This is a genomic window from Nonomuraea sp. NPDC049141 (assembly GCF_040648415.1).
Lineage (GTDB): Bacteria > Actinomycetota > Actinomycetes > Streptosporangiales > Streptosporangiaceae > Nonomuraea.
The window spans coordinates 1-55,061 of record NZ_JBEZDR010000004.1 but is presented as its reverse complement, the minus strand read 5'-3'; the positions used below and the strand labels follow the sequence as shown (position 1 = coordinate 55,061).

At 69.4% G+C, this 55,061-nt stretch carries 57 protein-coding genes and 1 pseudogene (1 of these 58 running past the window's edge); 28 read left to right on the top strand and 30 right to left on the bottom strand.

The features are described 5' to 3' along the window. The 3 genes from AB0B91_RS12510 to rph all read left to right on the top strand — a co-directional run. Positions 1-1,001, top strand: partial view of a DEDD exonuclease domain-containing protein gene (locus tag AB0B91_RS12510; RefSeq protein WP_358318396.1) — the 3' portion only. 700 nt of this gene lie to the left of the window's left edge; the window shows 1,001 of its 1,701 coding nt (coding positions 701-1,701); its start codon lies beyond the left edge, outside the window; its stop codon occupies positions 999-1,001. Between the two features lie 10 nt (positions 1,002-1,011). Beyond that, positions 1,012-1,299: an Lrp/AsnC ligand binding domain-containing protein gene (locus AB0B91_RS12505; protein WP_214637825.1), complete on the top strand. Its 288-nt coding sequence runs from the start codon at positions 1,012-1,014 to the stop codon at positions 1,297-1,299. 652 nt (positions 1,300-1,951) lie between these two features. Beyond that, positions 1,952-4,549, top strand: a complete 2,598-nt coding sequence (gene rph / locus AB0B91_RS12500; protein WP_358318395.1) for a rifamycin-inactivating phosphotransferase — start codon at positions 1,952-1,954, stop codon at positions 4,547-4,549. 63 nt (positions 4,550-4,612) lie between these two features. Here rph and AB0B91_RS12495 read toward each other — a convergent pair whose 3' ends face one another. Next, the gene (locus AB0B91_RS12495; RefSeq protein ID WP_358318394.1) at positions 4,613-5,173 is read right to left on the bottom strand and encodes a TIGR03086 family metal-binding protein; all 561 of its coding nucleotides are present in this window, start codon (positions 5,171-5,173) and stop codon (positions 4,613-4,615) included. Between the two features lie 68 nt (positions 5,174-5,241). Between AB0B91_RS12495 and AB0B91_RS12490 the strand changes: the two genes are divergently transcribed. After that, entirely contained in the window at positions 5,242-5,988 is a 747-nt protein-coding gene (locus AB0B91_RS12490) for a TetR/AcrR family transcriptional regulator (RefSeq protein ID WP_358318393.1), read from the top strand. A gap of 69 nt (positions 5,989-6,057) precedes the next feature. On the opposite strand, the gene AB0B91_RS12485 is transcribed toward AB0B91_RS12490, so the two are convergent. Genes AB0B91_RS12485 through AB0B91_RS12470 form a run of 4 tightly spaced genes read right to left on the bottom strand, consistent with a single transcriptional unit; the run spans position 6,058 to position 10,299 of the window. Continuing rightward, entirely contained in the window at positions 6,058-7,716 is a 1,659-nt protein-coding gene (locus tag AB0B91_RS12485; RefSeq protein ID WP_358318392.1) for a ubiquinol-cytochrome c reductase cytochrome b subunit, read from the bottom strand. Further along, positions 7,713-8,825 (bottom strand): Rieske 2Fe-2S domain-containing protein, encoded by a 1,113-nt coding sequence (locus AB0B91_RS12480; protein ID WP_358318391.1) that lies wholly within the window; start codon positions 8,823-8,825, stop codon positions 7,713-7,715. The genes AB0B91_RS12485 and AB0B91_RS12480 overlap by 4 nt, the downstream gene beginning before the upstream one ends. Then, the gene (locus AB0B91_RS12475; RefSeq protein ID WP_358318390.1) at positions 8,822-9,634 is read right to left on the bottom strand and encodes a c-type cytochrome; all 813 of its coding nucleotides are present in this window, start codon (positions 9,632-9,634) and stop codon (positions 8,822-8,824) included. Before AB0B91_RS12475 ends, AB0B91_RS12480 begins: the two co-directional genes overlap by 4 nt. Positions 9,635-9,648: 14 nt before the next feature. Beyond that, the gene (locus AB0B91_RS12470; protein WP_358318389.1) at positions 9,649-10,299 is read right to left on the bottom strand and encodes a heme-copper oxidase subunit III; all 651 of its coding nucleotides are present in this window, start codon (positions 10,297-10,299) and stop codon (positions 9,649-9,651) included. Between the two features lie 196 nt (positions 10,300-10,495). On the opposite strand from AB0B91_RS12470, the gene AB0B91_RS12465 reads away from it, so the two are divergent. Continuing rightward, the gene (locus tag AB0B91_RS12465; RefSeq protein ID WP_214638065.1) at positions 10,496-10,894 is read left to right on the top strand and encodes a hypothetical protein; all 399 of its coding nucleotides are present in this window, start codon (positions 10,496-10,498) and stop codon (positions 10,892-10,894) included. Between the two features lie 9 nt (positions 10,895-10,903). After that, complete coding sequence (gene trpD, locus AB0B91_RS12460; RefSeq protein WP_358318388.1) at positions 10,904-11,950, top strand: anthranilate phosphoribosyltransferase; 1,047 nt, start codon at positions 10,904-10,906, stop codon at positions 11,948-11,950. Between the two features lie 162 nt (positions 11,951-12,112). Here the strand turns inward: trpD and AB0B91_RS12455 are convergent, their stop codons facing one another. The 4 genes from AB0B91_RS12455 to AB0B91_RS12440 form a co-directional block, all read right to left on the bottom strand. Then, positions 12,113-13,372 carry an Ig-like domain-containing protein gene (locus AB0B91_RS12455; protein ID WP_358318387.1) on the bottom strand — a complete coding sequence of 420 codons (1,260 nt, stop codon included), beginning with the start codon at positions 13,370-13,372 and terminating at the stop codon, positions 12,113-12,115. A 141-nt stretch (positions 13,373-13,513) separates the two neighbouring features. After that, complete coding sequence (locus AB0B91_RS12450) at positions 13,514-13,927, bottom strand: cytochrome c oxidase subunit 4 (RefSeq protein ID WP_358318386.1); 414 nt, start codon at positions 13,925-13,927, stop codon at positions 13,514-13,516. Further along, positions 13,927-15,588 carry a cytochrome c oxidase subunit I gene (ctaD, locus tag AB0B91_RS12445; protein ID WP_358318385.1) on the bottom strand — a complete coding sequence of 554 codons (1,662 nt, stop codon included), beginning with the start codon at positions 15,586-15,588 and terminating at the stop codon, positions 13,927-13,929. Before ctaD ends, AB0B91_RS12450 begins: the two co-directional genes overlap by 1 nt. Then, complete coding sequence (locus tag AB0B91_RS12440) at positions 15,585-16,379, bottom strand: cytochrome c oxidase subunit II (protein ID WP_358318384.1); 795 nt, start codon at positions 16,377-16,379, stop codon at positions 15,585-15,587. The genes ctaD and AB0B91_RS12440 overlap by 4 nt, the downstream gene beginning before the upstream one ends. 174 nt (positions 16,380-16,553) lie before the next feature. On the opposite strand from AB0B91_RS12440, the gene AB0B91_RS12435 reads away from it, so the two are divergent. From AB0B91_RS12435 to AB0B91_RS12425, 3 genes are all read left to right on the top strand, one after another. Continuing rightward, complete coding sequence (locus tag AB0B91_RS12435) at positions 16,554-17,696, top strand: cysteine desulfurase family protein (protein WP_358318383.1); 1,143 nt, start codon at positions 16,554-16,556, stop codon at positions 17,694-17,696. After that, positions 17,693-17,938, top strand: a complete 246-nt coding sequence (locus AB0B91_RS12430; protein ID WP_214637838.1) for a sulfurtransferase TusA family protein — start codon at positions 17,693-17,695, stop codon at positions 17,936-17,938. Before AB0B91_RS12435 ends, AB0B91_RS12430 begins: the two co-directional genes overlap by 4 nt. Positions 17,939-18,033: 95 nt before the next feature. Continuing rightward, entirely contained in the window at positions 18,034-18,465 is a 432-nt protein-coding gene (locus tag AB0B91_RS12425) for a CBS domain-containing protein (protein ID WP_358318382.1), read from the top strand. A 79-nt stretch (positions 18,466-18,544) separates the two neighbouring features. On the opposite strand, the gene AB0B91_RS12420 is transcribed toward AB0B91_RS12425, so the two are convergent. Further along, on the bottom strand, positions 18,545-19,531 hold the full coding sequence (locus tag AB0B91_RS12420; protein WP_358318381.1) for a carbohydrate kinase family protein: 987 nt from the start codon (positions 19,529-19,531) through the stop codon (positions 18,545-18,547). A 123-nt stretch (positions 19,532-19,654) separates the two neighbouring features. After that, entirely contained in the window at positions 19,655-20,008 is a 354-nt protein-coding gene (erpA, locus tag AB0B91_RS12415) for an iron-sulfur cluster insertion protein ErpA (protein ID WP_219532756.1), read from the bottom strand. Positions 20,009-20,165: 157 nt separating this feature from the next. Between erpA and nadA the strand changes: the two genes are divergently transcribed. Next, entirely contained in the window at positions 20,166-21,323 is a 1,158-nt protein-coding gene (nadA, locus tag AB0B91_RS12410) for a quinolinate synthase NadA (protein WP_358318380.1), read from the top strand. Here the strand turns inward: nadA and AB0B91_RS12405 are convergent. From AB0B91_RS12405 to AB0B91_RS12375, 7 genes are all read right to left on the bottom strand, one after another. After that, positions 21,320-21,946, bottom strand: coding sequence for an SIMPL domain-containing protein (locus AB0B91_RS12405; RefSeq protein ID WP_358318379.1), 627 nt, complete (start codon positions 21,944-21,946; stop codon positions 21,320-21,322). The genes nadA and AB0B91_RS12405 overlap by 4 nt on opposite strands. Positions 21,947-21,982: 36 nt before the next feature. Then, positions 21,983-24,163 (bottom strand): serine/threonine-protein kinase, encoded by a 2,181-nt coding sequence (locus AB0B91_RS12400; RefSeq protein ID WP_358318378.1) that lies wholly within the window; start codon positions 24,161-24,163, stop codon positions 21,983-21,985. Positions 24,164-24,363: 200 nt separating this feature from the next. Then, positions 24,364-25,776, bottom strand: a complete 1,413-nt coding sequence (locus tag AB0B91_RS12395; RefSeq protein WP_358318377.1) for an alpha/beta fold hydrolase — start codon at positions 25,774-25,776, stop codon at positions 24,364-24,366. Positions 25,777-25,801: 25 nt separating this feature from the next. Continuing rightward, complete coding sequence (locus AB0B91_RS12390; RefSeq protein WP_358318376.1) at positions 25,802-26,359, bottom strand: hypothetical protein; 558 nt, start codon at positions 26,357-26,359, stop codon at positions 25,802-25,804. 5 nt (positions 26,360-26,364) lie between these two features. Beyond that, positions 26,365-27,264 carry a zinc metalloprotease HtpX gene (htpX, locus tag AB0B91_RS12385; protein ID WP_358318375.1) on the bottom strand — a complete coding sequence of 300 codons (900 nt, stop codon included), beginning with the start codon at positions 27,262-27,264 and terminating at the stop codon, positions 26,365-26,367. 2 nt (positions 27,265-27,266) lie between these two features. Then, complete coding sequence (locus AB0B91_RS12380) at positions 27,267-27,545, bottom strand: hypothetical protein (protein ID WP_358318374.1); 279 nt, start codon at positions 27,543-27,545, stop codon at positions 27,267-27,269. Continuing rightward, entirely contained in the window at positions 27,542-28,354 is an 813-nt protein-coding gene (locus AB0B91_RS12375; RefSeq protein WP_358318373.1) for a PspA/IM30 family protein, read from the bottom strand. The genes AB0B91_RS12380 and AB0B91_RS12375 overlap by 4 nt, the downstream gene beginning before the upstream one ends. Before the next feature lie 153 nt (positions 28,355-28,507). Between AB0B91_RS12375 and AB0B91_RS12370 the strand changes: the two genes are divergently transcribed. Continuing rightward, entirely contained in the window at positions 28,508-29,092 is a 585-nt protein-coding gene (locus tag AB0B91_RS12370; RefSeq protein ID WP_358318372.1) for a DUF3043 domain-containing protein, read from the top strand. Between the two features lie 7 nt (positions 29,093-29,099). Here the strand turns inward: AB0B91_RS12370 and AB0B91_RS12365 are convergent, their stop codons facing one another. Further along, positions 29,100-30,071, bottom strand: coding sequence for an SMI1/KNR4 family protein (locus tag AB0B91_RS12365; RefSeq protein ID WP_358318371.1), 972 nt, complete (start codon positions 30,069-30,071; stop codon positions 29,100-29,102). 56 nt (positions 30,072-30,127) lie between these two features. Here AB0B91_RS12365 and AB0B91_RS12360 point away from each other — a divergent pair, with 56 nt between their 5' ends. Further along, positions 30,128-31,129: an aldo/keto reductase family protein gene (locus tag AB0B91_RS12360; RefSeq protein ID WP_358318370.1), complete on the top strand. Its 1,002-nt coding sequence runs from the start codon at positions 30,128-30,130 to the stop codon at positions 31,127-31,129. A 66-nt stretch (positions 31,130-31,195) separates the two neighbouring features. Here AB0B91_RS12360 and AB0B91_RS12355 read toward each other — a convergent pair whose 3' ends face one another. Beyond that, a complete protein-coding gene (locus tag AB0B91_RS12355; RefSeq protein ID WP_214637851.1) occupies positions 31,196-31,402 on the bottom strand; it encodes a hypothetical protein in 207 nt (68 codons plus the stop codon). Between the two features lie 135 nt (positions 31,403-31,537). Here AB0B91_RS12355 and AB0B91_RS12350 point away from each other — a divergent pair, with 135 nt between their 5' ends. Then, complete coding sequence (locus AB0B91_RS12350; RefSeq protein ID WP_358318369.1) at positions 31,538-32,533, top strand: bifunctional adenosylcobinamide kinase/adenosylcobinamide-phosphate guanylyltransferase; 996 nt, start codon at positions 31,538-31,540, stop codon at positions 32,531-32,533. Positions 32,534-32,555: 22 nt separating this feature from the next. Here AB0B91_RS12350 and AB0B91_RS12345 read toward each other — a convergent pair whose 3' ends face one another. Further along, the gene (locus tag AB0B91_RS12345; RefSeq protein ID WP_358318368.1) at positions 32,556-33,356 is read right to left on the bottom strand and encodes an ATP-binding cassette domain-containing protein; all 801 of its coding nucleotides are present in this window, start codon (positions 33,354-33,356) and stop codon (positions 32,556-32,558) included. 216 nt (positions 33,357-33,572) lie between these two features. Here AB0B91_RS12345 and AB0B91_RS12340 point away from each other — a divergent pair, with 216 nt between their 5' ends. Beyond that, positions 33,573-34,331 (top strand): adenosylcobinamide-GDP ribazoletransferase, encoded by a 759-nt coding sequence (locus AB0B91_RS12340; RefSeq protein WP_358318367.1) that lies wholly within the window; start codon positions 33,573-33,575, stop codon positions 34,329-34,331. Positions 34,332-34,359: 28 nt separating this feature from the next. Here AB0B91_RS12340 and AB0B91_RS12335 read toward each other — a convergent pair whose 3' ends face one another. Together AB0B91_RS12335 and AB0B91_RS12330 are read right to left on the bottom strand one after the other, a co-directional pair. Continuing rightward, positions 34,360-34,764 (bottom strand): hypothetical protein, encoded by a 405-nt coding sequence (locus AB0B91_RS12335; RefSeq protein ID WP_358318366.1) that lies wholly within the window; start codon positions 34,762-34,764, stop codon positions 34,360-34,362. Continuing rightward, positions 34,761-35,108, bottom strand: coding sequence for a GntR family transcriptional regulator (locus tag AB0B91_RS12330; protein WP_214637855.1), 348 nt, complete (start codon positions 35,106-35,108; stop codon positions 34,761-34,763). The genes AB0B91_RS12335 and AB0B91_RS12330 overlap by 4 nt, the downstream gene beginning before the upstream one ends. 105 nt (positions 35,109-35,213) lie before the next feature. Here AB0B91_RS12330 and AB0B91_RS12325 point away from each other — a divergent pair, with 105 nt between their 5' ends. The 3 genes from AB0B91_RS12325 to sucB are packed head-to-tail and all read left to right on the top strand — an operon-like array spanning position 35,214 to position 39,610. Next, positions 35,214-36,686 (top strand): leucyl aminopeptidase, encoded by a 1,473-nt coding sequence (locus tag AB0B91_RS12325; protein WP_358318365.1) that lies wholly within the window; start codon positions 35,214-35,216, stop codon positions 36,684-36,686. Positions 36,687-36,737: 51 nt separating this feature from the next. Then, positions 36,738-38,102, top strand: a complete 1,365-nt coding sequence (lpdA, locus tag AB0B91_RS12320; protein WP_358318364.1) for a dihydrolipoyl dehydrogenase — start codon at positions 36,738-36,740, stop codon at positions 38,100-38,102. Between the two features lie 38 nt (positions 38,103-38,140). Then, positions 38,141-39,610, top strand: coding sequence for a 2-oxoglutarate dehydrogenase, E2 component, dihydrolipoamide succinyltransferase (gene sucB, locus AB0B91_RS12315; RefSeq protein ID WP_358318363.1), 1,470 nt, complete (start codon positions 38,141-38,143; stop codon positions 39,608-39,610). A gap of 488 nt (positions 39,611-40,098) precedes the next feature. Here sucB and AB0B91_RS12310 read toward each other — a convergent pair whose 3' ends face one another. Further along, positions 40,099-41,313 carry an MFS transporter gene (locus AB0B91_RS12310; RefSeq protein WP_358318362.1) on the bottom strand — a complete coding sequence of 405 codons (1,215 nt, stop codon included), beginning with the start codon at positions 41,311-41,313 and terminating at the stop codon, positions 40,099-40,101. A gap of 86 nt (positions 41,314-41,399) precedes the next feature. Between AB0B91_RS12310 and AB0B91_RS12305 the strand changes: the two genes are divergently transcribed. Beyond that, positions 41,400-41,852 carry a helix-turn-helix domain-containing protein gene (locus AB0B91_RS12305; RefSeq protein ID WP_358318361.1) on the top strand — a complete coding sequence of 151 codons (453 nt, stop codon included), beginning with the start codon at positions 41,400-41,402 and terminating at the stop codon, positions 41,850-41,852. Positions 41,853-42,010: 158 nt separating this feature from the next. Here AB0B91_RS12305 and AB0B91_RS12300 read toward each other — a convergent pair whose 3' ends face one another. Beyond that, positions 42,011-42,277, bottom strand: coding sequence for a MarR family transcriptional regulator (locus AB0B91_RS12300; protein WP_358318360.1), 267 nt, complete (start codon positions 42,275-42,277; stop codon positions 42,011-42,013). Between the two features lie 38 nt (positions 42,278-42,315). Between AB0B91_RS12300 and AB0B91_RS12295 the strand changes: the two are divergent. Beyond that, positions 42,316-42,684, top strand: a pseudogene (locus AB0B91_RS12295) (MBL fold metallo-hydrolase); the annotation flags it as partial. Between the two features lie 20 nt (positions 42,685-42,704). Here AB0B91_RS12295 and AB0B91_RS12290 read toward each other — a convergent pair. Beyond that, positions 42,705-43,430, bottom strand: coding sequence for an alpha/beta fold hydrolase (locus tag AB0B91_RS12290; protein ID WP_358318359.1), 726 nt, complete (start codon positions 43,428-43,430; stop codon positions 42,705-42,707). Between the two features lie 160 nt (positions 43,431-43,590). Between AB0B91_RS12290 and AB0B91_RS12285 the strand changes: the two genes are divergently transcribed. Beyond that, on the top strand, positions 43,591-44,412 hold the full coding sequence (locus AB0B91_RS12285; RefSeq protein WP_358318358.1) for a helix-turn-helix transcriptional regulator: 822 nt from the start codon (positions 43,591-43,593) through the stop codon (positions 44,410-44,412). Between the two features lie 80 nt (positions 44,413-44,492). On the opposite strand, the gene AB0B91_RS12280 is transcribed toward AB0B91_RS12285, so the two are convergent. Beyond that, positions 44,493-45,875 (bottom strand): serine hydrolase domain-containing protein, encoded by a 1,383-nt coding sequence (locus AB0B91_RS12280; RefSeq protein ID WP_358318357.1) that lies wholly within the window; start codon positions 45,873-45,875, stop codon positions 44,493-44,495. A gap of 122 nt (positions 45,876-45,997) precedes the next feature. Here AB0B91_RS12280 and AB0B91_RS12275 point away from each other — a divergent pair, with 122 nt between their 5' ends. Beyond that, positions 45,998-46,747, top strand: coding sequence for a TetR/AcrR family transcriptional regulator (locus AB0B91_RS12275; RefSeq protein ID WP_358318356.1), 750 nt, complete (start codon positions 45,998-46,000; stop codon positions 46,745-46,747). A 25-nt stretch (positions 46,748-46,772) separates the two neighbouring features. Here AB0B91_RS12275 and AB0B91_RS12270 read toward each other — a convergent pair whose 3' ends face one another. Next, positions 46,773-47,504, bottom strand: a complete 732-nt coding sequence (locus AB0B91_RS12270) for a TetR/AcrR family transcriptional regulator (RefSeq protein WP_358318355.1) — start codon at positions 47,502-47,504, stop codon at positions 46,773-46,775. Between the two features lie 73 nt (positions 47,505-47,577). Here AB0B91_RS12270 and AB0B91_RS12265 point away from each other — a divergent pair, with 73 nt between their 5' ends. Further along, entirely contained in the window at positions 47,578-49,107 is a 1,530-nt protein-coding gene (locus tag AB0B91_RS12265; protein WP_358318354.1) for an FAD-dependent monooxygenase, read from the top strand. Positions 49,108-49,176: 69 nt separating this feature from the next. Here the strand turns inward: AB0B91_RS12265 and AB0B91_RS12260 are convergent, their stop codons facing one another. Both AB0B91_RS12260 and AB0B91_RS12255 read right to left on the bottom strand, forming a co-directional pair. Then, positions 49,177-49,389, bottom strand: coding sequence for a hypothetical protein (locus AB0B91_RS12260; RefSeq protein WP_358318353.1), 213 nt, complete (start codon positions 49,387-49,389; stop codon positions 49,177-49,179). Positions 49,390-49,457: 68 nt separating this feature from the next. Further along, positions 49,458-50,417: an alpha/beta hydrolase gene (locus tag AB0B91_RS12255; RefSeq protein WP_358318352.1), complete on the bottom strand. Its 960-nt coding sequence runs from the start codon at positions 50,415-50,417 to the stop codon at positions 49,458-49,460. 256 nt (positions 50,418-50,673) lie between these two features. Here AB0B91_RS12255 and AB0B91_RS12250 point away from each other — a divergent pair, with 256 nt between their 5' ends. The 6 genes from AB0B91_RS12250 to AB0B91_RS12225 all read left to right on the top strand — a co-directional run bounded on the left by AB0B91_RS12250 (position 50,674) and on the right by AB0B91_RS12225 (position 55,008). Continuing rightward, a complete protein-coding gene (locus AB0B91_RS12250) occupies positions 50,674-51,510 on the top strand; it encodes a helix-turn-helix domain-containing protein (protein WP_358318351.1) in 837 nt (278 codons plus the stop codon). Positions 51,511-51,671: 161 nt separating this feature from the next. Further along, the gene (locus AB0B91_RS12245) at positions 51,672-52,805 is read left to right on the top strand and encodes an Ig-like domain-containing protein (RefSeq protein WP_358318350.1); all 1,134 of its coding nucleotides are present in this window, start codon (positions 51,672-51,674) and stop codon (positions 52,803-52,805) included. Beyond that, the gene (locus AB0B91_RS12240; RefSeq protein ID WP_358318349.1) at positions 52,742-53,479 is read left to right on the top strand and encodes a hypothetical protein; all 738 of its coding nucleotides are present in this window, start codon (positions 52,742-52,744) and stop codon (positions 53,477-53,479) included. Before AB0B91_RS12245 ends, AB0B91_RS12240 begins: the two co-directional genes overlap by 64 nt. A gap of 54 nt (positions 53,480-53,533) precedes the next feature. Then, positions 53,534-54,163 (top strand): hypothetical protein, encoded by a 630-nt coding sequence (locus AB0B91_RS12235; protein ID WP_358318348.1) that lies wholly within the window; start codon positions 53,534-53,536, stop codon positions 54,161-54,163. Beyond that, positions 54,135-54,467 (top strand): NucA/NucB deoxyribonuclease domain-containing protein, encoded by a 333-nt coding sequence (locus tag AB0B91_RS12230; RefSeq protein WP_358318347.1) that lies wholly within the window; start codon positions 54,135-54,137, stop codon positions 54,465-54,467. The genes AB0B91_RS12235 and AB0B91_RS12230 overlap by 29 nt, the downstream gene beginning before the upstream one ends. A 10-nt stretch (positions 54,468-54,477) precedes the next feature. Next, complete coding sequence (locus tag AB0B91_RS12225; protein WP_358318346.1) at positions 54,478-55,008, top strand: hypothetical protein; 531 nt, start codon at positions 54,478-54,480, stop codon at positions 55,006-55,008. The last annotated feature ends 53 nt before the right edge of the window (positions 55,009-55,061 follow it).

Below are 55,061 nucleotides of genomic sequence, written 5' to 3'. Positions count from 1 at the left end.
TCTACATCGGCAAGAGCACCAATCTGCGCAACCGCGTCCGTTCCTACTTCACCGCCAGCGAGACCCGCCCGCGCATCCGCGAGATGATCGGCATCGCCGAACGCGTCCGCCACATCGTCTGCACCACCGCCCTCGAAGCCGAGGTACGCGAGCTACGCCTGATCGGCGGCGCCAAGCCCCGCTACAACCGCCGGTCCCGCTTCCCGGAGAAGGTCGTCTGGCTCAAGCTGACCGACGAGCCGTTCCCCCGCCTGTCGATCGTCCGCGAGCTCAAGGACGACGGCGCCGCCTACCTCGGCCCGTTCTCCAGCAGCCGCTCGGCCGACGACGCCCGCATCGCCCTGCACGAGGCGGTGCCGCTGCGCCAGTGCACCCAGCCGATCAGCCTGCGCACCCACCGCGCGGCCTGCGTCCTGTATGAGATGGGCCGCTGCGGGGCGCCGTGCGAGGGCAGGGAGAGCCAGACCGACTACGCGCTCCACGCCCAGGCCGCCCGCCGGGCCATGACCCTCGACGCCTCGACCGTCTTCTCCGCGGTCTCGGCCCGCATGGAACGCCTCTCGGTCGAGCAGCGCTATGAGGAGGCGTCCATCGACCGCGACCGTCTCGCGGCCTTCGTCCGCGCCGCGGCCCGCATGCAGCGCTTGACGGCCATCACCCGCATCCCGCAATTGGTGGCCGCGAGCCCGGCCTTCGACGGCGGCTGGGACATCCACGTCGTCCGCTACGGCCGGCTCAGCGCGGCCGGCGTCATGCCGCGCGGCGCCCACCCCGTCCCCTACGTGGAGTCCCTCGTGGCCACGGCCGAGAGCGTCATCCCCGGCCCCGGGCCCGTCCACGCGGCCAGCGCCGAGGAGACCGAGTGCATCCTGCGCTGGCTGGAGTCGCCGGGCGTCCGCCTGGTGGAGGTCGAGGGCGAGTGGAGCCTGCCCGCCCACGGCGCCGCCCGCCACAAAGCCCGCATCGACCTCGCCTACCGCGGCCTCGATCAGGGCCGCTAGAGTTGGGCCCATGGTCACGGCTATCGTCCACATCAATGCCGAGGTAGACCGCATCCCGGAGGTCGCCCAGACGATCGCCGAGATCGACGGGGTCAGCGAGGTCTACTCCATCACCGGCGAATACGACCTGCTGGCGATGGTGCGGGTGGCCGCCTACGAGCAGATCGCCGAGGTGATCCCGGGGCGCCTCAACAAGGTGGCCGGCGTGCTCCACACCGAAACCCACATCGCCTTCCGCACCTATTCCAAGCATGACCTTGATGCGGCGTTCTCCATCGGTTTCGGAGAAAGCGACTAAACCCGCCCCACCCAAAAACCCCTTTTTGCTGTTTTACGGCTGGCACGGTGGGCCCCAATGCGGGGGCAGGGCTGGGCTCTGTCCAGGGATACGGTACTGAGGTGTCCGGGGCTGGGCGCCGTGACGAGACGGTGAGACCGTGGCTTCCGGCGGCTTCTCGCCGTACGTCGCCTGCTCGTCACCCCGCTGTTCCCGGCGTTCCTGCGCCACGGCACCGGCACCGCTTTTCTACGACGGCGAACTCACCGGACGACCTGACCGCCGGACACCAGACACAGGTGTGACTCGCAACCCACCGCCGGTGATCTTTGCCACTGCCGGGTCGCTCGGAACGGCGGTGCGACGGTCGCGGGTGTCCGGCACGCTCCAGGCGGTCGAAGGATCTCAGCCCGCGGCGGACGACAGAGCAAAGGCAAGAAGATCTCCTTGCCACTTCCAACGTATAGCGCACAGGGGGGCTTGCGGCAAGACCCGGGTCTTGCCGCAGAATCGGCGGCCGGACACAGCACCGACGAGGAAACGGGAGGCACGACGTGGGTGTGTTGTCGATGTACGGGGGACACGACGACCTCGAACCGCGGATGAGATCGGCGGTGCGGTTGCGGGCGCTTGACGCGGTGCGACGGAGCATGGCCGCCTCGGAGGTGTCGCGATGATCGAGCAGTACGTGTTGGATCTTCAAGAGGTTGACCAGACGCAGGTCGCGGTCGTTGGCGGCAAGGCCGCGCACCTGGGCGGGCTGTCGCGGATCGACGGCATCCGCGTGCCGGCCGGGTTCTGCGTGACGACGTACGCCTTCCGGCGGATCATGACGGAAGCGCCGTCGATCGACGAACGGCTCGATCAGCTGTCGCGCCTGAACCCGGATGACCGGGAGGCGATCCGCACGCTCAGCGCGGAGATCCGCCGGACCATCGACGGGATCGCCATCCCGGGCGACCTGGCGGCGGCGATCACCCGCGCGCTCGCCCAGCCCGGCGAGCAGGCCGCCTACGCCGTGCGATCCAGCGCGACGGCAGAGGACCTGCCGACGGCATCCTTCGCCGGCCAGCAGGACACGTACCTGAACGTCGTGGGGCTGGCGGCGATCCTCCAGCATGTCAGCCGGTGCTGGGCGTCGCTGTTCACCGAGCGGGCCGTGACTTACCGCCTGCGGAACGGCATCGACCACCGTACGGTCCACATGGCCGTGGTCGTGCAGCAGATGGTCTTCCCGGATGCGTCCGGCATCCTGTTCACGGCCGACCCCGTCACGGGCAGCCGGAAGGTCGCCACCGTGGACGCCGGCTTCGGCCTCGGCGAGGCCCTGGTCTCCGGCCTGGTGAACCCGGACGTCTTCAAGGTGCGCGACGACGAGGTCGTCGCCAGGACGGTCGCCGCCAAACAGCGCGCCGTTCACGCCCTGCCGGCCGGCGGGACGCGGGAAGTGGCGATCGACCGGCAGCGGCAGGAGCAGCCGGCGCTGACGGATGAGCAGGTCGTACGGCTCGTGCGGCTCGGGCGGCGGATCGAAGCGCATTTCGGCCGCCCGCAGGACATCGAATGGTGCCTGGCCGACGATGACTTCCAGATCGTGCAGAGCCGGCCGATCACCACGCTGTTCCCCATCCCCGCGGCCCGCGACCAGGAGAACCACGTCTACCTCTCCGTCGGTCATCAGCAGATGATGACCGACCCCATGAAGCCACTGGGGCTCTCCATGTGGCAGCTGACGGCCATGGCGCCGATGCACGAGGCCGGCGGGAGGCTGTTCGTCGACGCCACCCGGCGTCTGGCCTCGCCCGCGAGCCGCGCCGGCTTCCTGGAGATGGTGGGGAGGTCCGATCCGCTGACCAGGGACGCGCTGGAGACCGTCCTCGACCGCCGCGACTTCGTCCCGACGCTCCCGGAGGCTGGTCCCGGCGGCCCGCCGGCCGGCGGGCCGGCCGCCCCGATCGAGACGGATCCGGCCATCGTCACCGAGCTGATCGTGCGCACCCAGGCCTCCATCACCGCCCTGCGGCGCGACATCCGGACGAAGACCGGACCGGCGCTGTTCGACTTCCTGCTGGAGGCCTTCCAGGAGCACAGGCGAGTCCTCGGTGATCCCTTGAGCATGCAGGCGATCATGGCGGGGATGGAGGCCACCTGGTGGCTCAACGACCAACTGCGGGAATGGCTGGGCGAGAAGAACGCGGCCGACACCCTCACGCTGTCCGCCCCCGACAACATCACGTCGGAGATGGGACTGGCGCTGCTGGACGTCGCCGACGTGATCCGCCCGCATCCGCAGGTGGTGGCGTTCCTGCGGGACGTCGAGGACGACGGTTTCCTGGACGAGCTGCCGAAGCTCGCGGGCGGGACGGAAGCGCGCCACGCCATCGAGGCCTACCTCGACCGCTACGGCATGCGCTGCGTCGGCGAGATCGACATCACGAGGCCGCGTTGGCGCGAACGCCCCACCACGCTCGTGCCCGTGATCCTCGACCACGTCAGGAACTTCGAGCCGGGCGCCGCCGAGCGGCGCTTCGAGCAAGGACGGCAGGCGGCGCAGAAGAAGGCGCAGGAGGTGCTCGAACACCTGCGGGCCCTGCCGGACGGGGAGCACAAGGCCGACGAGGCCAAGCGGATGATCGACCGGGTCCGGACCTTCATCGGCTACCGGGAGTACCCGAAGTACGGCATCATCAGCCGCTACTTCGTCTACAAGCAGGCCTTACTGGAAGAGGCCGAGCGCCTCGTGCAGGCCAACGTGCTCTTCGAGAAGGAGGACGTCTTCTACCTCACGTTCCAGGAGTTCCACGACGTCGTGCGCTCGAACCAGGTGGATGACAGGCTCATCCAGGAGCGCAAGGACGCGTTCCGGTCGTACCATGCGCTCACGCCGCCCCGGGTGCTCACGTCTGACGGCGAGGCCCTCTCCGGGGCGTACCGACGCGACGACGTGCCGGCCGGCGCCCTGATCGGCCTCCCGGTCTCCGCCGGGACCATCGAAGGGCGCGCCCGCGTCATCCTCGACATGGCCCAGGCCGATCTCGAACCGGGTGACATCCTCGTCACGACCCACACGGACCCGAGCTGGACGCCCCTCTTCGTCGCCATCGCAGGCCTGGTGACGGAGGTCGGAGGATTGATGACACACGGCGCGGTGATCGCACGGGAGTACGGCCTGCCGGCTGTCGTCAGCGTGGTCGATGCCACCCGGCTGATTCCCGATGGGCAGCGGATCCGCGTGCACGGAAGCGACGGGTACGTCGAGATTCTGCCTTGACTGGGCACGCGGATCGGCGGCACGCCGCATTACCCGGGATAACCGGCAAAGCGTCGTGAGTGGTCAGACGGCTCGGCCCAGGAAGGCGAGGAGTTGCCGGTGCAGGGGTGCGTCCTCGGCGGTCTGGGTCTCGGGGCCGAACACGCCGGGGATCCGGTAGGCGTCGATGCCCATGGAGCGCATCGTCACCAGGAGGTCCCCGCACAGTTCCTCGTCGACCAGGGACTCCTGACCGGTGGCGATCGCCAGGTCGAGGCCGTGTACGAGGATCTCCGTCAGGTGGACCACGGCGGCCAGCGGCCCGGGGAGGGCGCCGAGGGAGATGTGCACGGTCTGCTCCAGCGCATCTGGACGGCGCCACGCGGCGCGGTCGGCCGCCGCGGCCTTCTCGTACGCGCCCACGGGGTCCGCGCCCAGCCAGTCCGCCTCGTGGTCGGCGCCCGGGTCGGTCCCGTCGAGCTTGGCGGCGAAGATCCGCATGCCGCCCACGACGTGGTTGAGCAGCGTACGGACGTCCCAGCCCGCGCACGGCGTGGGCCGGTCCCACTGATCGGCGGCGATGCCGGCGACTATGCCGGCCGTCATGTCGGCGGCCCGTTCGATCTGGTCGACTACCTGGCTCATGCTCGATCCCCTCATAAGTTAACGAGTGTAAGGTTACATCGCTGAGCTAACGGATGTAAAGTCATGGCATGAGCAGTGAAACGCACCGCACACGGAACAGGCGCGGCGAGGGTTCCCGGCTACGCGGCGAGATCATCGCGGCGGCGACCGCGCTCCTGGAGCAGGCGGGCAGCGAGGACGCGATCACGCTCCGGGGGGTGGCCCGCCAGGCAGGGGTGTCCGCCCCGTCGATCTACGCCCACTTCGCCGACCGCGAGGAGATCATCGGCGCGGTGGTGGCGCGGGCGTTCGCCGAGCTCGATGAGGCGCTCGGCACGACCGTCGAAGGCGAGACCGATCCCGCGCGGCGGTTGTGGAAGCTGTGCGAGGCTTATCTGGACTTCGCCGAGAGCAGGCCGCACCGCTATCGGGTGGCGTTCGGCAGGCACAGCACCGCCGACCCGACCACCACCGGCTCGGCCACGCGGCTGGAGGATCTGTCGGGCGGCCGGGCATTCACCCGCCTGATCGAGGCGGTCGCCGACTACGCGAAGAGCGAGCGCGCAAACGACGGCGACGCGAAAGACGGTAGCGCCGACGCCGGCACCACGCAGAATGGCCCCGCGCAGGACCGTCGCGCGAACGACGTCCCAGCGCGGAACGGCCGCGCGAAGAACGGCTACGCGGCGAGCCGGTCGCCGCAGGTCGCGGCCACCGCCCTGTGGGTGGCTCTGCACGGGTACGCGGCGTTGACCGCGAGCGTCCCGCTGTTCCCATGGCCCGATCGGCGAGAGATGCTCAGCACGCTACTCGCCTCCGTAACCCCGGCCCCATAGAAACCCGGCACGGCAAAAGAGCGGGCCCGGACGGAAGATCCGTCCGGGCCCGGAGATGAAGAGGAAGAACTACCGCGTCAGCGTATGGTCATCGCCGGCGCCGACAGCCGCGTGCTCGTCTTCATGCTCATGCCCATGCCCGTGCCCGTCGTCGAGCGGGATCTTCTCCCCGCCGTACGCCTTGGACATGAGGGCGCGCAGCTTGCCGAGCGGGCCGCGCATCCCCTTCGGCGGGATGCCCGAGCTGTCGGGCGCGACCGGCAGCATCAGCACCGGCTCCTTGCCCCGCACGTGCGCCTCGATGTCGTCGTCCGGCGGCGTGTGGAGCTCGATGTACTCGCCGTGCGGCAGCCGCTTGATCACGCCGGACTCGACGCCGTGCGAGACGACGGCCGCGTCGTAGCGCTGCAGGCCGAGACACGTGCGATACGTGATCAGGTACGCCAGCGCGGGCCCCAGGAAGATCAGCCACCGCCCCACGATCGTGGTGACGTTGAGGCTGATCTGGAAGTTCGCCGAGATCTCGTCGTTGGCGCCGAGCAGCCAGAGCACACCGTAGAACGTGATGGCCGTCATGCCGATCGCGGTGCGGTGCGGGTTGTTGCGCGGGCGGTCGGCGATGTGGTGCTCGCGGTGGTCGCCCGTCACCCAGCGTTCGAGGAACGGATAGAGCGCCAGGCCCGTCATGATGATGCCCATCGGCACCAGCGCCGGGATGATCACGTTGAGCGGCAGTGTGCCCGCGTGGGCCGTGCCGAACAGGTTGATCTCCCACGGCACCATGATGCGCAGCGCGCCTTCGAGGAAGCCCATGTAGAAGTCGGGCTGCGAACCCGCCGACACGTCGGCCGGCGTGTAGGGCCCGAACAGCCAGATCGGGTTGATCTGGGCGAACGTCGCGAGCCCCGCCACCACCGCGAACGTGAACAGGAAGTACGCGCCCGCCTTGGCCATGAAGGCCGGGTAGAAGGGCGCTCCCACCACGTTGTGGTTGTTGCGGTTCTTGCCGGGCATCTGGGTGTGCTTCTGCGTCCACATGAGCACCATGTGGGCGGAGACGAGCGCCAGGATGATGCCCGGGATGAGCAGGATGTGCAGCGAGTAGAACCGGGAGATGACATCATCACCCGGATATTCGCCGCCGAACAGGAAGAACGTGATGTAGGTGCCGACCAGCGGCAGCGAGATCGCCACGCCCTCGGTGATCCGCAGACCGGCGCCGGACAGCAGGTCGTCAGGCAGGGAGTAGCCGGTCAGACCCTCGGCGAGCGCCAGCGTCAGCAGCCCGACGCCGATCAGCCAGTTGAGCTCGCGCGGCTTGCGGTAGGCGCCGGTGAAGAACACGCGCAGCGCGTGCACCGTCATGCCGGCCACGAACATCAGGGCCGCCCAGTGGTGCATCTGCCGCATGAGCAGTCCACCGCGGACGTCGAAGCTGAGCTCCAGCGACGACGCGTAGGCCTGGGACATCATGACGCCCTTGAGCGGGGCGTACGACCCGTCGTAGGCGATCTCCGCCATGCTGGGCTTGAACCAGAACGTCAGGAACGTCCCGGTCAGCAGCAGGATGACGAAGGAGTAGAGCGCGATCTCCCCCAGCAGGAACGACCAGTGGTCAGGGAAGACCTTGCGGAAATTGCGCTTGAGGAAGTTGGCCGCGCCGAGGCGCTCGTCGAGGAAGTTCGACGGGCCCGCGATGCCCTTCGGAACGGTGGTCAGCTCGCTCATGCCTGGCCTCCCTTGGACCTGGCCTCGGCTTCGGCGTCGCCGCGCTCCCAGTAGCTGGGACCGGGCGGCACGTTGAAGTCCCCCTTGGCGATGAGGAAGCCCTCGCCGTCGACCGTGATCGGCAGCTGCGGCAGCGGCCGGGCGGCCGGGCCGAAGATGACCTTGGCGCCGTCGGCGGCGTCGAAGGTCGACTGGTGGCAGGGGCAGAGGATGTGGTGGGTGGTCTGCTCGTAGAGGGCCGCCGGGCAGCCCACGTGCGTGCAGATCTTGGAGTAGGCGACGATGCCGTCGTGCGTCCAGTTCTGGTTGGTCCCGGACTTGATCTCTTCCGGGCGGAACTTGATCAAGATCAGCGTGGCCTTGGCCAGGGCGTTCAGGTCGTGCTCGTAGCCCTCGGGCACCACCGACAGGATGCCGCCCGGCGAGTTGAAGTCCGCCGCGCGGATCGGCTGGCCGGTGCCCTCGACGACGAGCCTGAGCGGCTTGCCCTCCTTGGTCTTCTCGCCCCAGACCGTGTGCCGCAGCGTCTTGTTGAAGGCGGCGCCGGGCATCTTGGAGTTGTCCAGGTCGCGCAGCAGCACCACCGGGAGCAGGCCCAGCGGCGCGGCCGCGAGCAGCAGCGTGCGGCGCATCATCTTGCGCTTGACGAAGCCGCTCTCGTTGGCGCCCTGCACGAACGTCTCGGCGACGTACTCACGGTCGTCCTCGGCGGAGACCATGGGGTGGCGCTCTTGGACCAGGGAGTACTTGGGCATGATCATGCGGACCCACACCACGATGCCGCAGGCCAGCCCCAGCAGCGCCAGCGTCAGCGTGCTGCCGAGTGCGAGGTTGGAGACGCCTGTGCTCTCCGGGCTGCCGACCTGGAAGTAGACGTAGGAGATGATGAACGCGATGCCCGCGAGGAACGTGACCGCGAAGCAGAGCGTCGCGATCCTCTCGGCCTTGCGCGCCTTCGTCTCGTCCTGCAGCGTGACGCCCGGGACGTCGACCTCGGCTTCCTCGGTTTCGGGGGCGCCGAGCATCGAGGTGCCCGGCACGGGAGTGCCGATGACGCGCTTGGGAACGCGCTCGTCCGGCTGCTCGATCTCGTGCTCGTTGTCTGTCATGACTTCTGTCGCTTCTTCGCGGTGATCCAGATGGCTGCGAGGGCGAGGGCACTGAGGCCCGCTATCCACGCTACGAGACCTTCGGTGACCGGTCCAATACGTCCGAGGCCGAAACCTCCCGGGTCCTTCTGCGCGCGAACCTCGGTGATGTAGGCGATCATGCTGCGCTTCTCTTCAGGCGTGATCGTCGAGTCGTTGAAGACCGGCATCGCCTGCGGGCCGGTGACCATCGCCTCGTAGATCTGCGTGGGAGACGCCTGGTTCAGGTTGGGCGCGTACTTCCCTCGGGTCAGCGCACCGCCCGCGCCGACCCAGTTGTGGCACTGGATGCAGTTGGCGCGGAAGAGCTCGCCACCCTTGCCGGCGTCGCCGAGCTTGGCGTCGACCTGCTCCTTGCCGGGCACCTGCGGGCCGCCGCCGAGCGACTGCACGTAGGCGCCGAGCTTGCTGATCGCGTCCGGGTTGACCCAGTCCGACAGCGGCTTGCGCGGCGCCTGGGCGCCGGAGTCGGCCGCGGGCATGCGGCCCGTGCTCACCTGGAAGTCCACGGCCGCGGCACCGACGCCGATGAGCGTGGGGCCCTTGCCGGTGATGCCCTGCGCGTTGAGCCCGTGGCAGCTGGAGCAGTGTGCCTCGAACAAGGCCTTACCCTCGGCCACGTCGTCGACCCTGCCTGACGCGAGTGCCGCGTCGGCAGGCTTGCCCACCTGGACAAAGGCGGTGTATGCCATCCCGACCAGCGCCAGGGCGAAAATCAGGACGGCGTATCTCGCGAGGGGATGCCGCCGCCAAGCGGTGATCCTAGTCACAGAGATCCCGTTCCTTAACGAATAATGTAGATGGTCGCGAAAAGGCCGATCCAGACGACGTCGACGAAGTGCCAGTAGTAGGACACGACGATCGCGCTGGTGGCCTGCTCATGCGTGAAGCGCTTCGCGGCGTACGTGCGTCCCAGCATGAACAGGAACGCGATCAGGCCACCCGTCACGTGCAGGCCGTGGAAGCCCGTCGTCAGGTAGAACACCGAGGTGAAGGCGTTCGCGGACAGGGTCGCGCCCTCTTTCGCCAGCTCGCCGTACTCGTACAGCTGACCGGCGACGAAGACCGCGCCCATCAGGAAGCTGACGAGGTACCAGAAACGGAGCTTGCCGACCTGCCCCTTCTCCGCGGCCCACACGCCCATCTGGCACGTCACACTCGACAGAACCAGAATGATCGTGTTGGCCGTCGCGAACGGGATGTTCAGGTGAGCGCCTTCGGCTTCCACGCCCTGCATGACGAGCGCGGGGCCCCACTCGAGGCCCTTGCCCTCGCTCACCGACCGGATGGTGAAGTACATCGCGAACAGCGCCGCGAAGAACATGAGCTCGGAGGACAGCCAGACGATCGTACCGACGCTGACCAGATTGGGTCTGCGGTACGGCTGTGCTGTCGTCGTCGAAGTTATTGCGGATGCTGTCGCCACGGGCAGCATTATTGCGGCTTCTGTAGCCGGTCCGACGCACGACCCCCCCGTAGCAGGAACAAACATGCCTACAACCCAAGAAAATAGGGACAAAACGACCGCTAGAGACGGCGGCCTGGGTTTGGGGGCCGGGGCACCGGTACGATTCCAGGTGACCATACCGCTTCGACCGATAGTGAGCGCGACCGTGAGCACCGACGACACGATGAGGGTCCTCGTCTACAGCGACGACGCCGCCACCCGTGAAGAGGTACGGCTGGCGATCGGCCGGCGACCCGCCGCCGATGTCCCCTTCGTGGAGATCGTGGAGTGCGCCACCGAGCCCAAAGTGCACCAGTGGCTGGGTTCCGGTGAGATCGACGTGGCCGTCCTCGACGGCGAGACCCAGCCGGCGGGCGGCATGGGCGTCTCGCGCCAGGCCAAGGACGAGGTCTACGACTGCCCTCCCGTCTGCCTGATCATCGCCAGGCGCGACGACCGCTGGCTGGCCGACTGGTCCAAGGCCGACGCCGTGGTCCCGCAGCCGCTGGAGCCCATGGTGCTGGCCGACACCGTCGCCGACCTGATGCGCCGCCGCGCCTCGACCCGACTCAACGCGAAGTAGGTGCCTTCCGTGGATGCCCGGACGACCTGGCCCGCCCTGCTTTCCGCTCTCCTGTCAGGTGAGCATCTGACCGCCGACGAGACGTCCTGGGCGATGCGGGAGATCATGTCCGGCTCCGCGACGTCGGCCCAGATCGCCGGGTTCGCGATCGCGCTGCGGGCCAAGGGCGAGACGGTGGCCGAGGTCGCGGGCCTGGCCCGCACCATGCTGGAGCTGGCCACCCCCCTCCACATCGAGGGCCCGGTCGTCGACGTGGTCGGCACCGGCGGCGACCGCGCCCACACGGTCAACGTCTCGACGATGGCCGCCATCGTGGCCGCCGCCGCGGGCGCCCGCGTGGTCAAGCACGGCAACCGCGCCGCCTCCTCCTCGTGCGGCGCCGCCGACGTCCTGGAGCACCTCGGCATCCACCTCGACCTGACGCCCGAGCAGACGGCCCACGTCGCCCGCGAGGCGGGCATCGCCTTCTGCTTCGCCCCCGTCTACCACCCCGCGCTGCGCTTCGCCGGGCCGCCGCGCAAGGAGATCGGCGTCCCGACGGTCTTCAACTTCCTCGGCCCGCTCACCAACCCGGCCCGCCCCGCGGCCCAGGCCATCGGCGTCTTCGACAAGCGCATGCTGCCGATCCTGGCGGGTGTCTTCGCCGAGCGCGGCGTCTCCGCCCTGGTCTTCCGCGGCGACGACGGCCTCGACGAGCTGACGATCGCGACGACCTCCACGGTCTGGATCGTCAAGGACGGCGCCGCCACCCAGACCGTCTTCGACCCCGCCGTCCTGGGCATCCCCCGGGCCGACGCGGACGCCCTCAGGGGCGGCGACGTCGCCTTCAACGCCCAGGCGGTCCACGACCTCCTGCGCGGCAAGCCAGGCCCGGTGCGCGACGCCGTGCTCCTCAACGCGGCGGCGGCCCTGGTGGCGCTGGACGGGCCCGGCGACGACCTCGACGCGGCCATGATCGACGGCTACGCGCGCGCCGCCCAGGCCGTCGACTCCGGAAACGGCTCGGCCACCCTGGACCGCTGGATAGCGACCAGCCGCGCCCTCCGCCCCGCCTGACAGGCTGGCTCGCTCAGAGACCGCCTGACAGGTCGGCTCGCTCAGCAGGCCGCCTGGAGAGGCCAGTATGCTCAACAGGCCGCCTGACAGGCTGTCACGCTCAACAGGCCGCTGACGGCGCTGGCTCGCCCAGGAGGCCGCCACAGGGGCCTACGGGAGCCGTCAGTGGATGAGCATCGTCGGTGCCGCCTTGAGTGAGCTCCACTTGAGCCACTCCTTCCAGCTCTCCTGCCAGTGCCCCCACCCGTTGGTCGGCTCCAGCGGGCGGGGTGAGCCCGTGATGATGATCGGATCCCCGATCAGCGTGTTCTTGATGAACCAGGCCGCGTTCTCCGGGCTGACGTTCACGCAGCCGTGGCTCACGTTCGAGTAGCCCTGCGAGCCGACCGACCACGGCGCGCTGTGAATGTACTCGCCGCTGTTCGAGATGCGTACGGTGTTGTAGACGGTCAGCTGGTAGTAGCCCGGCGACCCGGGCCCGATGCCGGGTGAGGTCATGACGGTCACCGGCTCCCTGGACATGGCCAGGTGGACGCCGGAGGTCGTGTAGTACTTCCAGGCCCCGCCCTGGCCGGCGCTCATCGGCATGGTGCGGATCTTCTTGCCGTCACGGCGGACCGTCAGCATGTGGACGTCGGTGCTGCCCTTGGTGATCTGCTCACGGCCGATCTTGAAGTTGAAGGCGAAGTCGCGCTTTCCGTACACGCCTTCCGCACCCCGTACGCCGGCCAGATGGGCTTCCAGCCGGACGTTGGTGTGGGCGGGCCAGTACTTCGCCGGCCGGAAGTCCACGTGCCGGTCGTCGAACCAGTGCCAGGCGCCCTCGACCGGCTTCGAGCTGCGGATGGTGAGGTTGCGCTCGACCGCCACCCGGTCGGTGATCGGCTGGTCGAACGTGATCATGACCGGCATGCCGACCCCGACCGTCAGGCCGGTGTCGTACCGGTTGGGCGTCACCGTCTCGAGGTCGAAGAACTTCTCCGCCTTGACCGTCGAGAACGTGCTGGTGGTCTCGCTCGTCTTGCCGTCGGGGCCGGCGGCGACCGTGGTGACCGTGTACGTGGTGCCCGGCTTGGCGATCCGGGTGCTGCGCCAGCTGGTGCCGTCGGCGCTGAGCACGCCCGGCAACTGACCCGCCTTGCCCCCCTGGATGCGGACGCTCTTGAGCGTGCCGGACTGGGCGGCGACGAGGACGGTGTGGTCTGTAGGGATATTTGCGGATTTGTCGAGCGGGTTCACCACGACCGTGGCCCCCGCAGCCGGCTTCCCCGCCCCGGTCGTGGCCGTACTGGCGACCGCGCTCGCCCCGCCGGTGGCGCCCACCGGGGCGGCGTTTCCAGTAGTGCCGGTCTCGGACCCCGAGCACGACGCCAGCAGAGCCAGGGCCAGCAGTCCGGCCGATCTATGAGCCAAGCGCCCCACGTGCACTCCCCCGTCCGAGATCGCTCCATTCCCCTCACTTATTACCCTGAGTGATCGATTCGTCACATCCGCCCCCCGGCAAAGAACAGCAAAAAGCGGGCGCCCCCTCCCAGAAGAGGACACCCGCCGTAAGCCTCGCCGTCAGTGCGAGAAGTTACCCCGGTAGTACTGGAAGACAAATCCGATCATGGCCATGATGATCAGGAATACGCCGATCAGGAACATCCAGAAGCCGATCACGAACCCGGCGAACGCGAACGCCGCCGCCAGGCACAGGAACAGCGGCCACCAGCTGCTCGGGCTGAAGAAGCCGATCTCACCGGCGCCGTCGCTGATCTCGGCCTGCTTGTTGTCCTCCGGCTGGGCGCCGATGCGCCGCGCCGTGAACATCAGGTAGTAGCCGATCATGAACGCGAAGCCGACCGAGATGGCCATGGCCGTGGTGCCGACCGGCTCTCCGTGACCCGTATCCGCCTTGGTCCAGAACCAGTAGGCGACGTCGACACCGGCGAAGAACAGGCCGCACAGCAGGAACAGCCAACCCTGAACCTTCATCAGGCCTCGACCTCCTGGGGCCTCTTGGCGGACACGTGCGGATAGTGCAGGTCGAACGCGGGACGCTCAGACCGGATCCGCGGCAGCGAGGTGAAGTTGTGCCGCGGCGGCGGGCAGGAGGTCGCCCACTCCAGCGAGTTGCCGTAGCCCCACGGGTCGTCGACCGTGACCTTCTGCCCGCTGCGCGCGGTCTTCCAGACGTTGTAGAAGAACGGCAGCACCGACAGGCCGAGCACGAACGCGCCGACCGACGAGATCATGTTCAGGTCGGTGAAGCCGTCGTTGGGGCTGTAGTCGGCGTAGCGGCGCGGGAAGCCGACGACGCCGAGCCAGTGCTGGATCAGGAACGTGGTGTGGAACCCGATGAACAGCAGCCAGAACTGCAGCTTGCCGAGCTTGTCGTCGAGCATCTTGCCGGTGAACTTGGGCCACCAGAAGTAGAAGCCCGCGAACATCGCGAACACCACGGTGCCGAAGACCACGTAGTGGAAGTGGGCCACGACGAAGTAGGTGTCGCTGATCTGGAAGTCGAGCGGCGGCGAGGCCAGGATGACGCCCGTCAGACCACCCAGCAGGAAGGTGATCAGGAAGCCGACCGAGAACAGCATCGGCGACTCGAACGAGAGATGCCCTCGCCACATCGTGCCGATCCAGTTGAAGAACTTCACGCCCGTCGGCACCGCGATGAGGAACGTCATGAACGAGAAGAACGGCAGCAACACCTGCCCGGTCGGGAACATGTGGTGCGCCCAGACCGTGATCGACAGGCCGGCGATCGAGATCGTCGCGGCCACGAGGCTGATGTAACCGAAGATCGGCTTGCGGCTGAAGACCGGGAAGATCTCACTCACGATGCCGAAGAACGGCAGCGCGATGATGTAGACCTCCGGATGGCCGAAGAACCAGAACAGGTGCTGCCACAGCAGCGCCCCTCCGTTGGCCGCGTCGAAGACGTGGGTGCCGAGCTTGCGGTCGGCCTCCAGGGCCAGCAGCGCGGCGGCCAGCACCGGGAAGGCCATCAGCACGAGCATGCTGGTCAGCAGGATGTTCCAGGTGAAGATCGGCATCCGGAACATGGTCATGCCCGGCGCGCGCATGGTGATGATCGTGGTGATGAAGTTCACCGAGCCGAGGATCGTGCCCAGGCCCGACAGCGCCAGACCCATGATCCACAGGTCACCGCCCATGCCCGGCGAGCTGATCGCGGTCGACAGCGGCGTGTAGGCGAACCAGCCGAAGGAGGCGGCGCCGTTGGGGGTGAAGAAGCCCGACACCGCGATGATGCTGCCGAACAGGTAGAGCCAGTAGCTCACCATGTTCAGCCGCGGGAAGGCCACGTCGGGCGCGCCGATCTGCAGCGGCATCAGCTCGTTGGCGAAGCCGGCGAACAGCGGCGTCGCGAACATCAGCAGCATGATCGTGCCGTGCATGGTGAACAGCTGGTTGAACTGCTCGTTGCTGGTGATCTGCAGCCCCGGCTGCGCCAGCTCGGCCCGCATGATCAGCGCCATGACGCCGCCGATCAGGAAGAAGGCGAACGACGTGATCAGATAGAGGTGACCGATGATCTTGTGGTCGGTGCTGGACAGCCACTTCACGATCACCTGGCCCTTGGTAACGGGCCGGGCGGTCGTCGGGAGTGGCTCTTGGATGGCGGTCACTGGGCACTCCCAGCCTGGGTCGCGATGTACTGGTTCCACTCAGCGTCGGGGACGAGCTTCACCGAGAAGAGCATGCGGCTGTGGTCGACGCCGCACAGCTCGGCACAGCGGCCCGCGTAGACGTTGGGCTTGTTGAGCGTGGTGATCTCGAAGAAGCGGCCCTTGTTGTCCTTGGCCAGCCCCGGGATGACGTCACGCTTGAACAGGAACGCCGGCACCCAGAAGGAGTGGATGACGTCGGGCGACTCCAGCTCGAACTCCACCTTCTTACCCACGGGCAGCACGAGCTGCGGGCCCGACTTGTAGTCGCTCACGGGCTGGCCCACGACCGGCTTCAGCGTCTTGCCGTTGACCGTCGTGGTGAAGCGCCAGCTCCACTGGAACGCCTCCACCTTGACCTTGACGTCAGGGTGGCCGGACAGCACCTGCAGATCCCGGCTGTCGCGCGCGGTGAAGAAGAAGAACACCGAGACCATGACCAGCGGGATCAAGGTGTAGAGCATCTCGATCGGCAGGTTGTAACGGACCTGCGGCGGGAGCTCGGCCTTGGCCTTGCGCTTCACATGGAACACGCAAGCCCAGATGATCAGGACGATGACCACGGCGCCCGTGGCGAGTGCGGCGACCCAGGCCCCGTTCCAAAGATTCTGGACGATGTCGCCCTGGCTGGTGATGTGCTCGGGAAGCAGACCGTCGGACCAATTGGCCTTGGGAATGTCGTTAGCACATGCCGTAGCGGAGGCCAGCAGCAACGCCAAAGCGGCGGCTCGCGGCACTCTGCGCCGGGTCAACGAACGCCGTGGCGAACGGCGGGTCGGACTCACGGATCGCCTACCCCACAGATGAAGCCCAGGAGTCCTCCTGGGCGGTCGTATGTCTAAAAGCACAGCTGATTGGAGACACATTAGCGTGCAAGAGCCCCGCCCTCCCGCGCACCCCCTCGATGGTGCACCGCGAGTGGGACGATGGGTCTCGTGGCGTACTTTGACGCGGCCTCGACCGAGCCGCTCCACCCCCAGGCCCGCGAAGCGCTCCTGGCGGCGATCGATGTCGGCTGGGCCGACCCCGCGAGGTTGTACGGCCAGGCCCGCCGCGCGCACCTGCTGCTGGAACAGGCCCGTACGGAGGTGGCCGAGGCGCTCGGCGCGCGTCCCGACGAGGTGTCGTTCACCTCTTCGGGCACGCAGGCGGTGCATCTCGGCGTGCTCGGCACCCTACACGGCAGACGGCGCGCCGGACGGCACCTGGTGACGAGCGCGGTCGAGCACTCCAGCGTGCTGCACGCCGCCAGCCTGCACGAACGCGGCGGCGGTACGGTGGAGATCGTGGGGGTGGATCTGCGCGGACGCGTCGACCCGGCCGCCTTCAAGGCCGCCGTGTCCAGGCCCGATACGGGCCTGGCCTGCCTGCAGACGGCCAACCACGAGGTCGGCACGCTCCAGCCGGTGGACGAGGTGGCCGCCGCCTGCCGGGAGCACGGCGTCCCGCTGCTGGTCGACGCCGCCCAGACGGCCGGGCGGCTGCCGATCCCGCAGGGCTGGTCGGTCCTGACCGCGAGCGCCCACAAGTGGGGCGGTCCCGCCGGGGTGGGTGTGCTGGCGGTGCGCAAGGGCACGCGGTTCCGGTCGTTCCTGCCGGAGGACGAGCGCGAGCGGCGCCGGGTCCCCGGGTTCGAGAACGTGCCGGCCATCGTCGCCGCCGCGGCCGCCCTGCGGGCGATGACCGCCGAGGCGGCGCGGGAAGGTGCCCGGCTCTCCGCGCTCGTCGACAAGATCAGGCGGACCGTGCCGGAGATCGTGCCCGACGTGGAGGTGATCGGCGACCCCGTCGAGCGGGCGCCCCACATCGTGACCTTCTCCTGCCTCTACGTCGACGGGGAGGTGCTGCTCACCGAACTGGACAAAGCCGGATTCGCGGTATCGTCCGGGAGTTCATGCACCGCTAGTACGCTTCGTCCATCGCACGTTCTGGAAGCGATGGGCGTGCTCACGCATGGGAATGTCCGGGTGTCACTGCCCAGGGGCGCTTCCGCGGCCGAGGTCGACAGATTCCTGGCCGTGCTGCCCGATGTGGTGCACCGAATCCGGCAGGACGCAGGAGTCGCATGACCGAGGTCATTCAGCCGTCATTGACGATCGACGCGCTCGGGAAGAAGTGCCCGATTCCGATCATCATGCTCGCCGAGCAGATCAACTATGTCCCGCTCAACGCCGTGATCGCCGTCCTGGCCGACGATCCGGCCGCGTTCACGGACGTACCGGCGTGGTGCCGCCTGAAGTCCCACCGCCACGTGGGCTCCTACGAGCTGCCGCAGGGCGGCTGGTCCATTCACGTACGCCGCAATTACTGACATCTGGCACGTACGTTAAAAGATCTGCGTAAACCCCATCAAACGGGCAATAACCCCTCGGAGTCAGATCGTCGACTTCCGGGGGGGGAAGAGACATGACGGATGGACACCCGCACAAGACCGCCCGTGACCTGATGAGCGAGGGCGCGGAGTGCATCCCCGCGCACGAGACGCTCGACCGGGCCGCGCAGATGATGCGTGACAGCCACGTGGGAGCGCTGCCGGTCTGCGTCGAAGACCGCGTGACCGGGATCATCACCGACCGCGACATCGTGGTCAAGTGCGTGGCCGAAGGGCGTGACCCGGCCCACATGCGGGCCGGCGACCTGGTGGTCGGGCTGGTCTGGGTACCGGTCGACGCCACGGTCGAGGAGGCGCTGCAGCGCATGGAGCAGCACCAGATCAAGCGGCTGCCGGTGATGGAGGGCAACCGGATCGTGGGCATGATCTCCGAGGCCGACCTGGCCAAGCACCTGCCCGACGACCAGCTGGCCGAGTTCGTGCACCGCGTCTACGGGGGCGCCTGACCGCCTGGCCGGGGAGACCACCGCCCCGCCACACTGATCGTGCGGCGGGGCGGCTCGCGTTCGGTCGCGGTGGTGCGGGTCAGGCGTGGTGGCAGTGCACGAGGCCCGCGATCTCCTCGGCGGCGCCGGCCCCGTAGGCGGCGGCGAACCGCTCCACGAATGCCTTCTGCCCCAGCTCGTACTCCTGGCCGCCGACCCGCTCCAGGACGTGCGTGGCGGTCAGGTTGCCGAGCTGGCCGCAGCGCTCCAGCGACAGGTCCCAGGCCAGACCGGACAGGAAGCCGGCCCGGAAGGCGTCGCCGACGCCGGTCGGGTCGGCCTTGCCCACCTCCGGCGCGGGCGCGACCTGGATGGACGGCTCGCCCGCGCGGTCGATGACGGCGCCCTTGGGGCCGAGCGTGGTGACGCGGACGCCCACCCGGTCCAGGATCTCGGCGTCGGACCAGCCGGTCTTCTGCTCGATGAGCCCCTTCTCGTAGTCGTTCGAGAACAGGTAGGCGGCCCCGTCGACGAGGTCGCGGATCTGCTCGTCGCCCATGCGCGCGAGCTGCTGCGAGGGGTCGGCGGCGAACGGGATGCCGCGCTGGCGGCACTCGTCGGTGTGACGCAGCATGGCGTCGGGGTCGTTCGGGCTGATCAGCACCAGGTCGAGCCCGCCCACGCGGTCGGAGACGGGCCGCAGCTCGATGAGCCGCGCCTCTGCCATCGCGCCGGTGTAGAACGAGGCGATCTGGTTGTGGTGCTCGTCCGTGGTGCACAGGAAGCGAGCCGTGTGGTGGTTCTCGGAGACGTGCACGGAGTCGCAGTCCACGCCGTGGCGCTCCAGCCACGAGCGGTAGTCGGCGAAGTCGGAGCCGACCGCGCCCACGAGGATCGGGGTGAGCCCCAGGCACCCCATGCCGAAGGCGATGTTCGCCGCGCACCCACCGCGGCGGATCTGCAGGTCGTCGACCAAGAACGAGAGTGACACCCGATCAAGCTGCTCGGCGATGAGCTGTTCGCCGAAGCTTCCTGGGAAGGTCATCAGATGGTCGGTCGCGATGGAGCCGGTGACGGCGATGCGCACGGGATTCTTCTTCCTCGTTGTCAGCAAGCCAATAAGCCCAAACGAGGATACGCGAGGACGGACGCGAAGGTCCCGCACGCACGAATGCGAGCGGGACCTCACCCACTCCGAACTAGTTGATGACTAGTTGAAGGAGTCGCCACAGGCACAGGAGCCGGTGGCGTTGGGGTTGTCGATGGTGAAGCCCTGCTTCTCGATCGTGTCGACGAAGTCGATGGAGGCGCCCAGCAGGTAGGGGGCGCTCATCCGGTCGGTGACCACGCTGACGCCGCCGAAGTCGGTAACCACGTCGCCGTCCATCGAACGGTCATCGAAGAAGAGCTGGTAACGGAGACCGGAGCAACCACCCGGCTGCACGGCCACGCGCAGCTGCAAGCCCTCTTCGCCCTGCTGCTCGAGCAGAGCCTTGACCTTGGCGGCGGCCGCGTCAGTCAGGATCAGGCCCTGCGTCGTGGTCTCGTTGCTCTCAACCGTCATCTGCTGACTCCCTAACCCGGCTGTCTGTTTACGACGTCCTACTAAGACGCTACCAACACATCCCCGGTGCTACACATTCCCAGCCCCCCGGACCCCCGGAATAAGCGCGGCGCCCCATATGTCATGATGAGTATCGTCAGTTCGACGATAAGGGGGTATGGCCATGGCCACCCAGACTGGGCTGCCGCTCTTCGTTCTCGGCCGGGACGCCGATCCACACAGCGAGAAGGGGGTCGACTGTCCTGGTGAGCTGCCGCCCGCCTCCGATCCGGACCTGGTGGAGCGGGCGCGCAAGGCGAAGGAGGCGCTCGGTGACCGGCTGTTCGTGCTGGGCCACCATTACCAGCGTGACGAGGTCATCCAGTTCGCCGACGTCACCGGCGACTCCTTCAAACTGGCGCGGCAGGCCGCGGCCAGGCCGGAGGCGGAGTTCATCGTCTTCTGCGGCGTGCACTTCATGGCCGAGTCCGCCGACATCCTGACCGGTGAGACGCAGAAGGTGATCCTGCCCGACCTGGCGGCGGGCTGCTCGATGGCGGACATGGCCACCTTCGACCAGGTCGAGGAGTGCTGGGAGGCCCTGGAGGACGCCGGTCTCGCCGATCAGGTGATTCCCGTCACGTACATGAACTCCAGCGCCGACATCAAGGCGTTCTGCGGCCGGAACGGCGGCGCGGTCTGCACCTCCTCCAACGCCAAGCGGGCCCTCGACTGGGCCTTCGAGAAGGGTGAGAAGGTGCTGTTCCTGCCCGACCAGCACCTCGGCCGCAACACCGCGGTGCTGGAGATGGGCATGTCCCTGGACGACTGCGTCGTCTGGAACCCCCACCGCCCGAACGGCGGCCTCACCCAGGAGCAGCTCGACCGCGCGCGGATGATCCTGTGGAAGGGCCACTGCTCGGTGCACGGCCGCTTCACGGCCGAGTCCGTCGATGACGTACGGCGCCGCATCCCGGGCGTCAACGTGCTCGTCCACCCGGAGTGCAAGCACGAGGTGGTGCTCAAGGCGGACCACGTCGGCTCGACCGAGCACATCATCAAGACGCTGGAGGCGGCCCCGGCGGGTTCGAGCTGGGCGATCGGCACCGAGCTGAACCTGGTCAAGCGGCTCGCCGTGATGTTCCCCGACAAGAACGTCTCGTTCCTCGACAAGACGGTCTGCTACTGCTCGACCATGAACCGGATCGACCTGCCGCACCTGGTGTGGGCGCTGGAGTCGCTGGCGCTCGGGGAGGTCGTCAACCAGATCACGGTCGACGACGACACCGCCCACTGGGCCAGGGTCGCCCTCGACCGCATGCTGGCCCTCCCCTAACGCGGCTGGTCACCGAAGGCGTAGACGACCCGGACACCGATCGACAAGGTCTGGTGTCCGGGGCTGATCGACGCGTTCTCGTCCGCCGCGAGCGTGGCGAACGCCAGCGGCTTCGGCCCGCTCCTCAGCTCCTCGGTCACCGAGACGACCCGGCCCAGCGGGCGCCCGGCCAGTTCGGCGTACTGGGCGGCCTTGGCGGCGGCGTCGCGGAACGCCCGTACCCTCGCCTCCGCCAGCGCCCCGGCGGGGTCGGACAGCTCGAACGAGACGCCGTTCAGCCGCGCCTCCTCACCCACCGCCGCCACGGTGTCGATCACCCGGTCGGCCCGCGCCAGGTCGCGGACCAGCGCCTCGACGCCCTGCGCGGCCCTGTAGGCGGCCACCTTGGGGTAGACCTCGTACTCGGGGCCGAGGGACAGCTCGCTGGTGCGCAGGTCCTCAGGGGCGATACCGGCCCCTTTCAGCGCCTCCATGAGCCGGGCGGCGGCGGCCCGGACGGTCGCGAAGGCTTCGGCGGCCGAGGTCCTGCGTACCTCGACGCCCGTGTTCAGTCGCATGACGTCGGGCGCGGCCGAGACCGCGCCCTCGCCGGCGACGGCGATCCGCTCGTGCTCCGTTTCCACGCGTACCCCCTTGGGTCCGTAGGATCGGCGGGTTCGTCAGGGCGTCCCGCGGCTGTAGCGCAGGCCCATGTTGTCGAACTCGGCCCGCTTCGCCGCGGTGGCCAGCACTCTGCTGATCTGCCCCTTCAGATCGATGACAACCGCCTCGTAACCGGCGCCCTTGGTCCGCCACACGGCCAGGTGCTGGTCATCCCACCAGCCGATGAGCCGGTTGGAGGCGAAGGGGATGGTGACGGGCGTGCCGCCGCCCGTCGTGGGCCTGGCGCAGAGGGTGTCACCCGCAGGGCCGCAGTGCGACAGGAACAGCCCGCCCGACGGGGAGACGTCGTCGCCCTCCACCCAGACGGGCGAGCCCGCGCCGGTCAGCGTGCGCAGCACGTTGCCGTCCAGGTCGTAGAACTTCATCCGGCCGCCCACCCACGTGCCGACGGCCTGCCCGTCGGCGTCCCAGAAGAAGCGCCACTCGCCCGCGCCCTTCTCCTTGACCTCGTAGACCTTGCCGGTGCCCCGCTCGACGTCGATGACGCCGTAGCCGTACTCGACGCTCTTGCCACCCGTGTCCTTGAAAAGCGTCACCAGGCCGAGCTTGCCGTCCGGTGACCAGCGCGGCGTCGTCGGGAACACCGGCTTGACGCTGAGCTTCACCGTGCGCCTGGCGCCGGTCCGGTGGTCGATGATCGACACGAGGGCGTAGCCGTCGCTGCTGTAGTCGACGTCGGTGGCGAGCGCCCGGGTGCCGTCGGCGGCCAGCGCGTACTCGAAGTAGCGGCTGTTGAGCGTGAAGTCGTCGGACGCGGCCCGCCTGACGTAGACGCGCTTGCCGCTGTCCAGGCTGTAGGCGGCCAGTTTGATCGGGTCGGAGCCGTTCTCGCGGATCTCGACGGAACTGCCGGGCAGCGCGATCGTCCGGGTGGTCTGGTTCGTGCTGGACGTGGGGGTGGAGCTTGGCGTCGGGGTCGGGCTTGGTGTCGGTGTCGGTGTCGGCGAGTTATCCGTTTTGTTCGTGTTGTCGGGCGTCGACGAGGGGGTGGCGATCGGGTCGGGCAGGGAGGCGAGCCGTACCGCGACGATGGTGCCCACCGTGGCCAGCACGAGCGTGCAGGCGACCGCCGTGGCGACGATCCACCCGGTGCCCCGCCTGCCGCCTGTCCGGGTGGGCGGCAGTGGGAGTTGCTGCTGGTAGAACGGGGGTGGAGGAGGCTGCTGGTACGTCTGCCGCATCGGCCCCGAGCTCCCCGGAGCGTACGCCTGTGGAGGCGTCCAGCCCGGCGGAGGTGCGGAGCCGTACCGAGGAATCGAGCCCATTTCCGGCCCCGAGGGGACGGGGCCCGAGATCACCGGCGGGACCGGACCCGAGGCGGCCACGGCCGTGCCCTGGTGCAGGAGGCCGGGCGAGGCGCCGCCGGGCCCGTGGCCGAGCAGCCGCATCAGCGCCTGGCTCGCCGTCGGCCGCCGCGCCGGATCCTTGGCCAGGCAGTCCGTCACCAGCGAGCGCAGCGCCGGATCCTCGATCGGCGTCACGTCGGCATCGTGGTGAATGATCCGATTGACCACCGCAGCCAGACTGTCCTGCCCGAACGGCGGCTGCCCCGAAGCGGCGAACAGCAGCGTGCACGCCCACGCGAACATGTCCGACTGAGGCCCGGGAGCCGCCTCCGTGAGCTGTTCGGGCGCCATGAACGACGGCGTCCCGATGGCAGCGGCCGTCAACGACGAGGTCAGGTCGAGCGCCCTGGCGATGCCGAAGTCGATCACCCGGGGCCCGTCGGAGGCCAGCACCACGTTCGACGGCTTGAAGTCGCGGTGCACGATGCCCGCCTGGTGGATGGCGACGAGCGCGGTGACCGTACCGATGGCCAGCCGGTGCAGCGACGTCCCCGAGCGCGGCCCGTCCGTGCGCACCACCTCGTCGAGCGTCGGCCCGTCGATGTACTCGCTGACGATGTACGGCAGGCGGCCGAACAGCCCCGTCTCGATGACCTGGGCGGTGCAGAAGGGTGCGACCCGCCGCGCCATCGCCACCTCGCGGACGAACCGCTCCGACGCCTCGTGGTCCCCCGCCAGGTCCGCGCGGAGTAACTTCACCGCGACCCGGGCGCCGTTGGCGGCGGTCGCAAGGTAGACGGTCCCCTGGCCGCCCTCGCCCAGCCGCCCCGACAAGGTGTACTCCCCCACCGACGCGGGATCCCCTGGCCGAAGGGCCGCGAGGTCCGGCATTGTGCAACCCCCATATATGGCGTCTTTTCCGCCATTCTGGTGGGTTGCGCCGCCCCCCGTCAGCCCATCAGGGCACGCACCTCCTGAAACACCTCCTCCGGCCACCCGACCGCCCGGACCGGACCGGCGGCTCGGGAAGGGCGCTTGGTGGTCGGGGCGGCGGCGAGAGGGTCGGTCGAGCGGGCGACAGCCGAGGGCGGTCAGCCGGCGGAGCCGGTTTCACGATCGCGGCGGACGGCGTCGGCGATCGGGGCGGAGGCGTCGAGGTGGATGCGGCGGGCCGAGGCGGTCAGGTGGACGAGGTCGGCGTTCAGCTCGGCGGTCAGCCGCTTCTGGCCGCGCGCTCTCCCGCGCGAGCTGATCACCGTCACAGGCACGTCGGGGAAGGCGTGCCGGGCTCTGACGCGGTGCAGGTCGGCGGCCATGTCGTGCCGGGCGAACCACTCCCCCGCCGCCGCGGCGAGCACCCGCCCGGTACGGTACGCGCGCCCGTGGTCAGGCAAGCCCCTGACCAGCCGATGGACGACCGGACCCGCCAATAGGGCGAGCGCGGTGGCCCCCCACGCGCCGCCCAGCGCGGGCAGCCACGGACCGACCGCCCGGCCGAACGACGCGGCGCGACGGCGGCGGTCGGCGCGGCTCGGGTCGACGAGCACCAGCCGGGACACGCACATCGGATGCAGCCGGACGAACGCCTCCGCGTGCCAGGCGGCCACCGAATGGGCGACCACGATGACCTGTCCGGGATGGGCGGGGGCCAGGGCGGCCAGGCGGGCGGCCTCGCCGTACAGGGTGGGCGGGGCCGGCGAGGCGGAGCTGCGGCCGAGACCGGGCCGGTCGAAGCGGACCACCCGATGGCTCCGCGCCAGCTCGGCGGCCACCCGATCCCAGTGGAACCACGCACCGCCCAGCCCCGCGCTGATGAGCACCACCGGCCCCTCCCCCTGAACGACCACGTGCGCCCCCGAACCGCCGAAGAGCAAACCACCCGAACCCGGGCCGCCGTCGACCGGGTCATCGGCCACCAGCAGCCGGAGTGCGACGTACACGAGCCACATCGCCGTGAGCGTCGCCTGCGCGCGCTGCGCCACCCCCGCCAGGTAACCGCCCGCGATGGCCGCCAGTGTCAGCGCGGTGGCGCCCAGGGCGGCGCCGGTGATGAGCCAGGCGCCGTACGCGTTCCAGCACCGGCTCAGCAGGGCCATCGCGGCCAGCACGGCGACCGTGGCCAGGACGCCGGTCACGACGTGGACGTGGTGGGAGAGGGACAGCGGGATGAGTTCGCAGACCGGATCGCCGAGCGCGGCGCAGTCGAGCGGGAACAGCCCGCCGGCGATCACGAGGACGCCGAAGGCCGCCAGCGCGAGCCAGCCGGACCACTCGCGCCGCACCCGGTACGTCACCGCCACGCCGAGCACGATCGCCAGGCCCGACAGCACGTCGCTGGTCCTGAACAGGCGCGTCGACGGCTGGTCGCGGGCCGCCAGCTCGCCGACAAGGCCGTCGGTCCTGTCGACCAGCGGGCTGGTGAACTGGCCGGGCATCCACGCGCTGTACAGCACGGCCGCCACGACGAACGCGGTGGCCGCGAGCACCAGCAGTCTTCGCTCCACGTGATCATTAGATCACCCGGTGCGATCAGAGCCCGGGGGCACTCCATACCGGGAACCACCGGCTGAGATCCTGCTCCAGCGGCAGCTCGCCCTCCAGCGCGCCCCTGGCCTGGAGTTCCAGCGCGTTGTCGCGGTGCTGGCCGGACAGTGGTGCGAAGGGGTAGAACGTGCCTCGTTTGTACAGGTAGACGACCGCCAGCCGCCGGCCGTCACGGTCGGCGAACGACACCAGCGAGCAGAGCAGCGAGGGGCCGAACCCGGCGCCCTCCATGGTGGAATTGACCGCGTGGAGCTCGGTGACCAGGTCACTGATGTCGTCGGGCGAACGGCGCACCAGGAGCCAGGTGTAGCCGTAACTGTCGGAGGACTTGTCGACGCGGTCGCCGAGCAGTTCGTGTACGTCGCGTTCGAGCGTGGCGAACGCGCCGCCCTCCGCCGCGCGGAAGCACACCGAGCCGAGACCGGTGGGGCCGAGACCGGTGGCGGCCTGCAGCGTCACCGCCGCGGACGGCAGCGCGAACAGCGCGTCGAGGTTGGGTTGTACCGGCTTCGACCGGCCTAGCAGGGTGTCGAGCCAGCCCATGCGGTTTAGCCCCTTCCGAGCTGGGCGGAGATCCTGGCCAGTTGCTCCAGGCGGCGCTCCAGCGGTGGGTGGGTGGAGAACAAGTTGGCGATGGAGGTGCCCTTGGCCAGCGCGGGGGCGAAGTAGAAGGCGTTGAACGGCTCCGCCTCGCGCAGGTCGCGGCTGGGGATCCTGGCCATGTCGCCGGTGACCTTGGTCAGCGCGCTGGCCAGGGCCGAGGGTCGCTGGGTGAGCAGCGCGCCCGCCCGGTCCGCGGCCAGTTCGCGGTAGCGCGACAGGGCGCGGGTGAGCAGGAAGCTGATCGCGTACACGACGATCGAGACGAGCATGATGATCAGCCCGATCGGCACCCCGCCGTTGTTGTCGCGGCTGCGGCCCAGCCCGGTGTACAGGGCGAATCTGGTCATCAGCCCGGCGACGATGCCGAGGAACGAGGCGATCGTCATGACCGCGACGTCGCGGTGGGCGACGTGCGACAGCTCATGTGCCAGCACGCCTTCCAGCTCCTGGGGCTCCAGGCGGCGCAGGATGCCCGTCGTCACGCAGAGGACGGAATTGCGCTGGTTGCGGCCGGTGGCGAAGGCGTTGGGGACATCGGAATCCGCTATCGCCACCCGCGGCTTGGGCATGTCGGCCATGGCGCACAGCCGGTCGACCATGCCGTGCAGCTCGGGAGCCTCTTGCGGTGAGACCTCGCGGCCGTGCATCGCGAACAGCGCGATGCGATCGGACAGGAAGTACTGCACGAGCAGCAGGCCCCCGGCGAACACCAGCACGACCAGAGCCTGTACGCCCACGGCGATCAGGACGCCCACGAAGGCCACGTAGAGCAGCCCGAGCAGGAACATCGTCACGACCATACGGCTGGTCAGGCCGCGGTCGGGCGCGAACCGCGTGCTGCTCACGGCTAGCCCGGAATGAGACCCTGGTCGCCCAGCATCTCCCGGACCTCCTCGATCGAGGCGTCCGCGGGGGGAAGGATCAGCTCTGACGGCTCAAGGCTGTCGTCGGGAAGCGACTTGCCCACGTGGCGGACCTTGTCGAGCAGGGCGTGCAGCTTGACCCGGAAGCTCGCCTCGTCGCCGGACTCGATGGCCGACTCGAGCTCGCTGTCGAGCTCGTTCAGCACCGAGATGTCCTCGGCCGAGATCTCGACCTGCCCCTCGCCCATGATTCTGACGATCATGCGCCCTCCCCAGGCTGGCGCAACTGCTGCGTCTGCGACTGAGGCTGCTGCTGCGGCGCGGCCTGCTGACCGCCCTGCCCCGGCTCGATGGCGCTCTTGGGCGCGGGACCCTGGCCGAGCTCGGCCTTCATCCGGGCCAGCTCCAGCTCCACGTCCATGCCGCCGCCCATGCGGTCGAGCTCGGCCTGGATGTCGTCGGTGCGGGAGCCGCTGTAGTCGTCGAGCGCGCCGCTGGCGAGCAGCTCGTCGATGGCGCCGGCGCGGGCCTGCATCTGCGCGGTCTTGTCCTCGGCCCGCTGGATCGCGAGACCGACGTCGCCCATCTCCTCGGAGATGCCGGAGAAGGCCTCGTTGATGCGCGTCTGCGCCTCGGCCGCGGTATAGGTCGCCTTGATCGTCTCCTTCTTCGTACGGAAGGAGTCGACCTTGGCCTGCAGCCGCTGGGAAGCCGTGGTGAGCTTCTCCTCCTCGGCCTGCAGGTTGTCATGCTGGATCTTCAGGTCGGCCATCTGCGACTGCAGATTGGACCGACGCTGCAGGGCCTCACGGGCCAGGTCCTCGCGCCCGACGGACAGCGCCTTGCGGCCCTGCTCCTCGTAACGCCTGGCCTGCTGTTCAAGACCGTTGACCTGCAACTCCACCCGCTTGCGCGAAGTGGCGACGTCCGCCACGCCTCGGCGCACCTTCTGCAGCAACTCAAGTTGCCGCTGATAGGAGTAGTCGAGGGTCTCGCGCGGATCCTCCATTTTGTCCAGGGCCTTGTTGGCCTTGGACTTGAAGATCATCGAAAGTCTCTTCATCACGCTCATGCGCGTCGGCCGTCCCCTTCTTAGGTCGTGCTGGTGTTCACCCAGTGCAGCGCAGCCGCCTTGGGATTACCCTACGCATAACGCACGGGGGCGTCACTAAGTTGCCGTCCAGGTAGGGTTGACGTTGTGTTGCGACGCCGTTCCCAAACCTCCGTGGACGACACCCCCGTCCCCATTGACGATCCTAAGCCCCAGGGCAAGGGTCGTCCCACACCCAAGCGCCGGGACGCGGAAGGTAGACGGCGCCAGCCGGTCACCGCGCCCAAGGACCGCAAAGAGGCCTATAAGCAGGCCCGGGCCAAGCAGAACTCCGAGCGCGAGCGGGCCCGGCAGGGCATGCTCGCGGGCGACGAGCGCTATTTCCCGGCCCGCGACAAGGGCCCGGCGCGTAAGTTCGCGCGCGAGTGGGTCGACTCGCGGCGGCTGCCGAGCCAGTACTTCCTGCCGTTCTCGCTGGTGATCCTGCTGGCGACCTGGATCCCGTGGCCGGCCGACATCAGGCCGCTGGTGCTGAGCTATGTGATCACGATCGGCTGGCCGATCATGATGATCGGCGTGCTCTTCACCTCGATCTTCGTGGCCTGGCGGGTCAAGAAGCTGGTGGCGGAGAAGTATCCCAAGGAGAGCCTGCGTGGCGTCGGCTTCTACGCCGCGATGCGGGCCCTGCAGATCCGCAAGCTGCGCTTCCCGCCGCCCACGGTGCTGCCGGGCGGCAAGCCGGTGCCGCCGAAGAAGTGACGCCGTCTCAGCCGGCCCTCTCCCAGCGCAGTTTCCCGCGCACCACGCGCGGCCGCGTGCCGTCGACCGTCCCGCCCTGCTCCAGGGCGTCGGCGGTGGCGCGCAGCAGCGCGTCATAGGAGGGCAGGGCCGACGTGCTCAACATGCCCTCCTGCGCCACGTCCCACGACAGGGATCCCCCTTCCGAGTCGATGAGGCCGTAGCCCTCGTCATAGCGGTCCTGGAACGGGATCAGCACGCCGGAGAACTCCGCCCCGGGCTCGGGCCCCAGATTGGTGGGATCCTCCTGGCACATCTGCCGCCAGGCGTCGCGGATCTGCCTGGTCGACAGCTGCGCACCGTACCCGAGGCCGAAGCCCTTCGCACCGTTGTGGCGCAGGAGTGAGGCGCGCAGGCTGTCGGGGAAGTCCACACCCATCTGCGACTCGGCGACGGCGATCGTCCCGGCCCGGCCCGGACGGCCCAGCGTCGCGTACGTCTTGGGCGCCTCGGCCTTGAGCCACCGTTCGATGCGCCGCCACTGCCGGTCGACCGACCGTCTCACCTGCGGGTCCAGCGGCCGGACGGTGACCGGGCGCCGCTCGGGGTGACAGGCCGGATCGGGTACGGCGGGCGGAGGCGTCCAGGACACGTAGTCGGGAGTGGCCTCGGGGTCGGCGGCCATGGCCGACTGCCTCACAGAGTCGCGAGCCAGCTGTCCGAGAGCGTCCTCCTCCCGGTCATGGATCGGCATGCCCATGAGGGCGAACACCCCGAAGACGACCGCGGTCAGCGCGCCCACTCCGAACAGCGCCGCCGTCGGCCGCCCCTTCCCGCGTACCGCGTAACGGGCCAGATCCGCCCTGGTCGGGCGGCCCAGGATGGGCTCGGGGCCGGTCGGCTCCGGTTCCGTCTCCGTCCTTTGGGCTCTGCGGCGCAGCCGTACCGCTATCGCGGTCAGTATGGCCGCGGTCAGCGCCAACCGTACGAGCTTCAGCACGTCGCGCACCCTATCCCGAAATAGATCACCCCATGAGACCGCCTAAGGTCGGATCTATGGAATTCCGTACCCTTGGTCGCAGCGGTCTCAAGGTCAGCGAGATCAGCTACGGCAACTGGCTCACCCATGGCTCCCAAGTCGAGGAGGACGCCGCCAAGCAGTGTGTGCAGGCGGCGCTCGACGAAGGCATCACCACGTTCGACACTGCCGATGTCTATGCCGGCACCAAGGCCGAATCGGTGCTCGGCAGGGCGCTGAAGGGCGTACGCAGGGAGTCGCTGGAGATCTTCACCAAGGTCTACTGGCCGACCGGCCCCGGACGGAACGACCGCGGCCTGTCCCGCAAGCACATCACCGAGTCCATCCACGGGTCGCTGCGGCGGCTGCAGACCGACTACGTCGATCTGTACCAGGCGCACCGCTTCGACTACGAGACGCCGCTGGAGGAGACGCTCAAGACCTTCGACGATCTCGTACGGCAGGGCAAGGTCCTCTACCTCGGCGTCAGCGAGTGGACGGCCGACCAGATCGCCCAGGCGCTGAAGATCGCCGACGACATGGGCTTCGGCCGGATCGTGTCGAACCAGCCGCAGTACTCGGCGCTCTGGCGGGTCATCGAGCCGGAGATCGTGCCGCTCAGTGAGCGCGAGGGCGTCAGCCAGATCGTCTGGTCGCCCATCGCGCAGGGCGTACTGACCGGCAAGTACCTGCCCGGCCAGGCCCCGCCGGAGGGCTCCAGGGCGACCGACACCGCCGGCGGCGCCGACATGATCTCCCGCTTCATGAACGACGACGTGCTCGGCCGCGTACAGGAGCTCAAGCCGATCGCCGCCGACCTGGGCCTGACCATGGCGCAGCTGGCGGTCGCCTGGGTGCTGCAGAACCCGAACGTCGCCAGCGCCATCGTCGGCGCCTCCCGCCCCGAGCAGGTGCGCGACAACGTCAAGGCGGTCGGCGTCAAGCTCGACTCCGGCGTGCTGGAGCGGATCGACACCGTTCTCGGCCCGGTGATCGAGCGTGACCCCGCCAAGACGGCAAGCCCGCCGAAGCGCCCATAACACCCCGGGCGGCAAAAACCCCTTGAGCGACAATGACGCTCAAGGGGTTTTTCATTTCTCCTGGACTCACTCCGGACGCAATGACAATCCCGTGTATTCGACCCGGTCCTCGTCGAGCAGCGCCACCTGCTCGACGCCGGATTCCAGCAGCTCACCCCAGTTCTCGCCAAGCCAGGACTCCGCGTCCGCCTGGCTCGGAAAAACTTCGCGCGGCAAAGGGCGATCCGTCACCTCACCACCGTTTGCATTTTCATAACGCCACCGCCATGTCATGCCATACGCTCCTTCTCCGCGGGTTCGCCGACGCACCCTCCGACGGCACTGGAACCCTACTCCCGAGCTTGGAGGTCGATCGATGCCGCGCGCATGTCGTGTGGTGGCGGGCGTCGTCTTTGTACGCTCAACCCGGTGAAACTCTTTCTCGCCGGTACAGCGGCCGGCACCGGCTGGCCGGAGCCGGGCTGCCCGTGCGCCTCGTGCGCCGGTCTCCCCTCCGGCCATCGCCGGCCGTTCGAGCTCGTGGTCGACGGTGTGGTGCGCTTCCCGTTCGACGACGTGCCGCGCGGCTACCGGATCCTCGCCGGCGGTCACGGCCTGGAGGGTCCCGACGGCACCCGCCTGCTGTACGCGGCCCAGGACACGACGGCGACCCCGGACGCGCCGTACGACGTCGTGCTGGTCGAGCCGCTCGATCGGCCCGAGCGGATCGGGCTCCTCCGGCGGGCGGGGCTGGCAGGCGACCGTACCCAGGTGGTGGCCGTCGGGCTGGATCACCGGGTCAGGTCCCAGGAGGAGCTGGCACGGCGGCTCGCCTTGTGGCGCGTGCGGGCCGTACCGGACGGAACGACGCTCGACACCGCCCTCCCCGCGTCGCCCGCTCCGGAACAGCCGAGGCGGGCCCTGCTGCTGGGCGGTTCCCGATCGGGCAAGTCGGCCGAGGCCGAGCTGCGGCTGGCCGCCGACCCGTATGTCACCTATGTCGCCACCGGCTCGCGTGGCGAAGGCGACGGCGAGTGGGCGGCGCGGGTTTGGGCCCACCGGGAGCGGCGGCCCGCCCACTGGGTGACGGTGGAGACCACCGACCTGGCGGGGACGATCCGCGCGGCCACGACGCCGCTGCTGATCGACGGGCTGGGAACGTGGCTGGCGGCGGTGTTCGACGAGCACGGCGCCTGGGACGGCGACCGGGCGCCGGTGGATGAGCGCTGCGAGGAGCTGGTGGCGGCGTGGCGGGGAACGAGCCGGCGCCTCGTGGCCGTGTCGGACGAGGTGGGCATGGGGGTGGTGCCCGCGACGGCCAGCGGGCGGGCGTTCAGGGACGCGCTGGGGCGGCTCAACGAACGCCTCGCCGCCGAGTCAGAAGACGTCGCCCTCGTCGTCGCCGGACGCCTCCTGCGCCTGTGACGCCCCCTGCGCCCCGCTGGGCCTAGTGGCGGATGGCTCTGGCGTACCAGCGGCCGTCCATGCGGTCGACGTGCAGGGAGCGGCCGAAGCAGTCGGACAGGTTCGCCGGTGTGAGGACGTCCGTGACCGGGCCGGCCGCCAGGACGCGCGCTTCACGCATGAGCATGGCGTGCGTGGTCGTGGCGGGCACCTCCTCCAGGCGGTGGGTCACCGTCACCGTGGTGAGCACCGGCCTGGTCATCGCCAGGTCCTCCACCGTCTCGATGAGGTCCTCACGGGCCGGCAGGTCGAGGCCGGCGAACGGCTCGTCGAGCAGCAGCACCGCCGGGTCCGACATGAGTGACCTGGCCACCCTGATCCTGGCCCGCTCGCCCTGGGAGCACACCCGGAACAGGCGGTCGGCCAGATCCTTGCAGCCCACGTCCCCCAGCAGTCGCAGCGCGCGATCCCGCTCGGCCTCGCCGTAGCGGTCCCAGAGGGGGGCGCTGGTGCCCGTGTGGCCGGTGAGCACCACGGTGAGGGCGGTGGCGCCTTCCTCCTCCAGGAGTTCCTCGTCGATCAGCCGCTGGCTGGAGGCCACCAGGCCGATGTGGCGCCGCAGCGAACGCACGTCGGCCCGGCCGAGCCGGTGGCCGAGGATGCTGGCCGTACCCTCTGTGGGGTGCCGTATCGCGGCGGCCAGCGAGAGCAGCGTCGTCTTGCCCGCACCGTTGGGCCCGAGCACGGCCCAGTGCTCGCCGTACTCCACTCGCCAGTCGACCGCACTCAGCAGCGACTTGCCGGCGACCCGGACTCCTACGCCTTCGAGTTCAACAACGTGCATCCGGCCACCCTAGTGGCCGCCCCCGACCGCGATCAGCCTCCGCTGGTGAGGTGCATTTCTATTTTTTACGGCCAGCCCGGTGAGCCCCACCCGCCATACGGGGCCGGCGTCTGTCCAGGGGCACGCTCCCCCGGTTTACGGGGCTGGGCCCCGTAACGTGCGTCTTCTTGGCCCCGGTCCGTGGGCATGCCGACAACCGTGGGGGGAATTGGAGTGATGGACGGGATGCGGTTCGCGATCGGGACGCTGAGTGTCTTTCCGGTCCGGGTGACACGCGTCGATCGTGTGGTCGCGGGGCGGGCGATGGTGCTGGCTCCGGTCCTTGGGCTGGTGCTAGGACTGGTGAGCTGCTGGCCGTTGCTGCTGCCCGGGCCGCCGTTGCTGGGTGCTGCGCTCGCGGTGGGGCTGCTGGCCGTGCTGACGCGTGGACTGCATCTGGACGGGCTGGCGGATCTCGCGGACGGGCTGGGCAGTGGGAAACCTGCCCCTCAGGCGCTCGACATCATGAAAAAGTCGGATATTGGGCCGTTTGGTGTGATGGCGCTGGTGCTGGTGCTGGTCGTCCAGGTGGCCGCCTTGTCCGGGCTCGGGCCGGCCGCCCTGGTGACCGCCTGCGTGACCGGCCGGTTGGCGCTCACCTGGGCCTGCCGGTCAGCCGTCCCCGCCGCCCGTCCCGACGGGCTCGGGGCGCTGGTCGCGGGCACGGTACGCCCAGGCGCCGCCTGGGCGGCCACCGCCACGGCCCTGGCGGCGGCCGCGGCCCTGGGGTCGGCGGCCGACCACGGACTCGGCTCGGTGGCGGGGCACCGGCTGATCTATGTGCTCCCTCTCGGTGTGGTCGCCGGGCTCGGGGCGGCGCTGCTCCTGCTCCGCCATGCCAGACGGCGTCTGGGCGGCGTCACGGGTGACGTGCTGGGCGCGCTCGTCGAGACCGCCACGGCCGCCACACTCACCGTCTGCGCCCTGTTCGGCTGACCGGCGCCGCCTGTCGTACCGAAGAACCTCACGCCCCCACGGGAGGCCGCTCGGCGATCAGCGCGTTGATCAGGGCCGCACCCCGCTCGGCGTCGTCGACGCTCACGGCGAGCTGTCCGCCGGAGCGGTAGCGGATGATCAGGCACTCGCCACCCCGGAGCATGATGGTGGCGCTGCCCGGCAGCCCGCGTATGCCCCAGCCCCCGACCTGGCTCGGATACCGCACCTCGGACCACGCCGCCCAGGTCACGCACCACACGCCCACGCTCATGAGGAGATAGGAGGTGAACGACATCTCGCCGTCGGACATGAGGCCCCGCCGCCAGTGCGTGGCCAGCGGTTCGGGCAGCCGGTCGCGCAGCGCCAGCGGAGCCGCGACCAGCGCGGCGCTGACGATCAGCCCCCACGCGGCGACGGCGAATCGGGGGATCATGGCAGTTCCTCCAGCATCGTGATGAGGTCTTCGCGGCGGTAGCCGAGCCTCATGGCCTCTTCCAGGAGTTCGCGGGCCCGCTGCAGGAGCAGTGCCCGCCCGTCGGCGCGGCCCGCGACACTGACGCCGCGCCCCCGCCGGAACTCCAGCAACCCCTCGTCGCGCAGGTCACGCAGGGCGCGCAGCACCGTGTTGGGATTGATGCCGAGCGCCTCGGCCAGGTCGCGGGCGGGTGGCAGCCGGTCGCCCGGCGCGTACGAGCCCTCGCCGATGGCACGGCGGATCGCACCGGCCACCTGCTCGTGCAGGGGACGCGCATCATTGAGGTCCAGAGTCAGCAACATGGTGCTAATGACACTAGCACCAAGGCTTCATGTTTGGGCATCGGAGATTGGTGGGATGAACCCCTGTTTGTGAGTACCTCGAAACCCTGGATAGCATCGGTTTACGTGACCACTGTGCGGCTGAACTCAGCAGATCCAGTCTCTTTCGACACCGACGCGCTGATCGTCGGGTTCCGGTCCGGCCCCGAAGGCCCTCGCCCTGCTACGGACGCCGAGTCTCTCGACGCGGCCTTCGGCGGCAGGCTCGCCGCCTCGCTCACCGCCATCGGCTTCTCCGGCAAGCCCGGAGAGCTCGCCAAGGTGCCCGTGTTCGGCGCTCTCGCCGCTCCGCTGCTGGTCGCGGTGGGTCTCGGTGACTCCGCCGACGCCGAGGCACTGCGCCGCGCCGCGGGTGCCGCCGTACGCTCCCTCGCCGGTACGGCCCGCGCCGCCCTGGTCCTGCCCACCGAATCGGCCGAAGAGGCCGAGGCCGTGGCGCTGGGCGCGCTGCTGGGCGCGTACGGTTTCTCCCGCTACCGCACGAACGGCGAGTCGAAGGAGCCCGTGGGCGACCTCACCGTGCTCTCGAGCGACGGGTCCGACGAGATCGCCGGACGCGCCACCGTGCTGGCAGAGTCGGTCACACTCGTCCGCGACCTGGTCAACACGCCGCCCTCCGACCTGTGGCCGGCCAAGTTCGCCGAGATCGCCGAGCAGCGTGGCGGCGAGGCCGGGCTGACCGTCGAGGTGCTAGACGACAAGCAGCTCAAGGACGGCGGCTACGGCGGCCTCATCGGCGTCGGCCAGGGCTCGGCCAACCCGCCACGCCTGGTCCGCCTCTCCTACAGCCACCCCGAGGCCACCAAGACGCTGGCGTTCGTGGGCAAGGGCATCACGTTCGACTCCGGAGGCCTGTCGCTCAAGCCGTCGGCCTCCATGGACTGGATGAAGTCCGACATGGGCGGCGCGGGCGCGGTCCTGGGCGCCCTGATCGGCATCGCCCGGCTCGCCCCGCAGGTGAACGTCGTCGGCTACCTCTGCCTGGCCGAGAACCTCCCCAGCGGCACCGCGCAGCGCCCCTCCGACGTCATCCACAGCTACAGCGGCAAGACGGTCGAGGTGCTCGACACCGACGCCGAAGGCCGCCTGGTCCTCATGGACGGCATCGCGCGCGCCGCCGAGGACTCCCCCGACCTGATCGTCGACGTGGCCACCCTCACCGGCGCGCAGATCGTCGCGCTCGGCTGGCGCACGGCCGGCGTGATGGCCAACGACGACGCGGTGCGCGAGCTGGTCGTCGAGGTGGCGGGCGCCGCGGGCGAGGGCGCCTGGGGCATGCCACTGCCGGAGGAACTGCGTAAGGGCCTCGACTCCCCGATCGCGGACATCGCCAACCTCCAGCCCGAGCGCTGGGGCAGCATGCTGGCCGCGGGCATTTTCCTCAAGGAGTTCGTGCCGGACGGGGTGCGCTGGGCGCACATCGACATGGCCGGACCCGCGTTCAACAAGGGCGAGCCACACGGCTACACGCCGAAGGGCGGCACGGGGGCCATCACCCGCACGCTCATCGGACTGGCCGAGCGGCACGCGAGCATCTGAAACAAATGAAAAGATGACGGCATCACGAACACCCCGACAAGGAGCCTGACTGTGGCCTACGACATCGTCGTCCTGGGAGGCGGCAGCGGCGGATACGCCTGCGCGCTACGGGCGGCTGAGCTGGGCAAGACGGTCGCCCTGATCGAGAAGGACAAGATCGGCGGCACCTGCCTGCACAGGGGATGCATCCCCACCAAGGCCTTGCTGCACTCGGCCGAGGTCGCCGACGAGACCCGCGAGAGCGAGGCGTTCGGCGTCAAGGCGCGTTTCGACGGCATCGACGTGCCGGGCGTCCACGCGTTCAAGGACAAGATCGTCACCCGTGCCTGGAAGGGCGTGCAGGGCCTGCTCAAGGGCGCCGGCGTGACGATCGTCGAAGGCGAGGGCCACCTGGTCGGATCACACCGGATCCAGGTGGGCTCCGAGGTGTACGAGGGCCGCAACATCGTCCTGGCCACCGGTTCCGCGCCCAAGACGCTGCCCGGGCTGGAGATCGACGGTGAGCGCGTGATCACCAGCGAGCACACCCTGAAGATGGACCGCGTGCCCGCCTCGGTGATCGTGCTGGGCGGCGGCGTCATCGGCGTCGAGCTGGCCAGCGTCTACCGCTCCTTCGGCGCCGAGGTCACGATCGTCGAGGCGCTGCCCCACCTGCTGCCGACCGAGGAGGAGTCGAGCTCCAAGCTGCTGGAGCGCGCCTTCCGCCGCCGCGGCATCAAGTACGAGCTGGGCGTCTTCTTCGAGGGCGTCAAGACCACCGACACCGGCGTGGTCGTCACGCTCGCCAACGGCAAGACCCTCGACGCCGAGCTGCTGCTGGTCGCGGTCGGCCGCGGCGCCGTCTCGGCCGGGATGGGCTTCGAGGAGCAGGGCATCAGGGTCGAGCGCGGCGCGGTCGTGGTCGACGAGCACTGCCAGACCTCGGTCGCCGGCGTCTACGCGATCGGTGACCTGATCCCGACCCTCCAGCTGGCCCACGCCGGGTTCGCCGAGGGCATCATGGTGGCCGAGCACATCGCCGGGCTCAACCCGCCCGCCATCGACTACGCGGGCGTGCCGCGGATCACCTACTCCGACCCCGAGGTCGCCTCGGTCGGCATCACGTCCGCGCAGGCCGCCGAGCGCGGCATCGAGATCGTCGAACAGGTCTACGACCTCGCGGGCAACCCCAAGAGCCAGATCCTCGGCACCGCGGGCGCCGTCAAGGTCATCGCCCAGAAGGACGGACCCGTCGTGGGCGTTCACATGGTGGGCCGCCGCATCGGCGAACTCGTGACCGAGGGTCAGCTCATCTACAACTGGGAGGCTCTGCCCGCAGAGGTCGCCCAGCTCATCCACGCGCACCCGACCCAGTCCGAGGCAGTCGGTGAGGCGATGCTGGCCCTGGCCGGCAAGCCGTTGCACGTACACAACTAGTCCAAGCCCTCGAGATCAGAACGCGAGAGAAGATAACGATGCCGGTCTCTGTACAGATGCCCCAGCTCGGCGAGAGCGTCACCGAGGGCACGGTAACCCGTTGGCTGAAGAAGGAAGGCGAGCGCGTCGAGGCCGACGAGCCGCTCCTCGAAGTATCGACCGACAAGGTCGACACCGAGATCCCGTCGCCGTCCGCCGGCGTCCTCACCAAGATCGTCGTGGCTGAGGACGAAACCGTCGAGGTCGGCGCGGAGCTCGCCGTCATCGACGAGAACGGCCAGGCCGGCGGCGCCTCGGCGCAGCAGGCCGCCCCGGCCCCCGCCGCGCAGCCCGAGCCGCAGCCGGAGCCCGAGCCCGAGCCCGCCCCGGCTCCCGCCCCGGTCTCCTCGATCCCGCAGCCCGCCCCCGTCCAGGCTCAGGCCCCGGCTCCGGCACCGGCCCCCGCGCCGGCTCCGGCGCAGCAGGCCCCGGCCGCTCCGGCGCCCGCCCAGCAAGTGCCGGCCGTCTCCGAGCCGACCCCGCTGCCGTCCTCGGGCGACAGCCCCTACGTGACACCGCTGGTGCGCAAGCTCGCCAACGAGCACGGGGTCGACCTCGACTCGATCAGTGGCACCGGTGTGGGCGGTCGCATCCGCAAGCAGGACGTCCTGGAGGCCGCCAAGTCGCAGCGCGAGCAGGCCGCCGCCCCGGCGCCCGCCGCCGCTGCCCAGGCTCCCGCCGCCGCACCCGCTCAGACCGCGCCGGCCCCGGCCGCCGCCCCCGAGCCCGTCGAGGTCGACACCACGCTGCGCGGCCGTACGGAGAAGATGTCGCGGCTGCGTCAGACCATGTCCAAGCGACTGGTCGAGTCGCTGCAGACCGCGGCCCAGCTCACCACGGTCGTCGAGGTCGACGTCACCAAGATCTCCCGGCTGCGTGACCAGGCCAAGGCCGACTTCCTGCGCCGCGAGGGCGTCAAGCTGTCGTTCATGCCGTTCTTCGAGATGGCGGCCATCGAGGCGCTCAAGCAGCACCCGAAGCTCAACGCCACCATCAACAACGAGACCATGGAGGTCACCTACTTCGACGTCGAGCACCTGGGCATCGCGGTCGACACCGAGCGCGGCCTGATCGCGGCGGTCATCAAGAACGCCGGCGACCTCAACCTGGCCGGCCTCGCCCGCAAGACCGCCGACCTGGCTGAGCGCACCCGCGCCAACAAGGTGACGCCCGACGAGATCACCGGCGGCACCTTCACGCTGACCAACACCGGCAGCCGCGGCGCCCTGTTCGACACGCCGATCCTGAACCAGCCGCAGGTCGGCATGCTCGGCACCGGCGCGGTCGTGAAGCGTCCCGTCGTGATCGACACCGCTGAGGGTGAGGTCATCGCGGTGCGCTCGATGGTGTACTTGGCGCTGACGTACGACCACCGCCTCGTCGACGGCGCGGACGCGGCCCGCTTCCTGACGACCGTGAAGCGTCGCCTGGAAGAGGGGCGCTTCGAGGCCCAGCTGGGTCTCGCGTAGTTCCTGCGCGCCAGGGCCGAGGATTGATCGCCTTCCTCGGCCCTGGCCCACGTGATTGACCGTCTGATGCCCACCCCGCCACAACGGGCTTCGCTTGGCGCTTCGCGCTTTGGAAGCTCAGACGCTGCCCCCAGCCGGGCTAAAGGCCCGACCCCTGAAGGACCTCGCTCCGCTCGGACGCCCTCTGAAACGCGGCTCCGCCGCGCGCTTCGCCCAAACCCTCGATCGTTTGCCCAGACGCAATGACGTGAGAGGCGGCGACCCTGTCCCACACTTCTTGAGGAAGGCTCGAGATCAGGCGCCCGCTGAACTCGCTACGCAGCCCTTCCCGGCGGCCTTCTGCCATTCGATGGACCCCGCCAGCAGCCTCTTGACGATAGGCACCTCGCAGCAGGCTCCCGTCGCTCAGGCAGGCAGATCCCACGACGGCCCGTCCACGTCCCAGCCACACGAACTGCCAGGTTGGGGTGACGGTCAGCCCGAAAGTGTCAGCGGGAGGTATCCGATACGGACGCACTTGGTCGGTGCGCCCTCGGTAGGGCGGTGAAACGTCGGGTCGAGGTGGCGACGAGGAGTCCGAGTGCGGCGTAGGCTGCGCCGAGCAGGCTGGCGGCCGACCATCCCATGGCGCTGTAGGCCCAGGTGGTGGTGATCGCACCGAGCGCGGAGCCGAGGGAGTAGAAGGCCATGTAGACGCCGATGACGCTGCTGCTCTGGTCGGGGCGGGCGGTGGTGAGCAGGTGCTGGCTGCTGACGTGAACGGCTTGCACGGCGAAGTCCAGGACGATGACGCCGACGATCAACAGCCACAGCGATGACCCCGCTTGAGCGATCAGCAGCCACGCGGCTATGAGCAGGGCCAGCGACCAGCCGGTGACCGAGGGCGCTAGGCCCCGGTCGGCCCATCGGCCGGCCCGGGCCGCGCCCAGCGCCCCGGTGAGACCGGCGAGTCCGAACAATCCGATCTCGGTAGTGCCGAAGTGCCACGGCGCGTCACCGAGCGGGAGCGCCAGTCCGCTCCACAGCGTGCCGAAGGAGGCGAAGAGGAAGAACGCGACCAGACCGCGACTGAGGAAGAGCCGGTCGCCGACGACCAGACGACCCAGCGATGACAGCAGCTGCCCGTATCGGGCTCGGGGGCGGCGGATGTCGGCCTCGAGGGTGAATCGGGCGGCGAGCGCGAGCATCGCGCAAAGCCCAGCGATTACCAGGTAGACCATGCGCCAGTCGGTCAGCTCGCCCAGTGTGCCCGCGACCACCCGCACTCCGAGGATCCCGATGACCACGCCCGAGGTGACCACTCCGATGTTGCGGCCCCTCTCGCCGGTCGGTGAGACGGCGGCGACGTAGGCCACCGTGACCTGGACGACCACGGCGAACAGCCCCGCCAGGGCCAGACCCGCGATCGCGATGCCACCGCTGGGTGCGGCGGCGGCCACCCCCGCACCCACTGCTGTGAGCAGCAAGTGCACCGTGATGAGTCTGCGGCGGTCGAACAGGTCACCGAGCGGGACCAGCAGCACCACCCCCGCGAGATAGCCGATCTGACCGGCGGCGACCAGCCATCCCAGTGCTCCTTCCCTCAGCCCGAGGTCCTCGCCCGCGGCCTCGAGGACCGGCTGGATGCCGTAAACGGTCGACACCGCCACCGCGCACACCAGCGCGAGCACGGCCCGCTGCCTCCTGGTCAACCCTGATGACATATCGCCTTCCGATAAGTTTCAAAATGCAACTTATCTGAAGTTAGGGCATACTGGTTTCATATTGCAACTCATCACGGAGGGGGCCAGTGAACGTCACACTCTCCGCAGGAAGCGCTTGGACCGACCCGGCCTGCCCGGTCGCACGAACCGTCGACCTGATAGGCGACCGGTGGAGCCTGCTGATCATCCGCGACGCGATGGACGGGGCGACGACCTTCACCGAGTTCCATCAGCGACTGGGGATCGCACGCAACATCCTCACCGACCGGCTCCGCAAACTCGTGGAGCACGGCATCCTTGACAAGAGCGCCGCCACCGACGGCAGAAGACACACGTACCGGCTCACCGAAGCCGGGCAGGACCTCTTCACGGCCGTCGTCGCCCTCCGCCAATGGGGCGAGCGCCACGCCTTCGCCCCGGACGAGCCGCACTCCATTCTCGTCGACGACCAAGGGCGGGAGCTTTCCGAACTCCACCCGCTCGGCCAAGACGGCGCACCGCTCTCCGCCGAAGCGTCGCACGTTCGGAAAACCGCCTGAGCCCAGCCGCGCCAGAAACCGTCCCATCGGGCCCCGCACTCGATGCCCCTCTACAAGCGTGGCAGCGAGCAGACACCGTCATTCTGGCAACCGCCTCCGCCGCCCTGGCCCGCTCTTCCGGAACAGCCGCTTGTCAGGAAGCAGGGGACGTACGCGAGTCAGGAAGTGCGGGCACGTAGCAGCAGGTCGCGTAGCGTCTCCTGCTCCTGTGGCGAGAGATTGGCCAGTGGGGAGTCGCTGGTGAGCAGGTCCAGGAGCTGCTCGCGCAGAGCCTGCCCTTCGGAGGTGAGGACGAGCTGCTTGGCGCGCCGGTCCTGGGGGTGGGCGTGGCGCTCGATCAGGCCGCGCTGCTCCAGCTTGTCGGCGATGAACGTCGCGTTGGACGGCTCGCAGCTCATCCGGTCGGAGAGCTCGCGGAGGGTCATCGGGCCGGTCAGCTCGCGTAGCGCTCCGCGGCGGCGACCTGCTCGACAACCTGGCCGAGCTCGGCCGCGGCCCCGAGGAGATCGAGGCGGTGGCCATCACTCACCTGCACCTCGATCACACCGGCTGGCTGCTGCACGACTCGAGGCCCTTCCGCGGCGCCGAGGTCCTCCTGACCGGGCCGGAATGGGCGGCCGACGGCAACTCGGAACTGGCTCCTCAGGTCCGTACCGTTGCCGATGGGGAGGAGATCTTCCCCGGCGTGCACGCCGGCCTGGTTCCCGGGCACACCCCCGGCCACGCCGCCTACGTGCTCAGCTCCGGCGGGCGGCGGCTGATCGCCTTCGGCGACGCGCTGTACTCGCCGGTTCAGGTCGCCCATCCCGAGCTCTCAGCCACGAAGCGGCCCGCGCGGCTCGGGTGGGCGGGTCAGCCGAGCTTGAGCAGTAGTTCGGTGAGCTCGGCCGGCATGGTGATCATGCAGTCGTGGCCCGTCTCAAGTTCCCACACCTGTGCCGGGCTGCCGTTGGGCTGTATCGCTGGGACGGCCCGCCGCTTGATGCCCTCCGGTACGCCGGCGACGCAGTGAATGTGCGTTCGCGGAATCGTGCGCACGGCCGGGTTGTCCAGCCGGACCGGTTGCCGGAGGCAGAGCACCGGCTGATCCGACAACATCGTCCGCAGCCACGCCACGTCCGCCGGGTCGGTGACCCCGAACAGGCCTAGGGGCGGTGGCAACTCGGGCATCGGCGGGATCCGCCAGCCAACCTCGGACTCCGCGGCGCGGTCGATGAGGGCCTGGGTCACGGGATGCACATCCACCGCGCTCTCGCCGTCCTCCGGGACCATCGCGTCGAGATAGACCAGATGGGCCATCCGATCCGGGATCCGGTTGGCAGCGGACGAGATGACCAGCCCGGCGTAGCTGTGGCCCACCAGGATCACATCGGTGAAGTCCTCCTCGGTGATCAGCCTGACGATGTCGTCGACGTGCGTGTCCAGCCCTACCTCGGGGCCGAGCAGATGCGCCTTGTCGCCGAAGCCGGTCAGCGACGGCGCGACCACCCGATGCCCGGCCGATGCCAGCAACGGGACCACCCGCTCCCAGCATTGCCCGCTATGCCAGGCCCCGTGTACCAGCAAATATGTTGACATGGTGTAGCTCCTTGCTCGCGAAAGCGACCACCGGCCGATTTCGCCGATGTTCATCCCGGAGGTGAGGTTTCCGTTCACCCGCTGACGGAGCCAGAGCCCCCGCGATCCTGGGGGTGACAGGACCAGGCACGCACGAAGGTGCGCGAATTACGGTGGGGACATGAGCGACGCATTCAACCTTCTGGGCGATTACGTACGCGCGCGCCGGGAGCTCGTTACTCCTGAACAGGCCGGCATCCCCTCCGTGGGCGTACGGCGCGTGTCGGGCCTGCGCCGGGAGGAGGTCGCGATGCTCGCCGGCATCAGCGCCGACTACTACCTGCGCCTGGAGCAGGGCCGGGACCGCAACCCCTCCGCGCAGGTCCTCGAGTCCCTCGCCCGCGTGCTGCTGCTCGACGACGACGCGACGGCCTACCTGCTACGCCTCGGGGTGGGAAAACCGCGGCGGCGGCGACGGCGCCCCCGGAAGGAGACCGTCCCTCCGGGCGTCGCCAAGCTCGTCGTCACGCTTCCGCTCCCCGCGTACGTGGAGGGCCGCTACTTCGACGTCCTCGCCGCCAACACGGCGGCGACCGCTCTGTCGCCGCGACTCGTGGCTGGGGGCAACCGCCTGCGGGAGGTGTTCCTCGACCCCGCCGAGCAGGCCCTCTACCCGGACTGGGAGGACGCCGCGCAGGGCATGGTCGCCGGCTTCCGCAAGTCCGTCGGCACCGACACGGACGACCCCCGGTTCATCGAACTCGTCGGCGAGCTCTCCCTCGCCAGCCCTCGCTTCAGCAGGCTCTGGGCCCGCCACGACGTGAACACGTGCGAAGGCACACCCAAGCACATCGACCACCCCCAGGTCGGTAGCCTGTGGCTGAACCGGGAGAGATTGGGCGTCAGCGGCGCGACAGGCCAGACGCTCGTCGTCCTCCACCCGGACCCGGGCACCGACAGTGCCGACAAGCTGGCGCTCCTCGCGTCCGTCATGCGGACATGACCCCGCCTATGCTCAGCCACTCGCCCGGGGCCTTGGGCAAGCGGGCGGCTGCCCGCCGATCGCGGCAATCCGTGCGCTCGTCAGGCGATCTTCGGGGCCGCCCGCATGCCGAAATACACGTAAGGCGTGCCATCCGGAAGCGTCCCGAACACCAGTGGCAGCCATGGCGCGCTCACGGGACCGATGCCCGGCATCGCGAGCACCGTGTCGGACACCGCCACCAGGTCGGCCTCCATCGGCGGTGAGTAGCCGGCCATCGCGCCGGTCAGCTCCACTCGCAGGCGCGGCACACCGTCCCGCTCGCCGATCATGATGCGCATACCTTCGCGTTCATACGTGCCCGCGAGCGCGGCGACATCGACCGGCCGCCCTTCCTCGGCGGGAGCGAAGACGTCGGGCATCCGCACCCCGGCCAGCTCACCGAGCAGCTCCTGGAACAGGTCGACGAACAGACCGGTCGCGCCGCCGCCATTGGTCAGCAGCGCGGCGACGACGCCACTGCCAGGCACGACACGCAGGTACGAGAACTGCCCGCCCGCTGCGCCGTCGTGACCGTAGCCGGCGACACCGTCCCAGTCGTACAGCGCCCACCCGTGACCCCATCCGTCCGCCATGAACGACCATCCGTCCAGGCAGTCGGCCACGCGCCGCCGCATCGCCGCCGCCGACTCGGCGGACAGCACGCGCCTGCCGTCGGGCGCGGTACCGCCGTCGAGATGCATCCGCGCGAAGCGGACGACGTCGGCGGCGGTGATGAGGACGCGCCCGTACGGCCCGGCCGAGCGCGGCAACATGTCCCACACAGGCGCCGGCTCCGGATCCCGTCCCAGTTCGCCGAGATGGCTCATCGCCACCCGGAACCGCAGCGCCTCCTCCGGCAAGGTCATCGAATGTTCGAGGCCGAGCGGCGTCAGCAACCGGTCGCGCAACGCGTCGTCCCAGGTCTGACCAGTGATCACCTCCACGATTCGGCCGAGAATCGCGTACCCGGTGCTGCTGTAGGAGATAACGGTCCCCGGCGGGCAGTCCTGACCCACACTCGCGCACGCCGCCACGTAGCGGGCGAGGCAGTCGTCCCCGCGACCGCTGTCGTGGGGGAAGTCCCCGGCGATCCCGCTGGTATGGCTGAGCAACTGCCCGATCGTCACGCTCTTCGTGACCTCGTCATCGGCGACCCTGAAGCCCGGCAGAACGTCGGCGACCCTGCTGTCAAGCCGCAGCTCACCGGAGTCGACGAGCTGCATCACCAGCGTCGCCGTGTACACCTTGGCGATCGAACCGGACTGGAATACCGAGTCCGTGGTCACCTCCACGCCGGTCCCCCGGTGCAGCACGCCGCCGGCCAGCTCATGGATTCTCCCGCCGGCCAGCACCGCCAGGGCGGCCCCCGGCACGTGGTGGGCGGCGCGCAGCTCATCAAGCCTCGCCTGCCAGCGGTCGGTGTCGAATGGCGATGACGACATGAAGACGGCTCCTTTTCCCCTGAAGCACCGTACAGTGTGCGGCGCTTCGCACACTGTACGGAGGTCGAACATCGTTGGGCAAGCCGTACACTGTTCGGAGGGATCGTCGTGAGGGAGAACGCATGCCGGCCGACAAACAGCCGTACCCGTCGGTGTGGGCTCGTCCGCAGCGGCGACGACTCGAGCAGCAGCAGCCGCTGAGCCGGGAGCAGATCGTGTCCGCGGCGCTAGAACTGCTGGACACCGAAGGCATCAACGCCCTGAGCATGCGCAAGCTCGGCACCCGCCTGAACGCCGGGGCCACGTCGATGTACACGCACGTGGCCAACAAGGACGAGCTGCTCGAACTGCTCGTCGACCAGGTCTACGGCGAGGTCGAGGCACCGGCCGCCGACGACCCCGCGGGCTGGCGGGCGGCCATCACCCGCTACGCCCACAGCCTGCGGGCCACAGTCCTGCGCCACCCCTGGATCGTCTCCGTGCTCGGCGAGACGGGCGTGGCCTATCTGGGGCCGAACGTGATGCGGCAGAACGAGGCCGTCCTCGCCGCGTTCGAGCAAGGGGGCTTCACCCTGGAAGCGGCCGATCGGGCCCTGAACACGGTCGTGGCCTACGTCATCGGGGTGTCGACCGGCGAGGCCGCCTGGTTGACCACACTCGCCCGCAGCGGCCGAAGCGAGCAGGAATGGGCCGCGAGCCTGTGGCCGGCCGCCGAACAGGCCGTACAGGATTACCCGCGGCTGCGGAAGCTGTACGCCGCCCAGCGAAACCAGAACGTGAGCGCCACCCGCGACGACGAGTTCGCCGGCGGACTCGCATGTGTCCTCCAAGGTCTGGCCGCTCGCTACTCCCCCGCGGAAGGTTCGGCATAGCCAAGCATCAAGCAGACGGGGTCGATCACGCCGAGGTCGTCGGCGAGGTCCCAGGCAGCCCCAGCAGCAGCGGCAGCCACACCTCGTCCACGATCTCGACGATCGACTCCTCCGGCACCGCGCGCATCGTCATGAACATCTCGTGGCGCAACAGGTCCAACGGCAGGTTCACCACGCGGGACGAACGCGGCACATCGGGCAGCTCGCCGCGCTCGACCGCGCGGGCGACGATCATCTCGAAGGCGGTCGCCTGGCCCGGCGTGATGAGGGTGTCGCGTAGCTCTTCGAGGCTGGTTCCGGTGTCGCGGAAGTAGTCCACCAACTGCACGCTCATCAACGTGATCATGCTTGCCCGGTCAGCGTCGGCGTTGCGCAGGAACCCGACCGCGTCATCGCGGAGGCCGCCGGTGTCGGGCACCGCGATCGGCTGCCAGAACTTGGCGAGAGTGGCCAGCAGCAGGTCATCGCGCTGCGGCCAGCGCCGGTAGAGCACGGGACGACTCGTCCCGGCACGGGCGGCGACCGCTTCGTAGGTGAAGCCGTGATACCCCTGCTCGACCAGCACGTCCCAGGCGGCATCAAGGATCGCGTCCTCGAGCTTGGGGCCGCGTCGACGGGATGCGCCACTGTCGCGGGTCGTACCGCCGTCGCGGGTCGCGCCACGGTCGCGGGTTGCGCCGCCGTCGGCACGGCGTTCCGCCGCCTGCGCCCCGATCGTCCCGCGCTCGCCCTCGATTCGCCCATGCTTACGATCCACTTGCGTATCTTATCGCGGCGCCCTACGGTGTCCTCCGTTAGATACGGTCGCGTACCTTAAGGAGGCGTCAGCGATGTTCGACGTCATCATCGTCGGCGGTGGACCCACCGGCCTGTTTCTCGCCTGCGAGCTGCGCCTCGCGGGGGTCCAGCCGCTGGTGTTGGAACGACGGCCGGAACCAGATCTGGCGGACAAGGCACACGGCCTCGCCGGCCAGGTCGTACGGCTGCTGGACAACCGTGGCCTCTTCGAACGCTGCGGGGGCCGAGGAGCACCGGCGCCCGCGCCTGGGTTCTTCTTCGGCGGGATGCCGCTGCCGCTGCACGTGCTCGGCGATAAGAACCCGATGTATCTCCTCCCGGTCAACCAGCGCGATCTTGAACGTGTGCTCAACGAGCGCGCGGCGGAACTCGGTACGGATGTCCGACGAGGTTGGGACGCGCTGTCCTTCAGCCAGACCGATGACCAGGTCGAGGTCGTGGCACGCGGTTCGGACGGAGTCGAGACGACATTGACCGCCCGATACCTCGTCGGCTGCGACGGCGGCCACAGCCTGATTCGCAAGCAGGCGGGAATCGCCTTCCCCGGCATCAGCGACGACGGCGCCGTCGACCGGACGGCCCTGATCGGGCCGAGCGACCGCTTCCGGTTCGCACCGGGGGGACGCGTCGTGATCGACGGCCTCGGCGAGATCCCGGCGGTGTTCCACCGCACGGAGCGGGGCGTTTTCACCCTCCTCGGGCACGATCCGGAGCGGCCACTGGTCAACACGGCCGAACGGGAAGATCACCCGGCAGGGGACTTCCCGGGACCTGGTACGCCGATGACGCTGGCCGAGATGGAGGAGAGCGTCGAACGGGTGCTCGGAGCGCGCCTGCCTCTGACTCCGCCGCCCGAGGGCGCGCCCACCATGCTTCGCCGCATGTGCGGCCGCAACTCCCGGCTCGCCGACCGCTACCGCGCCGGTCGAGTCTTCATCGCCGGCGACGCCGCACAGGTGAGCCACGGGCCGACCCTGAACCTGGCGCTGCAAGACGCGGCCAACCTGGCCTGGAAAATCGCCGCCACGCTGCGGGGATGGGCCCCGGAAGGCCTACTGGACACCTACGAGTCAGAACGCCACGCGAGCGGCGAACGCGTGCTCATGCATACCCAGGCCGCGACCGCTCTGACGGCGCCCGGAGGCGACGTCACCGCACTACGCCGGCTCTTCGCCGAACTCCTCGACCGCACCGAGAACGTGCACCTGGTCGCCGCCCTGGTGGCGGGCGCCGATGTCCGCTACGACATGGGTGAGGAACACCCCGCCGCACCCACCGGCTGGTTCGTCCCGCCCATCGACCTGACCACCGACGACGGACGCGAACGGCGCCTCGCCGAGCTCCTGCGCGATGCCCGCCCCCTGCTTCTCGACCTCACCGGCGGGGACGATCTCGCCGCCACCGCGGAGCCCTGGAACGATCAGGTGCACCGCGTGACCGCGACCGCCGACGACGCTCCGGCACCCGCGTTGCTCATCCGGCCCGACGGCTACGTCGCCTGGGCGGGCGCGGATCCCGACGGCCTGAAGGCAGCCCTCACCCGCTGGTTCAGCCCAGCCTGAGGCCACGACCCGCAAAGCGGGCCCGCCCCCCGGAGTAGCGGGAGGCGGGCCCGTTCGCATGGCGGAGTGTCAGTAGGGGAAGACCGGGGACCCGTGGTAGCCGCCGCCGACGCAGGTGCGTCCGGTCGGGCTCAGCCAGTCAGGAACGACCACGCCACCGGCGAACACGCACGCGGCGACGGTGATGTACTCGCGGGCGGCGGCCTGAGCTGTCGCGGCAAGGCCGAGTGTCAGCGCGCCCGCGGCGGCTACGGAGACGAGGGTGACTACCAGACGACGCATGTGGACTCCCATTGCATAGAGTTACCGAGTCATTACTGATAGTTTCCTCTAGGGTTGCACGCCAAACGCTAGCGGAGCGCGGAGCGCAGGGTGGCTATGGCCATGGTGATGGCGCCCTCGGCGGCGTGGGTCTGGCGCAGGGCGTTGAGCATGGCGAAGTCGTGGATGATGCCCTGGAAGCGTACGGCGGTGACCGGGACGCCCGCCTGACGGAGCTTGGCGGCGTAGGCCTCGCCCTCGTCGCGCAGGACGTCGGCCTCGCCGGTGATGACCAGGGCCGGGGGCAGGCCGGCGAGCTGCTCGACGGTGGCCCGCAGCGGGGAGGCGGTGATCTCGGCGCGCTGGGCCTCGTCGGTCGTGTACTGGTCCCAGAACCACTGCATGCCGTCGCGGCGGAGGAAGTAGCCCGTGGCGAACTGGTGGTAGGAGCCGGTGTCGAAGTTCGCGTCGGTGACCGGGTAGAACATGACCTGCTGGCGCAGCGGGACGTCGCCGCGTTCCTTGGCCATCAGGGTCAGCGCGGCGGTCATGTTGCCGCCGACCGAGTCTCCGGCCACAGCCAGGCGGGAGGCGTCCAGTCCCTTGGCCGCGCCCTGCTGGACGATCCACTGGGCGACGGCGTAGTTCTGCTCGATGGCGACCGGGTAGCGGGCCTCGGGGGAAAGGTCGTACTCGGGGAAGACCACGGCGGCGTCGGCGCCGACGGCGAGCTCGCGTACGAGCCGGTCGTGAGTGTGGGCGTTGCCGAACACCCAGCCCGCGCCGTGGATGTAGAGGATCACCGGCAGCGTGCCCTCGGCCCCGGCCGGTTTGACGATGCGGGCCCGGACGCTGCCCGTCGGACCGCCCGCGACGGTGATCCACTCCTCGTCGATGTCCGGCTTGTCGATCTCGCCGGACTGTACCTCGTCGACCGCCTTGCGGCCCTCGGATGGCGGCAGGTCGAACAGGTACGGCGGATTGGCGGTGGCCTTCGCGAAGGCGGCTGCCGCCGGCTCCAGGACCGGCTGAACAGGCTGGTCGGACATGTGATTCTCCTCAATGGTTTGATGCGCCGGTCTCCCCTGCGGAGGCGACCCCCGGACCATGCGCCATGCGATTTAACCCTTTCCGCTAAACCGGATATAGGCAGCAAACAGGGCATAAAACTCTGCCCTAACAGGGAGTTGGTCAGCTCTGGATGTGTCGGCTTGCTGCCCGATACCGAGTGAATTCTCCGAATATCATCGGCTCGACATCAGTCCACGACGCCCACGAGTTCGCGCGCGGGGGACGGGGGGATGCGTGAGCGCCTGGCGACCGCTGGCGGATTCGCTGAGCCCGGAGATGCGGCATCTCACCGTCGAGTTGCGGGTCATGAAGGACCGGACCGGGCTGAGCCTGGGGCAGCTGGCGAAGAAGACCGCGTGCAGCAAGTCGGCGTGGAGCCGGTACCTCAACGGCCAGGCCCTCGCCCCGTACGCGGTGGTCGCCGCGCTGGGCGCGTTGGCCGACGCCGATCAGGCCCGGCTGCGGGCGCTGTGGGAGTTGGCCGCCGAGGCGGGCGGCCGGGCCGGCGAGGGGTCGTACGCGGCGAGCGGCGACGGCTCTCGGGTGGACGAAGAGCATGACGCGGAGCCGACCAGGCCCCTTGGGGTGGTCAGGGGCCCTTCGCCGATGCGGCGGTGGCTCGCGATATTCGCCATAGGGATCACGGTGGTGGCCATCGGGTTGGTGGTCGCGGTGGTGACCGGTGCGATCTCCCGGCCCGTGGCCTCGCCGGCCGAGCCGCGTACGCCCACCCCTGTGGGAAGCTGCCAGGCGCGCGACTGCACCGGGCGGGCGGCGGAGCCCTTGGGCTGTGATCGCGACGCGGTCGTCACCGCGTCGGTCCAGGTGGACTACGCGCGGCTCGAACTGCGCTACAGCCCGGTGTGCCGGGCCGCGTGGGGCGTGCTGGCCGGCGCGCGCCGCTACGACCGGGTCAACGTCACCGGTGACGGCGGCGCGGAGGCCAAGGGCAAGGACCGCACCGGCTCCGCCGCCGCCACGCCCATGGTCGCCGCGGCCGGCCCGGAGGTGGGCTACGCCTGCGCCGAACTCACCAGCGGCGCCAGGAAGTGCGTGGGCGCGGGTCGCTGAAGCGTTCCAGGATTTCCCGGTTCTCCGGGCGTCCCCGCAGGTCGGAGGTGGGGCCGTCCTGCGGTGTCCCGCGTACTGGGTGATCGATGTACTTCCCTCGCCGGGGCGGCGACGATTCACACGCTCGTGAACCGCGACTCCCGACAGGAAGGACTTCCCACGTGTCCAGGTTTCGCTGGCGGCCGGTGGCCGTCTTGGTGGCCGTCTTCGGCTTAGGCATGGTGCCGATCGCATGGGCCGAGGGCCCGTACCTCGCGGTGAACGGGGTTCCGCTGGCCGGCGGCAGCGTGACCGCGCCCTTCACCGCGGATCTGGCCGATCCGGGCGTGGTGACCGACGGCGTGAAGTTCCTGCTGGACAACGCCTACCTCGGCAAGGACACGACCGCCCCGTACCAGTGGACGGTGAACACCTCGACCGGCGGCCATGAGCTCAAGGCGAGATGGAGCGCTGCCGGGACCACGGTCTCCACCGAGGCCACGTTCACGGTCACCACACAGCCACCCACCCCGACCCCGACCCCCACTCCGACCCCGACCCCGACCGTCACGCCCAAACCGCCCGCAGAGGGTGAGGCGCGCACCGGCCTTGATCTGACGGCCGCGAACCGCCGTGCTCCCGTGGCAGGGCTGTACGACTGGTCCAAGGCGGGCTACCGGGAAGGCGCGCCCCTCCCCGGCTCTGAGGACTACACCACCGCCACCGCCTGTCGCCTGACCCCAGCGGTGCTGGCCACCACGTACGGCGTGATCCCCGGCGACGGCGGCGACGACACCGCGGGACTGCAGGCGGCGATCGACTTCGTCCGGACACAGTGCTCGCCCACCGCGGCCCCGGACCGGCTCAGCTCCATTCAGCTCCCCCAGGGCGAGCTACTGGTGACCGGCGAGATCAAGGTCGACGCCGACTACCTGGTGATCTCCGGTGCCGGCGCCGACCCGGCCACCGGAACCAAGATCGCCTACCGGCCCGGCCCCGCCACCCTGTACGACACGCTGACCTCCGACGGCTCCGACTGGGACCAGTCCGCGATGAAGTGGGGCAAGGCCAACGGCGGCTGGCTGTGGCCGGGCCGCGGGCTGTTCCGGGTCGAGTCGCGGTGCGTGGCGGCCCAGTACCGGGTCGGCGCGCAGGCCGGATGCCCCGGCGCGGGAACCGCCGACGAGGACGACGAGACCTACGACGACGCCCCGGCCAACCGCAAGGACTCGACAAGGCGCCGGCCGCCGAGATGCACGGCATCGTCGTCAAGCACGCGGCCGACGCCTGGATCAAGGGCGTCCGCATGCACATGACCGGGTCGCACCCGATCGTCACCGAGGAGGCCAAGAACCTGTCGGTGGTCGACAACACGCTCGACGGCGCGTGGAACAAGGGCAAGGGCGGCAACGGCTACCTGCGCGGATCGCGCGTCTGGGACTCGGTCTACGCCGGCAACACCACCACCGGCCTGCGGCACTTCACCTTCCAGTGGTCGGCCTCCGGCAACGTGGCCATCGGCAACAAGTTCGACTCCGACCTCAACCTGCACGGCGGCTGGGAGCGCAACAACCTCTTCGAGCTCAACCGGAGCACGGTGCCTTACGACCACAGGTCCGGCAGCTGCTCCGCGCGCTGCGGAGGCGAGGGCGGCGGAACGGACGACGGCACGTGGTTCCCCGTCTACTGGTCGGCCGGTCCCAAGGCGGTCAAGTGGTCCGGCGCGTCGGGGCCGAACAACGTGCTGTTCAACAACGTGCTGAAGAAGCAGGCCGACGGGCCGGCCGCGGCGTACGAGGACTACTACCCGAGCCCCACGACGATCTACCGCTTCGGCTGGAACGGGAGCGGCTGGCAGCACCTCGACGTCGGCGGCGTCACGATCACCGACTGGGCCGGCAACGAGCGGCGCGACTACACCGGCGGCCACGGCGTGCACGCCACCGGGACCGACACGCGGTCGTCGCTCTTCCTCACCGTCATCCCCTAAGGAGCTGACAGGGTGTTACACCGCTTATCAGCAGTTTTAGCCGTATTACTTCTCATGCTCTCCCTGCTGACCGGCGTGTCAGCGGCCGAGCCCACACCACCGCCCACCACCACTCCCGCCAAGACCACCGACAGCGTTCCCTCGGCCGACAAGGACTGGGACACGCCGCGGGCCGGTTCCCGGCTCAAGGTGCGCGACGGCTGCTCCGCCGCGGCCGCGAAGCTGTTCGGGGAGCCCGAAGACGGCTGTACGAGGCCGAAGGCCGCCGCCACGAAGGCGGCGCGCATGGCCACGAGCACGTTTCCCGCCGGGTGCGCGGCCCCGCCGGAGGGCGCCTGGCAGTACATCAGCCGCGTCGAGGTGTGCGCGCGAAGCCCGCTGCAGGCGGCCAAGGTCTACAACCCCGACCGCACCCGTCAGTTGGGCCAGCTCAACTACTTCGTCACGCAGTACTGGCACGCCGACACGAACGCCGACGGCCGCGCCCTGGGCACCTGGACGTACCAGGTCGAGGTCGTCGCGATCCCGCTGGGCAGTTGGGGGAGGTGGACGGCGCCGGCGTCGCGGCCAAGGCGCTCTACTGCGAGAAGCGCGGCATCAAGCCCTCCTGCCCGAGGGTGCTCGACGACGGAAGCGACGGCGCGGCGTGCCCGGCATGAAGGACGGCGGCCCTGTCCCCGGTGAGCCGGGCGGCGTCCCGCTCACGCGTGGCTCCAAAGACGACGCCAACCGGGACAAGGCCTGCCCACGCAGCCTGCCGCGTCCGCCGGGTGACCTGGACAGCTGCGACGAATATCCCTTCAACTCCACGGGAGAGGGCGCGGCCTCGGAGAAGGGAGTCTCATGCCGGATGATCGACAAAGCCCAGAACAGCAAGGGCGGCACCGAACTGAATCTCTTCTACCAGAACCCACCACGTCCTGAAGATCGACAACCCCGCCGATCCCGCGGAGAAGGGCGACCCGTTCTACATCCAGATCACCGGTAAGTACAACGCGGTGTCGCCCCGTGCCTGGTCCCCCAACGCCGACCACACGTGCGGCTACCCCGACCTGTACATCTCCCCGCCCACGCCACTGAAGGACCTGGACCTGTCCGCGGGGAACCGCCGCGGCCTCCAGATCGGCCTGCGCGACTGGTCCAAGGCCGGCTACCTGGAGGGCGGCGACCTGCCCGGCGCCGGGGACTTCAACCCGAACGGCGCGTGCGCCGTCACCTCCGCCGCCATGCAGAGCCAGTACGGTGTGCGGCCGAACGACGGGCAGGACGACACCGGCGGCATCCAGAACGCCATCGACCACATCAAGAGCACGTGCTCACCGACAGCCGGCTATCACACACTCAGCCAGATCACCCTTCCGGCGGGCACACTCAACGTGACCCACCAGATCTACGTGGACGCCGACTACACCGTGCTGCGCGGCGAAGGCTCCGATCCCGCCACCGGCACCCGCATCGTCTACACCCCCGACGCCAACACCCGCTACGACTGTGAGGATCTAAGGGTGCCGCCTCGGGCCGTGGTCTGACCCGCGCTACGACTGACCAGGGTGTCCTTCGTTTGATCTGTCGACCACGGTTC

Coding starts and splice junctions, on each gene's coding strand:
- AB0B91_RS12340 (WP_358318367.1), top strand. CDS start 33,573: ATGGACGGGATGCGGTTCGCGATCGGGACGCTGAGTGTCTTTCCGGTC.
- AB0B91_RS12345 (WP_358318368.1), bottom strand. CDS start 33,356: ATGCACGTTGTTGAACTCGAAGGCGTAGGAGTCCGGGTCGCCGGCAAG.
- AB0B91_RS12300 (WP_358318360.1), bottom strand. CDS start 42,277: ATGACCCTCCGCGAGCTCTCCGACCGGATGAGCTGCGAGCCGTCCAAC.
- AB0B91_RS12355 (WP_214637851.1), bottom strand. CDS start 31,402: ATGACATGGCGGTGGCGTTATGAAAATGCAAACGGTGGTGAGGTGACG.
- AB0B91_RS12240 (WP_358318349.1), top strand. CDS start 52,742: ATGCACGGCATCGTCGTCAAGCACGCGGCCGACGCCTGGATCAAGGGC.
- rph (WP_358318395.1), top strand. CDS start 1,952: ATGATCGAGCAGTACGTGTTGGATCTTCAAGAGGTTGACCAGACGCAG.
- AB0B91_RS12470 (WP_358318389.1), bottom strand. CDS start 10,299: ATGCTGCCCGTGGCGACAGCATCCGCAATAACTTCGACGACGACAGCA.
- AB0B91_RS12255 (WP_358318352.1), bottom strand. CDS start 50,417: ATGTCCGACCAGCCTGTTCAGCCGGTCCTGGAGCCGGCGGCAGCCGCC.
- AB0B91_RS12290 (WP_358318359.1), bottom strand. CDS start 43,430: ATGTCAACATATTTGCTGGTACACGGGGCCTGGCATAGCGGGCAATGC.
- AB0B91_RS12505 (WP_214637825.1), top strand. CDS start 1,012: ATGGTCACGGCTATCGTCCACATCAATGCCGAGGTAGACCGCATCCCG.
- nadA (WP_358318380.1), top strand. CDS start 20,166: ATGGCCATGGCCACCCAGACTGGGCTGCCGCTCTTCGTTCTCGGCCGG.
- sucB (WP_358318363.1), top strand. CDS start 38,141: ATGCCGGTCTCTGTACAGATGCCCCAGCTCGGCGAGAGCGTCACCGAG.
- AB0B91_RS12280 (WP_358318357.1), bottom strand. CDS start 45,875: ATGTCGTCATCGCCATTCGACACCGACCGCTGGCAGGCGAGGCTTGAT.
- AB0B91_RS12450 (WP_358318386.1), bottom strand. CDS start 13,927: ATGAAGGTTCAGGGTTGGCTGTTCCTGCTGTGCGGCCTGTTCTTCGCC.
- AB0B91_RS12230 (WP_358318347.1), top strand. CDS start 54,135: ATGAAGGACGGCGGCCCTGTCCCCGGTGAGCCGGGCGGCGTCCCGCTC.
- AB0B91_RS12495 (WP_358318394.1), bottom strand. CDS start 5,173: ATGAGCCAGGTAGTCGACCAGATCGAACGGGCCGCCGACATGACGGCC.
- AB0B91_RS12425 (WP_358318382.1), top strand. CDS start 18,034: ATGACGGATGGACACCCGCACAAGACCGCCCGTGACCTGATGAGCGAG.
- AB0B91_RS12430 (WP_214637838.1), top strand. CDS start 17,693: ATGACCGAGGTCATTCAGCCGTCATTGACGATCGACGCGCTCGGGAAG.
- AB0B91_RS12375 (WP_358318373.1), bottom strand. CDS start 28,354: ATGAGCGTGATGAAGAGACTTTCGATGATCTTCAAGTCCAAGGCCAAC.
- AB0B91_RS12360 (WP_358318370.1), top strand. CDS start 30,128: ATGGAATTCCGTACCCTTGGTCGCAGCGGTCTCAAGGTCAGCGAGATC.
- AB0B91_RS12400 (WP_358318378.1), bottom strand. CDS start 24,163: ATGCCGGACCTCGCGGCCCTTCGGCCAGGGGATCCCGCGTCGGTGGGG.
- AB0B91_RS12235 (WP_358318348.1), top strand. CDS start 53,534: ATGCTCTCCCTGCTGACCGGCGTGTCAGCGGCCGAGCCCACACCACCG.
- AB0B91_RS12285 (WP_358318358.1), top strand. CDS start 43,591: ATGAGCGACGCATTCAACCTTCTGGGCGATTACGTACGCGCGCGCCGG.
- AB0B91_RS12490 (WP_358318393.1), top strand. CDS start 5,242: ATGAGCAGTGAAACGCACCGCACACGGAACAGGCGCGGCGAGGGTTCC.
- AB0B91_RS12265 (WP_358318354.1), top strand. CDS start 47,578: ATGTTCGACGTCATCATCGTCGGCGGTGGACCCACCGGCCTGTTTCTC.
- AB0B91_RS12330 (WP_214637855.1), bottom strand. CDS start 35,108: ATGTTGCTGACTCTGGACCTCAATGATGCGCGTCCCCTGCACGAGCAG.
- AB0B91_RS12480 (WP_358318391.1), bottom strand. CDS start 8,825: ATGACAGACAACGAGCACGAGATCGAGCAGCCGGACGAGCGCGTTCCC.
- AB0B91_RS12485 (WP_358318392.1), bottom strand. CDS start 7,716: ATGAGCGAGCTGACCACCGTTCCGAAGGGCATCGCGGGCCCGTCGAAC.
- AB0B91_RS12380 (WP_358318374.1), bottom strand. CDS start 27,545: ATGATCGTCAGAATCATGGGCGAGGGGCAGGTCGAGATCTCGGCCGAG.
- AB0B91_RS12260 (WP_358318353.1), bottom strand. CDS start 49,389: ATGCGTCGTCTGGTAGTCACCCTCGTCTCCGTAGCCGCCGCGGGCGCG.
- AB0B91_RS12310 (WP_358318362.1), bottom strand. CDS start 41,313: ATGTCATCAGGGTTGACCAGGAGGCAGCGGGCCGTGCTCGCGCTGGTG.
- AB0B91_RS12435 (WP_358318383.1), top strand. CDS start 16,554: ATGGGTCTCGTGGCGTACTTTGACGCGGCCTCGACCGAGCCGCTCCAC.
- AB0B91_RS12390 (WP_358318376.1), bottom strand. CDS start 26,359: ATGGGCTGGCTCGACACCCTGCTAGGCCGGTCGAAGCCGGTACAACCC.
- AB0B91_RS12275 (WP_358318356.1), top strand. CDS start 45,998: ATGCCGGCCGACAAACAGCCGTACCCGTCGGTGTGGGCTCGTCCGCAG.
- erpA (WP_219532756.1), bottom strand. CDS start 20,008: ATGACGGTTGAGAGCAACGAGACCACGACGCAGGGCCTGATCCTGACT.
- AB0B91_RS12335 (WP_358318366.1), bottom strand. CDS start 34,764: ATGATCCCCCGATTCGCCGTCGCCGCGTGGGGGCTGATCGTCAGCGCC.
- AB0B91_RS12465 (WP_214638065.1), top strand. CDS start 10,496: ATGAGGGTCCTCGTCTACAGCGACGACGCCGCCACCCGTGAAGAGGTA.